The sequence below is a fragment of the Corynebacterium sp. ACRQJ genome, from assembly GCF_022346045.1.
GTDB lineage: Bacteria > Actinomycetota > Actinomycetes > Mycobacteriales > Mycobacteriaceae > Corynebacterium > Corynebacterium evansiae.
In genome coordinates this window covers 57,672-113,742 of record NZ_JAKRMT010000005.1, presented here as the reverse complement: position 1 = coordinate 113,742, position 56,071 = coordinate 57,672, and the positions used below count along the sequence as shown (strand labels likewise).

55 protein-coding genes and 3 tRNA genes (2 of these 58 only partly in view) are annotated in these 56,071 nt (G+C 61.4%); 28 read left to right on the top strand and 30 right to left on the bottom strand.

All coding sequences use genetic code 11. From position 1 onward, the window contains the following. Positions 1-2,204, bottom strand: the start of a protein-coding gene (gltB, locus tag MHX52_RS04645) for a glutamate synthase large subunit (RefSeq protein WP_239316819.1). 2,404 nt of this gene lie to the left of the window's left edge; 2,204 of the gene's 4,608 nt are visible here — the first part of the coding sequence; it begins with the start codon at positions 2,202-2,204; its stop codon lies beyond the left edge, outside the window. 353 nt (positions 2,205-2,557) lie between these two features. Between gltB and MHX52_RS04640 the strand changes: the two genes are divergently transcribed. Continuing rightward, positions 2,558-4,891, top strand: coding sequence for an NADPH-dependent 2,4-dienoyl-CoA reductase (locus MHX52_RS04640; protein ID WP_239316817.1), 2,334 nt, complete (start codon positions 2,558-2,560; stop codon positions 4,889-4,891). On the opposite strand, the gene MHX52_RS04635 is transcribed toward MHX52_RS04640, so the two are convergent. Further along, positions 4,888-5,550: a DNA-3-methyladenine glycosylase I gene (locus MHX52_RS04635; protein ID WP_049050647.1), complete on the bottom strand. Its 663-nt coding sequence runs from the start codon at positions 5,548-5,550 to the stop codon at positions 4,888-4,890. The genes MHX52_RS04640 and MHX52_RS04635 overlap by 4 nt on opposite strands. Before the next feature lie 462 nt (positions 5,551-6,012). On the opposite strand from MHX52_RS04635, the gene MHX52_RS04630 reads away from it, so the two are divergent. Next, positions 6,013-6,318 (top strand): hypothetical protein, encoded by a 306-nt coding sequence (locus tag MHX52_RS04630; protein ID WP_049050648.1) that lies wholly within the window; start codon positions 6,013-6,015, stop codon positions 6,316-6,318. A gap of 43 nt (positions 6,319-6,361) precedes the next feature. On the opposite strand, the gene MHX52_RS04625 is transcribed toward MHX52_RS04630, so the two are convergent. Beyond that, entirely contained in the window at positions 6,362-6,679 is a 318-nt protein-coding gene (locus MHX52_RS04625; RefSeq protein ID WP_080971974.1) for a GlsB/YeaQ/YmgE family stress response membrane protein, read from the bottom strand. Between the two features lie 123 nt (positions 6,680-6,802). Here MHX52_RS04625 and MHX52_RS04620 point away from each other — a divergent pair, with 123 nt between their 5' ends. Continuing rightward, positions 6,803-7,873, top strand: a complete 1,071-nt coding sequence (locus MHX52_RS04620) for a PHB depolymerase family esterase (protein ID WP_053088993.1) — start codon at positions 6,803-6,805, stop codon at positions 7,871-7,873. Positions 7,874-7,898: 25 nt separating this feature from the next. On the opposite strand, the gene MHX52_RS04615 is transcribed toward MHX52_RS04620, so the two are convergent. Together MHX52_RS04615 and MHX52_RS04610 are read right to left on the bottom strand one after the other, a co-directional pair. Continuing rightward, a complete protein-coding gene (locus MHX52_RS04615; protein WP_070488508.1) occupies positions 7,899-8,282 on the bottom strand; it encodes a DUF488 domain-containing protein in 384 nt (127 codons plus the stop codon). A gap of 12 nt (positions 8,283-8,294) precedes the next feature. Continuing rightward, positions 8,295-9,266: a nitronate monooxygenase family protein gene (locus MHX52_RS04610; RefSeq protein ID WP_049050650.1), complete on the bottom strand. Its 972-nt coding sequence runs from the start codon at positions 9,264-9,266 to the stop codon at positions 8,295-8,297. Positions 9,267-9,386: 120 nt separating this feature from the next. Here MHX52_RS04610 and MHX52_RS04605 point away from each other — a divergent pair, with 120 nt between their 5' ends. After that, complete coding sequence (locus MHX52_RS04605) at positions 9,387-9,740, top strand: hypothetical protein (RefSeq protein WP_035003382.1); 354 nt, start codon at positions 9,387-9,389, stop codon at positions 9,738-9,740. A gap of 22 nt (positions 9,741-9,762) precedes the next feature. Here the strand turns inward: MHX52_RS04605 and MHX52_RS04600 are convergent, their stop codons facing one another. Next, positions 9,763-10,320, bottom strand: coding sequence for an NAD(P)H-dependent oxidoreductase (locus MHX52_RS04600; RefSeq protein ID WP_035003379.1), 558 nt, complete (start codon positions 10,318-10,320; stop codon positions 9,763-9,765). 89 nt (positions 10,321-10,409) lie between these two features. Here MHX52_RS04600 and MHX52_RS04595 point away from each other — a divergent pair, with 89 nt between their 5' ends. Both MHX52_RS04595 and MHX52_RS04590 read left to right on the top strand, forming a co-directional pair. Further along, positions 10,410-10,967 carry a gamma carbonic anhydrase family protein gene (locus MHX52_RS04595; protein WP_239316815.1) on the top strand — a complete coding sequence of 186 codons (558 nt, stop codon included), beginning with the start codon at positions 10,410-10,412 and terminating at the stop codon, positions 10,965-10,967. A 98-nt stretch (positions 10,968-11,065) separates the two neighbouring features. Beyond that, positions 11,066-13,429, top strand: a complete 2,364-nt coding sequence (locus MHX52_RS04590; RefSeq protein WP_239316813.1) for an acyltransferase family protein — start codon at positions 11,066-11,068, stop codon at positions 13,427-13,429. A 44-nt stretch (positions 13,430-13,473) separates the two neighbouring features. Here MHX52_RS04590 and MHX52_RS04585 read toward each other — a convergent pair whose 3' ends face one another. Beyond that, positions 13,474-14,160, bottom strand: a complete 687-nt coding sequence (locus MHX52_RS04585; RefSeq protein ID WP_239316841.1) for an NAD-dependent deacylase — start codon at positions 14,158-14,160, stop codon at positions 13,474-13,476. A 271-nt stretch (positions 14,161-14,431) separates the two neighbouring features. Here MHX52_RS04585 and MHX52_RS04580 point away from each other — a divergent pair, with 271 nt between their 5' ends. Further along, positions 14,432-14,749 (top strand): YbjQ family protein, encoded by a 318-nt coding sequence (locus tag MHX52_RS04580; RefSeq protein WP_049050656.1) that lies wholly within the window; start codon positions 14,432-14,434, stop codon positions 14,747-14,749. A 61-nt stretch (positions 14,750-14,810) separates the two neighbouring features. Here the strand turns inward: MHX52_RS04580 and MHX52_RS04575 are convergent, their stop codons facing one another. Next, positions 14,811-15,602, bottom strand: a complete 792-nt coding sequence (locus MHX52_RS04575; RefSeq protein ID WP_035003369.1) for an SDR family oxidoreductase — start codon at positions 15,600-15,602, stop codon at positions 14,811-14,813. Between the two features lie 145 nt (positions 15,603-15,747). Here MHX52_RS04575 and MHX52_RS04570 point away from each other — a divergent pair, with 145 nt between their 5' ends. Both MHX52_RS04570 and MHX52_RS04565 read left to right on the top strand, forming a co-directional pair. Continuing rightward, positions 15,748-16,764: a hypothetical protein gene (locus tag MHX52_RS04570; protein ID WP_239316811.1), complete on the top strand. Its 1,017-nt coding sequence runs from the start codon at positions 15,748-15,750 to the stop codon at positions 16,762-16,764. 205 nt (positions 16,765-16,969) lie between these two features. Then, positions 16,970-18,010 carry a hypothetical protein gene (locus MHX52_RS04565; protein ID WP_239316809.1) on the top strand — a complete coding sequence of 347 codons (1,041 nt, stop codon included), beginning with the start codon at positions 16,970-16,972 and terminating at the stop codon, positions 18,008-18,010. Between the two features lie 31 nt (positions 18,011-18,041). Here MHX52_RS04565 and MHX52_RS04560 read toward each other — a convergent pair whose 3' ends face one another. Continuing rightward, positions 18,042-18,458 carry a hypothetical protein gene (locus MHX52_RS04560; protein ID WP_239316807.1) on the bottom strand — a complete coding sequence of 139 codons (417 nt, stop codon included), beginning with the start codon at positions 18,456-18,458 and terminating at the stop codon, positions 18,042-18,044. A 12-nt stretch (positions 18,459-18,470) separates the two neighbouring features. Continuing rightward, a complete protein-coding gene (locus MHX52_RS04555) occupies positions 18,471-19,634 on the bottom strand; it encodes a cystathionine gamma-synthase (protein WP_239316806.1) in 1,164 nt (387 codons plus the stop codon). A 169-nt stretch (positions 19,635-19,803) separates the two neighbouring features. On the opposite strand from MHX52_RS04555, the gene MHX52_RS04550 reads away from it, so the two are divergent. Then, entirely contained in the window at positions 19,804-20,445 is a 642-nt protein-coding gene (locus MHX52_RS04550; RefSeq protein ID WP_239316804.1) for a DNA-3-methyladenine glycosylase, read from the top strand. A gap of 7 nt (positions 20,446-20,452) precedes the next feature. Here the strand turns inward: MHX52_RS04550 and MHX52_RS04545 are convergent, their stop codons facing one another. Then, on the bottom strand, positions 20,453-21,247 hold the full coding sequence (locus tag MHX52_RS04545; RefSeq protein ID WP_255721344.1) for an HNH endonuclease family protein: 795 nt from the start codon (positions 21,245-21,247) through the stop codon (positions 20,453-20,455). Positions 21,248-21,406: 159 nt separating this feature from the next. Here MHX52_RS04545 and MHX52_RS04540 point away from each other — a divergent pair, with 159 nt between their 5' ends. Then, complete coding sequence (locus tag MHX52_RS04540; protein WP_370642219.1) at positions 21,407-22,174, top strand: PaaI family thioesterase; 768 nt, start codon at positions 21,407-21,409, stop codon at positions 22,172-22,174. Between the two features lies 1 nt (position 22,175). Here MHX52_RS04540 and MHX52_RS04535 read toward each other — a convergent pair whose 3' ends face one another. After that, entirely contained in the window at positions 22,176-22,487 is a 312-nt protein-coding gene (locus tag MHX52_RS04535) for a transglycosylase family protein (RefSeq protein WP_255721359.1), read from the bottom strand. A 398-nt stretch (positions 22,488-22,885) separates the two neighbouring features. Here MHX52_RS04535 and MHX52_RS04530 point away from each other — a divergent pair, with 398 nt between their 5' ends. After that, entirely contained in the window at positions 22,886-23,125 is a 240-nt protein-coding gene (locus tag MHX52_RS04530; protein WP_035003409.1) for a hypothetical protein, read from the top strand. Beyond that, positions 23,112-23,546, top strand: a complete 435-nt coding sequence (locus tag MHX52_RS04525) for a TA system VapC family ribonuclease toxin (RefSeq protein ID WP_035003352.1) — start codon at positions 23,112-23,114, stop codon at positions 23,544-23,546. The genes MHX52_RS04530 and MHX52_RS04525 overlap by 14 nt, the downstream gene beginning before the upstream one ends. Before the next feature lie 53 nt (positions 23,547-23,599). Here the strand turns inward: MHX52_RS04525 and MHX52_RS04520 are convergent, their stop codons facing one another. Continuing rightward, complete coding sequence (locus tag MHX52_RS04520; RefSeq protein WP_034986287.1) at positions 23,600-24,181, bottom strand: hypothetical protein; 582 nt, start codon at positions 24,179-24,181, stop codon at positions 23,600-23,602. A gap of 103 nt (positions 24,182-24,284) precedes the next feature. Beyond that, entirely contained in the window at positions 24,285-24,788 is a 504-nt protein-coding gene (locus MHX52_RS04515) for an FBP domain-containing protein (protein WP_035003350.1), read from the bottom strand. Positions 24,789-24,872: 84 nt separating this feature from the next. Between MHX52_RS04515 and MHX52_RS04510 the strand changes: the two genes are divergently transcribed. Further along, positions 24,873-25,682 carry an NAD(P)/FAD-dependent oxidoreductase gene (locus MHX52_RS04510; RefSeq protein WP_239316798.1) on the top strand — a complete coding sequence of 270 codons (810 nt, stop codon included), beginning with the start codon at positions 24,873-24,875 and terminating at the stop codon, positions 25,680-25,682. After that, a complete protein-coding gene (locus tag MHX52_RS04505; RefSeq protein ID WP_035003346.1) occupies positions 25,675-26,277 on the top strand; it encodes a DJ-1/PfpI family protein in 603 nt (200 codons plus the stop codon). Before MHX52_RS04510 ends, MHX52_RS04505 begins: the two co-directional genes overlap by 8 nt. A gap of 102 nt (positions 26,278-26,379) precedes the next feature. Here MHX52_RS04505 and MHX52_RS04500 read toward each other — a convergent pair. After that, positions 26,380-26,462, bottom strand: a tRNA-Leu gene (locus MHX52_RS04500). A gap of 357 nt (positions 26,463-26,819) precedes the next feature. Here MHX52_RS04500 and MHX52_RS04495 point away from each other — a divergent pair. The 7 genes from MHX52_RS04495 (at position 26,820) to pknB (ending at position 37,089) form a co-directional block, all read left to right on the top strand. Then, complete coding sequence (locus tag MHX52_RS04495) at positions 26,820-28,097, top strand: DUF3662 and FHA domain-containing protein (RefSeq protein ID WP_035003344.1); 1,278 nt, start codon at positions 26,820-26,822, stop codon at positions 28,095-28,097. Positions 28,098-28,262: 165 nt separating this feature from the next. After that, complete coding sequence (locus tag MHX52_RS04490) at positions 28,263-28,760, top strand: FHA domain-containing protein (protein ID WP_034986315.1); 498 nt, start codon at positions 28,263-28,265, stop codon at positions 28,758-28,760. Then, positions 28,757-30,349, top strand: coding sequence for a protein phosphatase 2C domain-containing protein (locus tag MHX52_RS04485; RefSeq protein ID WP_035003342.1), 1,593 nt, complete (start codon positions 28,757-28,759; stop codon positions 30,347-30,349). The genes MHX52_RS04490 and MHX52_RS04485 overlap by 4 nt, the downstream gene beginning before the upstream one ends. A 3-nt stretch (positions 30,350-30,352) precedes the next feature. Continuing rightward, positions 30,353-31,660, top strand: coding sequence for an FtsW/RodA/SpoVE family cell cycle protein (locus MHX52_RS04480; RefSeq protein WP_035003340.1), 1,308 nt, complete (start codon positions 30,353-30,355; stop codon positions 31,658-31,660). Beyond that, positions 31,657-33,105: a penicillin-binding protein 2 gene (locus MHX52_RS04475; protein WP_239316796.1), complete on the top strand. Its 1,449-nt coding sequence runs from the start codon at positions 31,657-31,659 to the stop codon at positions 33,103-33,105. Before MHX52_RS04480 ends, MHX52_RS04475 begins: the two co-directional genes overlap by 4 nt. A 3-nt stretch (positions 33,106-33,108) precedes the next feature. Further along, positions 33,109-34,746 (top strand): serine/threonine-protein kinase, encoded by a 1,638-nt coding sequence (locus MHX52_RS04470; RefSeq protein ID WP_239316794.1) that lies wholly within the window; start codon positions 33,109-33,111, stop codon positions 34,744-34,746. Between the two features lie 207 nt (positions 34,747-34,953). After that, positions 34,954-37,089 carry a Stk1 family PASTA domain-containing Ser/Thr kinase gene (gene pknB / locus MHX52_RS04465; RefSeq protein WP_239316837.1) on the top strand — a complete coding sequence of 712 codons (2,136 nt, stop codon included), beginning with the start codon at positions 34,954-34,956 and terminating at the stop codon, positions 37,087-37,089. A 71-nt stretch (positions 37,090-37,160) separates the two neighbouring features. Here pknB and MHX52_RS04460 read toward each other — a convergent pair whose 3' ends face one another. Then, positions 37,161-37,889 carry an aminodeoxychorismate/anthranilate synthase component II gene (locus MHX52_RS04460; RefSeq protein WP_239316792.1) on the bottom strand — a complete coding sequence of 243 codons (729 nt, stop codon included), beginning with the start codon at positions 37,887-37,889 and terminating at the stop codon, positions 37,161-37,163. A gap of 139 nt (positions 37,890-38,028) precedes the next feature. Between MHX52_RS04460 and crgA the strand changes: the two genes are divergently transcribed. Next, complete coding sequence (gene crgA / locus MHX52_RS04455; RefSeq protein WP_005292638.1) at positions 38,029-38,301, top strand: cell division protein CrgA; 273 nt, start codon at positions 38,029-38,031, stop codon at positions 38,299-38,301. A gap of 40 nt (positions 38,302-38,341) precedes the next feature. On the opposite strand, the gene MHX52_RS04450 is transcribed toward crgA, so the two are convergent. Continuing rightward, positions 38,342-39,067 carry a rhomboid family intramembrane serine protease gene (locus MHX52_RS04450; protein ID WP_239316790.1) on the bottom strand — a complete coding sequence of 242 codons (726 nt, stop codon included), beginning with the start codon at positions 39,065-39,067 and terminating at the stop codon, positions 38,342-38,344. Between the two features lie 7 nt (positions 39,068-39,074). Next, entirely contained in the window at positions 39,075-39,599 is a 525-nt protein-coding gene (locus tag MHX52_RS04445; protein WP_005292634.1) for a peptidylprolyl isomerase, read from the bottom strand. Between the two features lie 156 nt (positions 39,600-39,755). Between MHX52_RS04445 and MHX52_RS04440 the strand changes: the two genes are divergently transcribed. Continuing rightward, positions 39,756-41,297, top strand: a complete 1,542-nt coding sequence (locus tag MHX52_RS04440) for a hypothetical protein (protein WP_239316788.1) — start codon at positions 39,756-39,758, stop codon at positions 41,295-41,297. Between the two features lie 49 nt (positions 41,298-41,346). After that, entirely contained in the window at positions 41,347-42,900 is a 1,554-nt protein-coding gene (locus MHX52_RS04435; RefSeq protein ID WP_239316786.1) for an anthranilate synthase component I family protein, read from the top strand. Positions 42,901-43,001: 101 nt separating this feature from the next. Here the strand turns inward: MHX52_RS04435 and MHX52_RS04430 are convergent, their stop codons facing one another. After that, positions 43,002-44,393, bottom strand: a complete 1,392-nt coding sequence (locus MHX52_RS04430) for an ATP-binding protein (protein WP_239316784.1) — start codon at positions 44,391-44,393, stop codon at positions 43,002-43,004. A 245-nt stretch (positions 44,394-44,638) separates the two neighbouring features. On the opposite strand from MHX52_RS04430, the gene MHX52_RS04425 reads away from it, so the two are divergent. Next, on the top strand, positions 44,639-45,322 hold the full coding sequence (locus MHX52_RS04425; RefSeq protein WP_239316782.1) for a TetR/AcrR family transcriptional regulator: 684 nt from the start codon (positions 44,639-44,641) through the stop codon (positions 45,320-45,322). Between the two features lie 42 nt (positions 45,323-45,364). On the opposite strand, the gene MHX52_RS04420 is transcribed toward MHX52_RS04425, so the two are convergent. Further along, positions 45,365-47,284, bottom strand: a complete 1,920-nt coding sequence (locus MHX52_RS04420) for an alpha/beta-hydrolase family protein (protein WP_239316780.1) — start codon at positions 47,282-47,284, stop codon at positions 45,365-45,367. Positions 47,285-47,300: 16 nt separating this feature from the next. Then, complete coding sequence (locus MHX52_RS04415; RefSeq protein WP_239316778.1) at positions 47,301-47,561, bottom strand: hypothetical protein; 261 nt, start codon at positions 47,559-47,561, stop codon at positions 47,301-47,303. Between the two features lie 232 nt (positions 47,562-47,793). Here MHX52_RS04415 and MHX52_RS04410 point away from each other — a divergent pair, with 232 nt between their 5' ends. Beyond that, entirely contained in the window at positions 47,794-48,378 is a 585-nt protein-coding gene (locus tag MHX52_RS04410) for a hypothetical protein (RefSeq protein ID WP_049050536.1), read from the top strand. Here the strand turns inward: MHX52_RS04410 and MHX52_RS04405 are convergent. The 5 genes from MHX52_RS04405 to MHX52_RS04385 form a co-directional block, all read right to left on the bottom strand. Further along, complete coding sequence (locus MHX52_RS04405) at positions 48,375-49,142, bottom strand: anti-sigma factor (protein ID WP_239316776.1); 768 nt, start codon at positions 49,140-49,142, stop codon at positions 48,375-48,377. The genes MHX52_RS04410 and MHX52_RS04405 overlap by 4 nt on opposite strands. Beyond that, entirely contained in the window at positions 49,139-49,735 is a 597-nt protein-coding gene (locus tag MHX52_RS04400; protein ID WP_239316774.1) for a sigma-70 family RNA polymerase sigma factor, read from the bottom strand. Before MHX52_RS04400 ends, MHX52_RS04405 begins: the two co-directional genes overlap by 4 nt. Positions 49,736-49,769: 34 nt before the next feature. Beyond that, positions 49,770-50,177: a hypothetical protein gene (locus MHX52_RS04395; protein WP_239316772.1), complete on the bottom strand. Its 408-nt coding sequence runs from the start codon at positions 50,175-50,177 to the stop codon at positions 49,770-49,772. 216 nt (positions 50,178-50,393) lie between these two features. Continuing rightward, positions 50,394-50,723: a hypothetical protein gene (locus tag MHX52_RS04390; protein WP_239316771.1), complete on the bottom strand. Its 330-nt coding sequence runs from the start codon at positions 50,721-50,723 to the stop codon at positions 50,394-50,396. A gap of 170 nt (positions 50,724-50,893) precedes the next feature. Then, positions 50,894-52,624, bottom strand: coding sequence for an RNA-binding domain-containing protein (locus MHX52_RS04385; protein WP_239316769.1), 1,731 nt, complete (start codon positions 52,622-52,624; stop codon positions 50,894-50,896). A gap of 351 nt (positions 52,625-52,975) precedes the next feature. Here MHX52_RS04385 and MHX52_RS04380 point away from each other — a divergent pair, with 351 nt between their 5' ends. Beyond that, a complete protein-coding gene (locus MHX52_RS04380; protein WP_239316768.1) occupies positions 52,976-54,877 on the top strand; it encodes a hypothetical protein in 1,902 nt (633 codons plus the stop codon). Between the two features lie 163 nt (positions 54,878-55,040). Here MHX52_RS04380 and MHX52_RS10410 read toward each other — a convergent pair whose 3' ends face one another. The 4 genes from MHX52_RS10410 to MHX52_RS04365 all read right to left on the bottom strand — a co-directional run. Next, complete coding sequence (locus MHX52_RS10410) at positions 55,041-55,175, bottom strand: integrase core domain-containing protein (protein ID WP_161799467.1); 135 nt, start codon at positions 55,173-55,175, stop codon at positions 55,041-55,043. A 290-nt stretch (positions 55,176-55,465) separates the two neighbouring features. Next, a tRNA-Ala gene (locus tag MHX52_RS04375) sits at positions 55,466-55,538 on the bottom strand. A 65-nt stretch (positions 55,539-55,603) separates the two neighbouring features. Next, positions 55,604-55,680: transfer RNA gene (locus MHX52_RS04370), tRNA-Ile, on the bottom strand. A 104-nt stretch (positions 55,681-55,784) separates the two neighbouring features. Next, positions 55,785-56,071, bottom strand: the 3' end of a protein-coding gene (locus MHX52_RS04365) for a DUF3566 domain-containing protein (protein WP_239316767.1). 409 nt of this gene lie beyond the right edge of the window; 287 of the gene's 696 nt are visible here — the last part of the coding sequence; the start codon falls outside the window, past its right edge; it ends in the stop codon at positions 55,785-55,787.

The following is a 56,071-nucleotide window of genomic DNA, read 5'->3' as shown; positions in this document are numbered from 1 at the left end:
GCGGCCTTGATGTAGTTTTCCTCGGCTTCTTCTGCGGTGACGCCCACTCGCCCGTCGTTGGCCATCTCATTAACGGTCTCGAGAGCCATGTACGGGTTGATGGCATCCGCACCGAAGTTGATGAGCATGGCCAGGTGGTGCACCTCGCGGGCTCCGCCGGACTCGATCACCAGCGATGCGCGGGTGCGCGTCTTCTCCTGCACCATGTGGTGGTGCACGGCGCTGGTCAGCAGCAGCGACGGGATCGGGGCGTAGCGCTCGTCGGACTCGCGGTCGGAGAGGATCAGGATGGTCGCGCCATCCTCGATCGCCTCGGTGACCTGGCGGCGAATGCGGTTGATGGCCTCGCGCAGCCCCTTGCCGCCGTGGGCGACGGAGTACAGGCCCGGGATGCGCACAGCCTTGAAGGCGCTCAAGTCCACGCCGGAGCCTGCGGCCTCGGCGTTCTCCGCCGCATTCGCCAGGTTGGCCAGCGTCTGGTTACCCAGAATCGGGCTGTCCAGGTGGATACGGTGGGCGGCGTCCGGACCGGGGTTAAGAACATCCGCCTGCGCACCCAGCTGGGTGAACATGCTGGTGACCATCTTCTCGCGGTAGCTATCCAGCGGCGGGTTGGTCACCTGCGCGAAACGCTGCGCGAAGAAGTCGTACAGCAGGCGCGGGCGGTCGGACAGGGCGGCGATCGGGGTATCCGTACCCATCGAGCCGATGCCCTCGGCACCCTTGTCGGCCATGGGGCGCAGCAGGGTCTCGAGGTCTTCCTCGGTGTAGCCGAAGACCCGCTGGCGCAGGACGATGCGCTCGTGGTTCATGGCGATCGGCTCGGCGGCCGGCAGGTCGGACTCGCGGACCAGGTGCTCCTCTACCCACTGCTCGTAGGGCTGGTCGGCCAGAGCCTGCTTGATTTCCTCGTCCTCCACAACGCAGCCGCGGGAGGTGTCGACCAGGAACATCTTGCCCGGCTCCACGCGGGTGCGCTTGACGATCTCACTGTCCGGGATGTCCAGCACGCCGGCCTCGGAAGCCATGACGACGAGGCCGTCCTTGGTGATCCAGATGCGGCCCGGGCGCAGACCGTTGCGGTCCAGGGTCGCGCCGATGAGGGTGCCGTCGGTGAAGGTGATGGCGGCCGGGCCGTCCCAGGCCTCCATGAAGCTGGAGTGGTACTCGTAGAACGCACGGACCTGCGGGTCGATGTGCGGGTTGCGTTCCCACGCCTGCGGAACCATCATCAGCACGGCGTGCGGCAGGCTGCGGCCGGCCAAGTGCAGCAGCTCCAGGGCCTCGTCGAAGCGGCCGGTATCCGAACCCTCCGGATCACAGATCGGCAGCACGCGGTCCAGATCGCCCAGCACCTCGGAGCGCAGCTGGGACTCGCGGGCGCGCATCCAGTTCTCGTTTCCGCGGACGGTGTTGATCTCACCGTTGTGTGCAACCAAGCGGTAGGGGTGAGCCAACGGCCAGGACGGGAAGGTGTTGGTGGAGAAACGCGAGTGCACGATGGCCAGCGCGGACTCCATGCGCTCATCCTGCAGGTCCAGGTAGAACTCCCGCAGCTGCGGGGTGGTCAGCATGCCCTTGTAAACGACCGTGCGGGAGGACAGGGAGGGGAAGTACACGGTGTCTCCACCGGAGCCCTCGCCTGCACCCTTGGTGCCGAGTTCACGCTCTGCACGCTTGCGGACGAAGAAGGCGCGACGGTCGAGCTCGAGGCCCTCGAGGGGGGAACCGTTGGCGTCAACACCAGAGATAAAGAGCTGGTGGAACAGCGGCTCGGCGTCGCGCGCGATGGCGCCCAGGCTCGAGTCGTCGACGGGCACGTCGCGCCAGCCGATGAGGTTCAGGCCCTCTTCCTTCACGATGGCCTCGACGGCACGTACCGCGTCGAGCGCGGCCATGCGGGAGTTCGGCAGGAAGGCGATGCCGGTGGCGTACTGGCCGGCCGGCGGCAGGGTGATGTCCTGCTTGGCCATCTCCTCCCGGTAGAAGCGGTCGGGGACCTGGATGAGGATGCCGGCGCCGTCGCCGGTGTTCTTTTCCGCTCCAGCTGCACCGCGGTGATCCAGGTTCACCAGGGCCTGGATGCCCTTGTCCACAATGTCGCGTGTCGCGCGGCCGTGCATGTCAGCCACGAAGGCGACACCACACGCATCATGCTCAAACTGGGGGTCGTAAAGACCCTGGCGTGCAGGGTAGTTTTTCATGATTTACGGCCTAACTTTCGTCACAAGTACTGCATTTGCATATGCGAATAAAGTTGCAATCGGACCGCCGGTCTGGTGGTGACGTGAGTCTCCTCCAAGAAACAGCTGTAGTTCCGGTCACACCATTTCGTCTTGGGTTATCTAGAGTGCACCCGTCGGCACGAGCAGACAAAATTAGGTTTGCCTTACTCTTTCTAGCCTCACCTTTATGTGTGATCGAAGTCACGCTGAACTGCGACGATCGTCATACATTACTCACATTTTGATACATACTTTAACGCGCAGCAGCCTGAATGATCTTGGTTTCCTCGAAAGCCCCACAAGTTTTTGCGCAGTTAGAGATAATTGCGCCCATGACGAACCAGCCTTCCAACAACTCCACTGACGCTTCCGTCCGCACTCTGCTGCCGCTGACTACAGCACCGGGTGCCACCGCTCTCACCGCCACCCCGGTGGAGGATCCCGCCACCGCCTACAAGACCCTCCTCTCCCCTGTCCAGGTAGGAAAGACCACCTTCCGCAACCGCGTGATCATGGGTTCCATGCACACCGGCCTGGAGGATTCCATCGAGGACGTGCCGAAGCTCGCCGCCTTCTATGCCGCCCGCGCCGAAGGTGGCGTGGCCGCGATGGTCACTGGCGGTTACCCGCCGGTCCTGGAGGGCAACCTGACTCCCTACGGCACTCCGTTTAACACTCCGGAGATCGCCGAAGCTCACCGTGAGATCACCGACGCAGTGCACGCCGGTGGCGCGAAGATCCTGCTACAGCTGCTGCACGCCGGCCGCTATGGCTACCACCCGATGGCGGAGTCCGCCTCCGCCTCGCAGTCGCCGATCAGCCCCTTCCCCGCCCGCGAGATCGCGACCGAGGACGTTGAAAAGCTTATTGACGCCTACGCCAGCTCCGCCGCTCTCGCCGCTGACGCAGGCTACGACGGCGTGCAGGTGATGGGCTCCGAGGGTTACCTGATTAACCAGTTCCTCGCGGAGCGCACGAACCAGCGCACTGACAAGTGGGGAGGCTCGGTGGAGAACCGCCAGCGCTTCCCCGTGGAGATCATTAAGGCCATCCGCGCAAAGGTGCCGGAGGACTTCGTTATCGACTACCGCATCTCCGTACTGGAGCTGGTCGAGGGCGGCCAGAGCCAGGAGGAGATCCTGCAGCTGGCCAAGAAGATCGAGGAGGCCGGGGCTGACCTGCTGAGCTCCGGTGTGGGCTGGCATGAGGCGCAGATCCCGACCATCGTGACCTCCGTGCCCCGTGGCGCCTTTGCCTGGGCAACCCAGAAGGTGCGCGAGCACGTAAACATCCCTGTGGTGGCCTCCAACCGCATCAACACCCCGGAGGTTGCCGAGGCCATCCTCGACGGCAGCTGGGACGGTGGCGACGGCGAGCCCGCCGGCACCCCGCAGGCCGACCTGGTCTCCATGGCTCGCCCGCTGCTGGCCGACCCGGAGTTCGTCAACCGCGCTGCACGCGGCCTGAACACCGAGATCAACCACTGCATCGCCTGCAACCAGGCCTGCCTGGACCACACCTTCGAGAACAAGCGGGCGACCTGCCTGGTTAACCCTCGCGCCGCCTACGAGACCGAGCTGGAGCTGCTGCCCGCACAGGGCACCAAGAAGGTCGGCGTGATCGGCGGTGGCGTGGCCGGGCTCTTCGCTGCTGAGGCGCTGGCGCTGCGCGGCCACGATGTCACCGTCTTCGAAGCGGCTGACACCCTGGGTGGCCAGTTCAACCTGGCGATGCGCGTGCCGGGCAAGGAAGAGTTTGTGCAGGCCCTGTACGCGGTGGTCAACCGCCTGGAGGGCCTGAAGGTGAACATCTCCACCGGCAAGGCCGTTACCCCGGAGGAGCTTAAGACCGATGGCTTCGAGGAAGTTGTTGTGGCCACGGGCGTGCGCCCGCGCATCCCGGAGTTCCCGGGCGTGAACGAAGGCCTAGAGGGCAAGATCGACGGCGTGACCGTCGCCACCTACGCCGAGCTGATCTCCGGGAAGAAGGCGCCGGGCGAGTACGTCGCCGTCATCGGCGCTGGCGGCATTGGCTACGACGTGGCGGAGTTCCTGCTGGAGGATCGCCAGGGCGCGCCGCAGTCCCTGACCTCCTGGAACAGCCAGTGGGGCGTGGTCGAGGACTCGGATGTGCACGGCAACCTCTCCTCCCCGCAGCCGGAGCGCCCGCAGCGCCGCGTGGTGATGCTGCAGCGTAAGCCGACCCGCATGGGCCGCACGCTGGGCAAGACGACCGGCTGGGTACACCGCGCGGCGGTGGCCATGGGCGGCACGGAGCAGATCGTGAGCGTGACCTACGAGAAGATCGATTCCGACGGCCTGCACATCACCGTCCCGGTGGAGGATCCGCAGGTCACCCTGAAGAAGATCAAGCAGATCAAGTCCGGCACCTTCGAGGGCCGCACGCTGGATCGCGCCGAAAAGCAGGAGCTGCTGGAGCAGATCGAGCGTGAGACCAAGGAGAACCGCGAAGAGCGCGTGATCAACGTGGACACGGTCGTGCTGTGCACGGGCCAGGAGTCCGTGCGCCCGGAGGGTGCCGAGAAGAGCGACGCCGAGCAGGACGGCACCTCTAACGTCCACATCATCGGCGGCGCGGATGTCGCCGCGGAGCTGGACGCCAAGCGCGCGATCCGCCAGGCCGTGGAGCTGGCCGCACGACTCTAAGTCGCAGGCTCCACCACCCGGTCGTCGACCATGCCGATAGCCTGCATCAGCGCGTAGCAGGTGGTGGGGCCGACGAATTGAAATCCCCGGCGTTTTAGCTCCTTCGCCAGCGCCTTGGATTCCGGCGAGGTCGAGGGCACCCCATCCAGCGATGTCGGACGGGAGTGCTCCGCCGGGGTAAACGACCACACGAGTACGGGCAGACCCGGCGCCAGCCGGTTGGCCGCCCCGCCCAGAACGTCGCGGGCGGGCGAATCCTCCGGCAATTCTTGATATTCCTCCGCTCGCCGCAGCTCCAGCGTCGCCTTGGCGTTTTCGTAGAGCGCTTCGTGCTTGCGGGCATTACGAATCAAGCGTTCATCCTGCAGAGCAGCGCGCCTTTGGGGCTCGCTCATTTCGGTGATGCGCTGGGCGTCAAAAAGAAAGAACACAGAGCGAAAATCCCTCCGCTTGCGCAGGATAGTGGCCCACGACAACCCGGATTGGAAGCCTTCGAGGGCGATGCGCTCCAGCAGGCCGTGTTCGGTGATGACGGGGCGACCCCACTCGTTGTCGTAGTAGTCCAGCTCAATCTCGCTGCGGTAGGCCCACGGCGGACGGGCGACTCCCGATTCATCGACGAGCTGCCCGGTGCTGGTGGTGAGAAGTTGGCCTTCCATCGGGTTCCTTTCAACTACGGCCAAGAACATGTGCCAAACATGTGGCCTGGAATTCAGTGTGCAGTGTTTGATGTGCGGAATTTGGTGCGCGCTCGCGAGCGCTGGTAGACATTCAACAGCGTAACCAAAAGGTGGGACGGGTTGGCGTGTAAGACGGCCACCAACCCATCCAATTAGCAGGGTTATCCACAGACAGCTCGGACTGTGAATAACCCTACTTAGGGGTGGAACACTTGAGGCTCACCTGGCATTACACCCCTGGAATTGGGACAGCCCCGAAACGAAAGAAGCGACAATACTAAGCTTAAAGAAACCCAACAGTTTCGACTGTTCGTTCCTCTTACCCTTTAAGCTTTCGTAGGGCTATACACAGCCCTGCAGAAGTTATGCAAAATTTCGCCGCCACTGAACATGCAGCTGAAACAGCACGAACCGCTAAGATCTACGAACCGGAGAAGACCGATGGAAAGCCAGCAACGCGATACGGGCACGTTCCGGGCGGTATCCGTCCAACGTGGCGGCTTCGTCGATGAGACGGGCACACCGGCCGTAGACCCACAGAAAAAAGGCCCCCAACCGACGGTTGAGGCGCCTCTGCAGAAAGAGTCCAAAAGTGGCCCTTTCCGCTCCTATTTCCTTATTGGCACGCTGATTCTTATCATCTGCGCGCTCATTATCCTGCTTCTCGTAATGTGGCTGGGCTTGGGCCTAGAAAACGAAAGCGCACGCTTGGGCGAAGGTGCGCTTTCTATGTTGCTGGTGGGCTAAACCCCGGCTCCAGCTCGTAACGGCAGTTACTTCTTGCGGTTACCTACTTCTTGCGGTTGCCGGTGACCAGGCCGACGATGAACAGCAGGATGCAGGCACCCAGCAGGCAGGTCAGGAAGCTCCAGAACATGCCGCCGCTACCGACTCCCAGCAGGCCGAGAACCCAGCCACCCAGGAAGCCGCCGATGATGCCGACGACGATGTTGAGGAAGAAGCCCATCTGCTCGTCGGTGCCCATGATCTTGGAACCGATCCAGCCGGCCAGGCCACCGATAATGATCCAACCGAACATGCCCAGCGGGGGCACTGCAGAGCCTTCAGCGAGTAGGAAAGTGTTTGCCGCAAGAGTTTCAGTAATCATGGTGCCCAGTCTACCGACCGTGAGCAGGAACTTCTACGGCCCGAACTTCAGCTAGCAACTCCAGCTAGCCAGAATTTCCCAATCCAATTGGCAGCTTCTTCACATATATGTATAGTCACATTCGTGAATCGATCTCTTAGTTCCTTCTTGTCTTCCTTTCAGCGCATTGCCGTAGCGCTGTCGCTGGTGCTGGCCACCGCGTTCGGTACCGCGGGCGTGGCTACCTACAACGCACCGGAGGCAAACGCTGCCCCGCAGGGCTCCGTCCCCCAACTCCCCCAGCTGCCGCCCATGCCGCAGCTGCCCCCGATGCCGGAGCTACCGCCACTGCCCGCTGGCTCTGCTGACCTGCAGCGCATGCTCCAGCCCCCGGCTCCAAGTAAGCCGGCTGGCCCGCAGCGCGTCAACACCGCCAAGCCGGCCCCGCGTGTTGGCAACGGCCACCAGACCAGCGTGTACACCCGTTCCGCTGGCTACAACCGTCGCTACATCCTGGAGATGCCGACGCACTACAACCCGGCGCGTCCCACTCCGGTGATCTTCGGCTTCGACGGCTGGCGCGATACCCCGGAGAACTTCCGCCGCTACTCCCGCCTGTACGAGACCGGTGCTCGCCAGCAGGCCATCAAGATCTTCCCGGAGTCCATCAAGCACGGCTGGGAGGGTGCCCCTTACGCAGTGGTAAAGGGCGGCACTGATCTGAAGTTCATCCTGCAGATCATCGATGAGATCGACCGCACCTACAACATCGACCGTGGCCGCATCTACGCCACCGGTCACTCCAACGGCGGCGGCATGACTGCCGTCGTGGCTTGCCACCTGCCGCACGTCTTCGCTGGTGCCGCTGCCGTCGGCGGTGCTTACTACGATCCGGTGAACATGGGCTGCAAGAACCGCGCAATCCCGTTCCTGATCATGCATGGCCGTGGCGACACGATGATGAAGATCAACGGTGGCTACCGCCACAACGGCGCCCACTACCTGGCTGTTCGCGACCTGGTGGGTAGCTACGCGAAGCGTAACGGCTGCGGCTACCCGCCGCGCGTCACCCGCATCCGGGGTGGCGAGCGCCACGTGTACCCCTGCGCTCGCAAGGAGCTGCAGCTGATTCTGAACCCGCAGAACCACACCTGGAACCGCGTTCCGGATGCTTCCCAGGAGGTCTGGAACTTCCTGTCGCGCCAGCGCCTCTAGCGCGATTGGCTAGATAGCCGGCGCCTTAGCTTTCCAGCTGGGGTGCCAGCCAATCTCGGAGCACAACCGCATGGTTGTGCTCTTTTTCTTTCGCGGCATACAGCAGCAGGAGCTCCGGAGCGCCTTCCTCAGTCGCCCGCTCCTGGTAGTCGCGCAATTCGGTCAGGGCATCGTCCAGTTCCCCTGCGGCTTTCCGTTCCTCCAGCTCCGCCACGTACTTCTCGCGGAACTCGGCAAAGCTCAAACCATTGTGGAACTCTCGGCGCAGGTCGCTGCTGGGCGTTAGTTCTTTCGGCCAGCCGGCCAAATCTAGGCTTTCTTTCTTGACGCCCCTAGGCCACAACCGGTCCACTAAATACAGACCTTGGCGCTGTCGGTCGCGCCAGTCGTACACGCGGTCGATGTCCATGCGGTTTCCTCCTTAGGAGAAACGCCCGAGGCAGTGCAGCGCTTCGTCGTACATACCCTGCACGACCTCACCGGCGGGCACCTCTGCCCGTAGCAGCTCCACGCCCTGCCCCGCGTGCAGCTTCAACTCGTCGGCAAAGTCCCCGCCCTCGGCGCGGGCCGCGATCAGTTCCTCGTCGGTGACCTCCCCCGCTTCGGACAGCGGGCGGTACACGTCCACGAATGCATTGCGCACGGTGCGGGTGGGCCACTGCTCCGTATCCCACTTTTGCTTTTCGGCGCGGTCGTAGATGTCGGTCAGCACGGTCCGGCTGGCCGTGGCCTTGATCGCGGCCTGTCGCAGCTCGGGCGCCCCGGCGGCTTCCGGGGAGGCCAGCAGTGCGGTGCCAACCCATGCTGCGTCGGCGCCTGCCACCAACACGGAGGCCACGCCCCTGCCGGTGGCGATGCCACCCGCGGCAGCGATCGGCACGCCCGGCGCGTTGACCTGCATGTATTCCATCACGATCTGCAGCAGCGGCAGCGTTCCGATGTGTCCGGTGTGCCCGCCGGCGTCCGTTCCCTGCACACACACGGCGTCCACACCCGCGACCAATGCCTGACGCAACTGCGCCATGGTGTTGATGGGAGCCACGACAGAGATCCCGGCCTCGTGAGCGCGGTCTACGTAGGGCTTGGGGTCGCCGAAGCCCAGGCTCACTACCTTCGGCTTGGCCTCTAGCACTGCATCGAACTGGGCCGGGTTGTCTTCCAGCGCCCACACCATCAGGCCGATTCCGTAGGGTCCAGCCTCTGCGGTGATGCGTGCGTTCTCCAGGATCCATTCGGGTTTGGTTCCCGCGCCGGCGCCGAACATTCCCAATCCACCGGCGCGGCTGACTGCGGCTGCCAGGTGGCCGTCGGAGCGCCCCGCCATCGGTGCGCCGATGATGGGCTTATCGATTCCCCATAGTCTGGTTAACCGGGTATCGATGCGTTCAACCATGGAACACATGCCTCCTCATGGTCTCGGATGGGCAGAAAGCTTTGGTCTGGTTGCCACCCTAGTCCTACTTCTAATTCATTTGCGAAACTACTCCCCTTTCACCAGCGTAGAGTTGGAGTCATGTCGAAGAAGAATCAGCTGAACAAGCTCAAGCCCACCGCCTCCCTGAAGCCCGCTAAGGAAGTCAACACCGCATCCGTCGTCATCGCTGGCCTGGTCGGCGGCTGGCTGACTGCCCGCGAGACCGGTATTCGCCCTCTCGGTGGCGTGATTCTGGCCGCTGCAGGTGGCTACGCTGCCCGCTCTTGGAACGCTAAGGCTGGCGCGGGTGTTGCCACGGGCCTGACCGCCGGATACCTTGCCGCGTTTGGCCTTTCCCACCCGCTAGCCAAGAAGATCGGCGCCTGGCCTGCCGTTCTGACCGTCACCACCGCCGCCGCAGGCGCTGCGTGCGTCCTGTCCGACCTGCGCTAACAAGCTCTTTCCTTAGGGCTCTTTAGATTATTGACGCCACAGCCTGGCCCACCACAGCCTGAGCCATAGCCTCTAGCTCCGCCAGGTGTGGTTCGATATCTCCCGTGAATTCGACGGGTTCAGCCACCGTTTCCCATTCCAGCCCCGTGAGGATGGAGCGCATGGCTTTCTCCGCACCCGTCGTATCGTAGCCACCCCGGATCCACCAGCTGGTCGGGGTGGCTTTCTTCTCTTCGAGGACGGGCACGTAGACCGTGTCGAAGTAGTGCTTCAGGGCTCCGGAGATGTATCCGAAGTTGGCGGTGGTGCCCAGGATCACGGCGTCCGCTCCGCGGAGCTCCTCCACATCCGGCTCCAGGGCCTGGCGTTCCAGCACCTGCACGGCGGGCTGGCCTGCACCCTCGCCTGGCTCCCTGCCTGGCTCTCCACCTGTGGCCGGACTCAGCTCGGCGTTCACTTCCTCCGCGGCGGCGCGTGCTGCCGCGAGTACAGTGTCGGCGAGTTTCTGCGCCTTCTCGGTCGGGCTGTGGTGGACGACGAGGATCGTTACTGGTTTTTCACTGGTGACGTTCTCGCTCATGGTGTCAACGCTACCGATCCTGCAGGGTTAGGTGGGGTATTCCAGGCAATGGGAAGCGTGGGCGTCCAAAAATAGTTAGGGTGGGAAACATGAATGCAGCACCGATTATTCTTCCGTATCAGGGCAAGACGCCGAGGATCCACCGCAGCGCGATGATCTCCCCGGGCGTGACGATCATTGGGGATGTGGAAATCGGGGCGGATTCCTCCGTGTTCTACGGGTGCGTGCTGCGCGGTGACGTGGGCGCAATCCGCATCGGCGAGCGGACGAATGTGCAAGACAACTCCGTGATGCACGTGGAGCGCGGCCAGGAATGCGTGCTGGAGGACGATGTGACCATCGGCCACCAGGCGCTGGTTCACTCCTCTCATGTGGGGGCGGGAACACTGATTGGCATGCAATCGGCACTGCTATCGGATTCCACTATTGGAGGCGGCAGCCTCGTCGCCGCAGGCGCGGTGGTGCTGGAAGGGCAGCAGATTCCGGCGGGATTCCTGGCCGCTGGCCTTCCCGCGAAGGTGCGCCGCGAGCTGACGGAGGAAGAGCGTCAGGGCTTCATCGCCCACGCGGCGCGCTATGTAGAAACTGCCCGCAACCAGGCAAGCGTTGCAGAAGCGCTGTCTTTGGAGGACGTGTACTTCGAGTAACCCCTGCCACACCTGGCGTGATCGCCGTCGCAGCTTTGAGCATTCTCGGGTGAGTCGTTTCGATATTTTTCCCCCTGGTCAATAGACTTATCCGAGTTATGGCACAGGGAAATTCTTCGGCGGACGATAGCGCAGCCAAGAAGGCAGAGCAGTCGAACGCCACAAAGGTAAAACAACCAGCTAAGTCCGGCGCACGTTCCAGCACGATGCGCTACGACATCGAAGGCCTGCGCGGTCTGGCCATCGGCCTGGTCGTGATCTTCCACGTCTTCGTCGGCAAAGTCAGCTCTGGCGTGGACGTGTTCTTGCTGCTCGGCGGCATCTTCTTCTTCGGCAGCCAGCTGCGCAACGCGCAGAACCCGAAGGGGCTTACCTTCATTCAGTCGCTGATCCGCATCATCCGGCGACTATTCCCGCTGCTGGCAGTGGTGGTCGCCAGTGTATTGGCGGCTTCGCTACTTCTAATGAATCGCCTGGTGCACGTACAGATGGCAAAGGATGCAGTGGCTTCCCTGGGCTACTACATCAACTGGCAGCTGGCGTACTCCGGCCGCGAATACACCTCAGTGCGCACCACCGTCAGCCCCTTCCAACACCTGTGGTCCATGTCGGCGCAGCTGCAGATTTACGTAGCATCCCTGGTGGTCGTTACTCTGCTTGCCCTAATCTTCCGGAAGTACGCACGCCCGGCCCTGCTGGTTGTGCTGACCGCCGCGACAGTACTTTCCTTCGCCTACGCCACGTACTTCCACTTTGAAGACCAGACCATCAACTACTACTCCACGCTGAGCCGCTTCTGGGAGATCGGTCTGGGTGGCCTGCTGGGCATGCTGTTGCTGCGCCGCGACGCGAACGGCAACCCGGTGCTGCGCCCGCTAGGCCGCTGGACCCGCACCGTGATGGGCATTGTCGGCCTGGGCATGATCATCAGTACCGGCCTCTTCCTGGACGGCGCGGACCAGTTCCCCGGCCCGTGGACGCTGATCCCGCTGGGCGGCGCCCTGCTGGTGGTTCTTTCCGGCCACTCCGGCGAGCCCGTAGGCGTGACTCGCCTGCTGCTGACGCGCCCGTTCCAGTTCCTGGGTCGCATCAGCTACGCCCTGTACGTCTGGCACTGGCCGATTCTGGTGCTGTGCGTCTACTACTTCAACGTTCCCAAGGTCAGCCCCGCCCTGGGTGCAGCCGTGATCGCAGCCAGCGTGGTGCTGGCCTGGCTCTCCAACAAGCTGATTGAGCGCCCCCTGCGCCAGGGCAAGAAGCCCGAGCGTAACTGGGTGCTGCTCAGCCCGAAGTACTGGGCAAAGTCCCTTTCCGCCTGGCCGAAGGCTGTCTATGCCGTGCTGATTCTGGTGCTCGCTGGGTCTGTGGTGGCGTCACCAAAGTATCTACAACACCGCGAGGATGTGAACAGCGAACAGCTGTGGGACCTGGCCGCAGATAGATCGATCTACCCCGGCGCGGCGAGCTTCCTGGTGAACGCCCCCGTGCCGGAGAACATGCCGATCGTGCCGCCGCTGGAGGACTTCCACGCCCTGCTGCCGCAGACGCAGCCCGATGGTTGCCAGATCGGTTTCGATAGCGATGCGTTGATCCTGACGAAGAATTTCAACCGTTCCGACGAGGAATGCGCGTATGGCGACGTCAACTCCGACAAGACCATCTATGTGATCGGCGGCTCGCACTCCGAGCACTACATTCCGGCGCTGGACATCGTGGGCCGCAACCGGCACGTGAAGATGATCCCGCTGCTGAAGATGGGCTGCCCGGTAAACGCCAAGATCACGCGCGTCAATGGCGAGGAGTACCCCTCCTGCCTCAGTTGGTCGGAGAAGGTCGTGGACTACATCAAGGAGAATCCGCCGACAGAGGGCATCTTCATGACCGGTACGCGCCCGACCTCGATCGGCGGCGCTGGCCCGGAGCAGGTGCCGCAGGAGTACAAGGACCTGGTGCAGAGCTTCACGGACCAGGGCATCCACAGCTGGCTGATGCGCGATAACCCGTGGCAGACCACCGACAAGGGTGCACCCCGCGACATGCGCGCCTGCGTTGCCGAGATGATGGAAGGCAAGCAGGGCGAGGTTGCGGAGAATGAGGACTTCCCCGGCCTGGCCAACCCCGGCCGCCCGAACTTCGACGAGGTGCTGGCCATCAACGCCGAGTGTGGCCAGAGCATTTGGGATTCCCTGCTGCCTGTGGATCCCTCCATCGAGGCGTACAAGGGCATGGACGTGACCCTCATGGATCTGACGGCCGCGATCTGCCGCGAGGATTGGTGCCCTTCCATCATCGGCAACATGGCGGTCTACCGCGATGCGCACCACTTCAACAACATCTTCGCGGAGACGTTGGCTCCGGAGATCGAGGCGCAGATGTTCGACCCGAACCACAAGATCCCGCCGATGAACGCCGGCCTGATGCCGAAGCACAACCAGCAGGCGCCGCCGAATCCGCAGGACTAGCGGGCACTGTAGTAGGTCTCTAGCGGGGCTGGCTCAGCGCCGCTCTAGGCGCGCCCCTCCGCCGCCTCCACCAGCAGCGGCGCCCCGTTCGCCGCGGTGGTGCGCAGCGACCATGTGCACATATCCGTTAGGTCCGTGCGCGCGGGCGAGATCTCCACGATGGGCGTGCCGCGTTGGGCTGCGATCGCGGGCAGGCCTGCGGCGGGCCACACCACGCCCGAAGTGCCAATGATCACCACCAGATCCGCCGCCCGCATTGCCTCCTCGGCGGCCTCCCACTCCCGGTGCGGCAACGGCTCACCGAACCACACCACGCCCGGCCGCACCGGGTTCCCGCACAGTGAGCACGTCGGCGGCGTGGCACGTTTCACCTGTTTCTCGGGCAGCTCCGGCATGCGCGCGGGCTTGCCGCAAATGCTGCAGCGGTAGCTAAACAGGCTGCCATGCAGGTGCGCCACGTTCTTGCTGCCACCACGCTCGTGCAGGTCGTCGATGTTTTGGGTTGTTACATGTACGGTGACGCCCCCTCGTTCCGCCCACTCACCTATCGCCCGGTGCCCCGCATTTGCCTCTGCGCGGCGGCATAGCACCGCCCGCCACAAGTACCAGGCCAGCATGGGCTCGGGATCCTTCGCCCAGGAGTCCAAGGTGGCCATCGCCTGGGGATCAACATGCGACCAGATGCCTGTCTGCGCGTCGCGAAAGGTATCCAAACCGGAATCGGCGGACATGCCCGCCCCGGTGAATACCTCCACGTACTTGGCGCCGCGCACTGCGGCGACAAGATCCTCCGGCAGGTCCCCCAACTTCAGCGGCCGGAGATCGTCGGAGGTGGACTGCGGGCTGGCGATCACGGTGACCATGCCCCCACCCTAGCTGGAAGGCCAACTGAAGTTTTCACGCGCGCGCAACCCACGCAGTCCTCTATAGTCAGTTGCATAAGCGCGCCCGCGGCAGACGTGGGCGTCATTAAGAAAGACTCGCAGAAAGGCCAACAACGCCATGATCGTCACTACCACCAACACCGTCGAGGGCCACACCATTGGGCAGTACCTGCGCATCGTCTCGGGCGAGACGGTGGCCGGTATCAACATGTTCAAGGACATCGGCGCGGGCTTCCGCAACATCACCGGTGGCCGCTCCTCCGCATATGAGGGCGAGATCCTGCAGGCTCGCGAGACCGCGCTGAAGGAGATGGTGGATCGCGCGCTGGAGATGGGCGCCCACGGCATCGTCGGCGTGGACGTGGACTACGAGTCCCTGGGTCAGGGCGGCATGGTGATGGTCAGCGCGACCGGCACCGCCGTCACCTTCCAGTAGGAGCTGGTCGCCGGGGTTAACCCGGCGCGACAGACCCGCCGGGCCATCCCGAGCGCCAGGTTTAAACCTGGTCAAGCGGGCGGATCATGATGGACTCTACGTCCATGTGGCGGGGGCGATCCGCGATCCAGCGGATAGCCTCGCCGATGTCCTCTGCCTGCAGGTTTAGCTTGTCCGCGTAAACCTCCTCGGCCCGCTCGGCATCGCCCTTGAAGCGGTTCAGGCTGAAGTCAGTGGCCACCCGGCCCGGGTCGACCTGGCAGACGCGCACGCCCGCCTCGGCGAACTCCATGCGCATCACGTCAGTCAGCGCGGTCTGCCCGAACTTCGCCGCGTTATAACCCGCACCCCCGCGGTAAGCGCCGCGACCGGCAACGGAAACCACGTTGATAACCTGCGGTGCGTCCGCCACCTGCAGCTGATCGAACAGCGCGCGCGTGACCTCCAGGGTGCCCATCACGTTCGCCTCGAACATCCAGCGCCAATCCTCCGGATCGGCTTCCAGCACAGGGTCGAGCCCCCGCGCGCCACCTGCGTTGTTGACCAGCAGGTCTAGCTTGGAGCCCGTCAGCTCGGCGAGCGCTGCGGTGAAGTTATCTATTGACGCCCTATCCGTCACATCCAGCACAAGGGGCGTAGCCTTGCCGCCCTCCTGGGCGATCGTTTGCGCTACCTGCTCTAGCTTTTCTGCACGGCGCGCGGCCAGAACCACATACCAGCCATCCGCGGCCAGCAGCTTAGCGGTGGCTTCGCCGATGCCCGCACTCGCGCCGGTGACGACGGCGACGCGAGAGTTAGTTGGTGGAATGGACGTGGCCTGTGCATTCGTGGACTCTGCATTAGTAGAACTCATGAATTCCAATGTAGCGACCAAGCGCAGGCAGCGGGGTCTATTTAGTTTTGGTTTGAGGCAATCCCTGCAGAACACTGCAATAGAGAAAGCTATGCATTAACCTTTTTCTTTAGCAAAGGTTATGGCGTTACCTTAAGGAATTCTTATGACTAATAATTACGGAGGCGGTTACCCCGGATCCGATAACGGTTCTCAGAACAACCCGGGACAGAATCCGAATCAGCCTCAGAATCCCTTTGGCCAGCAGGGCTACGGCAACCAGCAGTTCCCGGGCGGCCAGAACCAAGGCCAGCCGGGCTACGGTCAGCAGGGTCAGTCTGGTTACGGTCAACAGAACCAGCCAGGCTACGGCGCGCAAGGCTTTGGCCAGCAGCGCCAGCAGGGTTATGGCCAGCAAGGTTTCGGTCAGCAGGGTTATGGCCAGCCGGGGCAGAACCCGTTCAACTCGCAGCCCTATGGCGCGTACGGCCAGCCAGGTAACGCCGGAGGCAACGGTGGCGGCGGCAACGGTGGCAAAATCATCGGCATTATCGTCGCCGCAGTTGTCGTAATCGGCCTGATCGTTGGCGGCTACTTCCTCCTGGGTAAGGATGACGAAGAGAGCACGGATGCCTCCAGCTCCTCGTCGAGCTCCGAAGAGTCTGGCTCGTCGGAAGAGACCAGCGAGGACTCCTCCGAATCCAGCTCGGAATCCTCCACCTCCGAGACCTCGTCCTCCTCCAAGGAGCCCGCGAAGGCCGGCGACATCGGCGGCCCAGATGATTCGATGGACAAGACCTACGCCGACGCGATGCCCAAGAAGATGCAGGAACTGGTTTACGACTGCAAGAACGGCACCTACGAGCTCGCCCGCGATAACAACCGCAAGGTCAAGGGCATGCAGTGCACCGGCGTATGGGACTCCGCCTGGGAGTTCAAGAAGGTGGACTTCGTTAATGATGCGAAGTTCGTACCCACCGAGATCGACTACGTGAAGGAACAGGGCGCTGAGATTTGGTCCGATGACCCGGACAACTTCGCGGGCTACCTCATGGATGACTCCAAGCCGTTCGTATTCATCATGAACAAGTCGAAGGGCATCGCCATGGAAACCAAGATGTACTTCGCAGACGAGTCCACCCTGCAAGAGGTCCTCACCCAGCTGGGCTACGAGAAGCCTTAGCCTCATCACAAGGGGATTTATCCCCCCGTTATTCACCCCTAGCTCAGAAGAAGAATAACGAAACGGAACATCCCGCGGGGGTCGTACCATTTGACCTACCGAGCGCCGCGGGAAGGCGCCCCTCACACAGAGAGGGCGCCATTGTTTCCCAGGCCCCTAAAACCCAGAAAATGACGTTTCCAGAGAGTAAAGGACCTGTCCCCTCATGACGAACAACAATCCATTCGATAACCAGCCCAACCAGGGCGGCAACAACGGGGAGAACAACCCCTTCAACAACGGCTCCAACCCAGGTGACGAGACCACTCAGTGGAGCGCAAACCAGACCCAGCCCCAGGGCGGTCAGCAATACGGCGCACAGCAGCCACAGCCCGGGGGTTATGGCCAGCCCGGCCCGCAAGGCGGTTACGGCCAGCCTGGTGCGAATGGTCAGCCCGGACAGAATCCTTTTAACCAGGGCGGCTACGGCCAACCCGGACAACCCGGACAGCCTGGCCAGAACCCCTTCGCTGGCGGTGCTGCCAGCGCCTATGGTCAAGACCTCAACTCCGGCGGTGGTGGCGGGGGCACCGGCAAGGTTATCGGCATCATCGTCGCCCTCGCTGTCGTCATTGCCCTGGCGGTAGGCGGCTACTTCCTGCTGGCCAAGGATGATGACGGATCCGATTCCGACGAAACCTCGACCTCCCAGACCGAGGGCAACTCCGAAGAGAGCACCGAGGAGACCAGCGAGGAAAGCTCCGAGGAGTCCACTACTTCCGAGACTTCGAGCGCGCCCAGCTCCACCGCCGCACAGAGGGGTGACGTCGGCGGGCCGGATGATTCCCTCCCCGCCACTTACAAGGACGCAATGCCGGAGAAGGTCAACGACCTGGTGAACAAGTGCAAGGACGGAACCTTCACTCTGCGCTACTACGACTCCTCCAAGGAGAAGCGCGACATGACCGGCGCAAATTGTAAGGGCGTTCGGGGTTCGGGTTGGGCCTACTGGGACGTGGACTTCATCAACGACAAGGAGTACGTCGAGGTCAAGGAGAAGGAATTCAAGGACGGCGGCGCGACGATCGTGAACGACAAGCCGAACGAATACGCTGGCTACGTTAAGGACAGGGGCAACACGATCGTGTTCATCTTCAACAAGGACAAGGACATCGTTCTAGAGTCCAAGCTCATCGCCCCGAAGCGCGGCGAGGTTAAGCAGGTATTCGACGAGCTTGGCTACTCCGGTGTTGGCGAGGACGCCTAACCCGCGCCAGGCTAGCTAGCGCCTAGCCCCCTTACAGCGGTTGGATCCAGCCCTGCTGAACGGCGTGCTGGTAGCCACCAACCAGTGCCGCGCCCAGGGCAACCGCACCTACGACACCGCCGACCCAGGCCAAGATGCCTGCGATCGGCGGTGCATCTTTACCTAGGGAACCTGCGGGATCCGTGCTGCCCAGCGGGAAGGTCTTCAGCAGCCATTCGGCACCCGGGTTCGCGGATTCAATGCTGCCCGCCAGGGAGCCTTCGTTGTTGGCCTTCGGGTTGTTCGGGTTGGAATCTGGGTCGGTGGGCTGGGTGATCGGGGCGGTGCTGGAGCCCTTGCCCTCGGACGGGGCGATGGCCTGCGCCGGGGCGGCTGCGACGGCGCTGATGGTCAGGGCGCTTGCGGTGACCAGTGCGGTCAGGGACTTGGAAGAAGAAAAGGACTTCATAAGTCCAGTAGTTTAAAGCTGCTCCAGCGCCTGCGCGACATCTGCGAGCAGATCCTCCAGGTCCTCAATACCGATGGAGATGCGCACCAGGTCGCGCGGAACCTCCAGCTGGGAGCCCGCAACCGACTGGTGGGTCATCGTCGCCGGGTGCTCCAGCAGCGATTCCACACCGCCCAGCGACTCCGCCAGGCAGATCAGCTTGGTGGACTGACAGAACTTCAGCGCCGCTTCCTCGGAGTGGAAGCGTACGGAGATCATGCCGCCGAATCCCTTGCCGGTGGACTGGCGCTTGGCCACCTCGTGGCCGGGGTGCTGCGGCAGGCCGGGGTACAGGACGGTGGCGACTTCCTCCCGCTCATCCAGGTATTCCGCGATGGCCTGTGCATTCGAGCAGTGGCGGTCCATGCGCACACCCAGGGTCTTCAAGCCACGGGCATTCAGGTAGGCATCGAAAGGCGAGGCAATCGGGCCCGCACCGCCGAGCAGGAAGTCCAGATCCTCGTCCAGCTGTGCATCGTTGCTGACGATCGCACCGCCGACCACATCGGAGTGCCCGCCGATGTACTTCGTGGTGGAGTGCAGCACCACGTCCGCGCCGTGGTCCAGGGGGCGCTGCAGGTAGGGGCTGCAGAAGGTGTTATCCACGATCAGCTGCGGGCGCGTGGGGGCGTCACTACCAAACTCATCGGCGAGCACCTCGGCGATGGCAGCGATGTCGGTCACGGCGAGCAGCGGGTTCGTCGGGGTCTCCAGCCACACCAGCTTCGTCTTCGGGGTCAGCGCCGCACGGACGGCCTCGGAGTCGGTGGTGTCCACCACGGTGAAGTCCACGTTCCAGTCCTTGAAAACGGTGGCGATCAGGCGATACGTTCCGCCGTAAGCGTCGTGCCCCATGATCAGGTGGTCGCCGGGGCGCAACAGCACGCGCAGCAGGTGGTCGGTGGCGGCCATGCCAGAAGCGTAGACGCGGCCGTACTCACCACCCTCAAGGGCGGCGATCGTGCGGGCCAGCGAATCGACGGTGGGGTTCGCCACGCGGCCGTACTCGTAGCCTCCGCGCAAATCGTTCGGCGCATTCTGGGCGAACGTGGTGGAGGCGTAGATCGGCACGTTGATGGAGCCCATGAACTCGTCGGGCTCGTAGCCTGCGTGGATGGCATCTGTGTTGTGGGCCATGGAAACTCCTCTTCGAACTAGTGCTTGGTAGCGCGTTTTAGTGCTTATCTGCGCCGGGAATTCACGGCCCGGCGCGCATCGTTTCAACGATTATAGACCAAGCAGTCTAGTTTTCGGCAACAATGGACCAACCTTGGCGGGTTTAGGGCAATAGCACCACAATGGCTACATGGATCGAAGCGCACAGAGAATCGATTTCGCCCAACCCGCCGATGTCGTCGCCCCGCTTTTGTTGGGCGCGGTCTTGCGCCACGGCGGAGTGGCTATCGAATTGACCGAGGTCGAGGCCTATCTGGGGATTGCAGACGAAGCCTCCCATGCTTTCAACGGCCCGACCCCTCGTTGCGAGGTTATGTTTGGCCCTCCCCAGCACCTCTACGTGTATGCCAGTTACGGCATCCACCGTGCCGGCAACCTGGTGTGCAGCCCCGATGGCGAGGCCGGAGGAGTACTGCTGCGCGCAGGGAAAATCATCGAGGGGCTCGAGATTGCCCGTACCCGGCGCGGATCAAAGCCCGCGGATGAAGCGCTTGCGCGTGGGCCGGGAAACCTGGGCGCAGCACTTGGTTTGAACCTGGACCTTAATGGCTCGGCGGTTGATCAAGTGCTTTCTGGCGCAGGCCATACCTCACCCACTTCGGCCTCGTTTACCCTGACCCCACGCACGGCTATCCCAGAGATCACCCGTGGCAAACGCATAGGGATCACCAAGAACGCGGATGCCTTACTCCGCTTCTGGGTGCCCGGCGACCGCAGCGTTTCCAGCCCTCGCGGCCGGCAGCTGGGAAGCCCACTGCGCACACCCTCGTAGTCGGCTGCTAGCAGCGACCAAGCTCGCGCTGGATCGCCTCCTTTTCCGCCTGTGTAACCCACAGTTGATACTCCGCCTTCACTCGCACCTGAATGGAGACATAGGTGCAGCGGAAACCCTTATTCGCCGGTAGCCACGTCGCGGCATCGCCCGCACCTTTCTGCATATTCGCCGGCCCATCAACAGCCAGCAGGTTCATCGGATCGTTGGCGAACTGCTCGCGCCGCTCCGGGGAAAGCTGCTGCGCGCCCTTCTGCCAGGCATCAGCCAAGGCCACTACGTGGTCGATCTGCACCGCCTGGCTGGTCTTCTGCCCACGGACGAAGTGGATGTGCTGGCCGGTATAGGGATCCTGCAGGTCACCACTGAGCACCTTGCAACCCTTCGGCGCCTCCACGTTAGTGAGGTCGCGCGCGAGGATGTCATTTCGCTGGTCGCAACCGTTACGGTCGATGTCCTTCCACCGCTGGCCGAACTCATCGCGACTGTAGCCCGTCTTCGGCGCGCGCCCCTTGACCGCCAACGTCTCCAGCAGATCCAGCATGTTCTGCTGGTGCAGCGACCGTTCCGGCGCCGCGGGTTGCTCTGGCTCTGGTTCGGGTTGCTCTGGGGGCTCGGACTGTTCTGGCTGCTCCGGCACCGTTTCTGTGGTCGGTTCTACCGGTGCTTCCGAGCTTTGTGACGCCGAACTTCCGCCCTCTAGGAACTCCGTACCCTCGGCGCACCCACCAAGTAGCAAACTCACGCCCATTAGCAGCGCCGCTGCACGGGCGGATACACGCCCACTTACCCTCTTGCTCATAACCCAACACGCTAGCAATCGCCCTGGACAGCCCAGGAGGCCATCCACTTTAAGTTTCGAACAGACGTGCGGGGCGGCGCGGACGTAGGGGCGTCAATAAAAAGAGAATACTTTTATACCTGCTTACCGCTGACGGTCTCGCGGTAGCATAAACGCATCATGAAACCTCTAAAGAAGATTTACCGTGCACAAATGAAGGCAGTACCGGCCTTCGCAGACAAGATGATCGAGAAGCCGAACCGCATGCGGCGCATGATGAACCTCTGGCCGCCGCTGCTGTGCTCCGGCATTAAGATGACCCGCGTTTCCGAAGACTGGGCACACGCGCGCATCGTGCTGAACCTGCGTTGGTGGAACGCCAACATGCACGGCGCCGCCTTCGGCGGAACGCTGTTTTCCATGACGGATGTGCTGTTCGGCACCCTGATCGCCCGCCGTCTTGGCACTGAATACGAAGCCTGGACCCGTACCGGCACCTTCCAATTCCTCAAGCCCGGTCGCAGTGGGGCATACATGGACGTGGATCTCACGCCCGAGCTGATCAATTGGATCACCGAAACCGTCGAAGAGGACGGCTACTGCAACGTGCCGTACACCTCCATCATTTACAACAAAGACGGCTCCATCGTGGGCATCGGCCAGCAGGATCTGCACGTCCGCCCGCGCGGTGGAGGCAAGCGCGCCGACCGGCCGAAGCAGGCCCTGCAGCCGCGCGGCCTAGTGCTGGAATCGCTGGCAAACGCCGTGGTCTGGCACTGCTTCAAGGATCAGCCGGAGATCCTGACCGTGCTGATGTCCGAACAGCGCCGCATCCCCGATCCCGAGGATCAGATGCACCACGTGGTGAAGGTAGCGCTAGAAAAATCCACCAAGTCCCGGGAGGACCTGGTGGCTCTCGATATTCCGGAAAAGTACCTGGACGCTTAAGTTAGCCCAGCACCTTGCCGCAGTTCGGCCAAGCGCCTGCACCCTGCTTGGCCAGGACCTTCTCGGCGATCTCGATCTGCTGCGCCTTCGTGGCCTGGTTAGCAGTCGGGGCGTACTTCGTGCCGCCGAAGCCAGACCAGGTCTGGGCGCTGAACTGCAGCCCGCCGTAGTAGCCGTTGCCCGTGTTGATGCTCCAGTTGCCACCGGACTCACACTGTGCAACCTGATCCCAGGCGCTTACCGGTGCGGCCTGTGCGGCCGGGGCTGCCGCAACTGCGGCGGCTGCCGGGGCAGCCACCAGGCCTGCGGCCATACCGATGCGGGCGAAAGCGGTCTTTACGGACTTATTCATGTAGACGAAAACTCCTTCTGCGAAGCCGGCCGGGTGGCTGGCTTCATATCGATTGTTTGATGTCTACGCGGCCGCGCTTTGCGACTGCACGCTGGCAGTTACGCGAAGTATCGCGCCCCGGATGTTTGCCGGGCGGCTGCCACTAAGCACGCAAACTTACGCACTCTCCCCCGGGGTGCGTCAACCAAAAAAGCGCTAAATCCCGAAAAAATCTCGGATTGATAACGAAAATTAAGGGGATTCTTAGAACCCTTGCTGGCCGGATTCCACCACTTAGAACCTGAGAAAGCGCCTCTCACCAGGCGAATGCATCACTGCACCTCTTGATTGATGCTTTGATGCGGAATACTATTGTGTACATGCGCACCACAATTAATCTTCCTTCGAAAGTCCTAGAGGCGGCTAAACAGCAAGCGAAGCTCAACGACCTCACCTTGAGTTCTTACGTAGAAGAGGTAATTCGAACGGCTCTAAAGCAAGCTGAAAACTCTCCACAACAAACAGACAGCACTTTTCTCCCAGTGTTTGACTGCGGCCCCATGCTCGTAGACATCGACGATAAAGATGCACTCTGGGAGACGCTCGATGATCGTTCCTGATGTCAATGTTCTGATTAACGCATTCAGCTCCTCCGCACCCCGCCACAAGGAAGCTAAGGAATGGCTACAGAAGGCGCTTTCTCAGCGTGAATCGGTCGGAATTCTCGACGTGATAGCGACCGGGTTTATCCGAATCATGACGAATCCTCGGATTTTTGCAGTGCCTCTCACCCCGGAGCAGGCTACAGGAGCCATCAACGCAGTCCTCGCTTCCCCCAACACAGTGCTTTTACACCCCGCAGGCGCTTCTTGGGACATCTTCGACGAGATGGTGCGACTGCATAAACTCTGCGGTAACGATATTCCCGACGCATGGATTGCCGCCGCGGTCATTGCAGACGAGGCAACCTTAATAAGCGATGATCAAGGTTTCGCCCGCTTCTCCAACCTGCGGTGGAACAGCATTGGCGAAGGAAAGTAGCAACTCTCGATTCGGATTGCAGTCGACGAGGACAATCCACTGGAGCGAAGCATTTATCGGCGCGGGCCGTAGACCGCAGCCGATTCGATGCGGGTAGGCACCACGTACGCGATTGCAGCGGTGCAAACAATGCCCGTGAGCGTGACCAACGTCCCCCAGTCGCCACTTAGCAGTCCGCCCGCGAGCACCCATGCGATCGCGGCGACTGATGCCAGCGCGATCACGGCCATACCGAAAAGGTGCTCGTTGCCCGTGCCGGAGACCGGGATGTACAGGAGCCCGGCGAGTACGCCGATGACGCCCGCAATCACTCCAGTCAGTACGGCAGGCCCCACGCCTGCGGACGCTTCACCCGGAATGAAGCTCACCAGGAGGTCCACGATGAACACCGCAGCGAAAGTGACAGCTGCGGCTAGGACAGCGAGGACGATGAGGTTCATCGCGACCTTCTTGCCGTCGTAGCGGCCGGCCAGCAGGCCTTCGCGCGGATCTTGCGGGGGCTGGTTGTAGCCAGAGTTATACCCCTGCGGGTACTGCTGCTGGTTGTTGTAGCCAGAGTTGTAGCCGCCATAACCGCCATTGCCCTGCGTGTTGAACATGCGAGTCTGGTCGTCGTTTCCTTGCGGGTAAGTCACCCAACGCTCCTTTCACTGGCGTTTCAGGTGGCCTATGTTACCGGAGTGACTATTGAGTAGTCACCCCCTTAGCCTGCTTCGTCAGCCTGCTCCGCCGCAGCGTCTACTTCTTCAGCCGATTTTCCACACTGGCGATAAGGCTACGAACGTTGGTGAGTACGCGCTCTTCCTTTTCCTCGACCGTCAGCGTCTCCGTCATCTGCGTGGTTCCGTCCGGAGTTTTCGTTCCGCGCACATAATCCACACACGCCAGGTCACTGCACATGTACGTACCGATGCTGCCGTAGTTATCCTGCGCGGACTTCGTGGTGACGATCGAAATCAGAGAGGCGCCACTCGAAGGGTGCAGCGTGCGGCAAATCTGGCACATGCGCGCCCCGCCGCCGGTCGGGGCCTTACGGATCTCCATAGTGAGACCCTGCAAACCCTGCGCGGTCTCCGCGACGAGGTATGCCCGCTGGGGCGCCTTGGGGTCCGCCCAGCTGACAAACACCTGGCTCCCCCAGTCGGCGCCCAGAACGTGTGCCGGAATGTGAATGCGCGCAGCGGCACCCTTAGAGCAGTTGATAAAGCTCTTCCGAATCGCCTTTTCAGAGTAGGCCTGCACGATACTCCACCTTTCCGTCGCGCGAACTGCACCAAACATGCAGGTACGGTGGCCAAGTGTAACAATCCTCGAAGGGAGCAGATCATGGGGCGCGACGGGGCTAACCCAACGGAGCTACTCGACCAAGGGCGCGACGAATTCATAGCTTTCGGCGGTGAAGTAACCCAAAATGAGGTCACCTCTCTCGAGCAAACAGGCAACGCATGGACGGCCACTACGGCCGACGGACAGCAGTTTCCGGCCCGACAGATACTCATGGCGACGGGCATCACCGACGAACTGCCAGACGTACCGGGCTTAGCCGAGCTTTGGGGATCGCGAGTTTTCCACTGCCCTTATTGCCACGGCTACGAGGTCCGGGGGCGCGACCTTGCTGTCATCGGCGGAAGGAATCCCAGGTTTACGACGCACATGGTGCACTTGATGCGGAAGTGGACCGATCGCGTCACGTTCTTCACCAATGGGCTCTCCCTTGACGAAGCCGACCGTGCACTGTTCGAAAAGCGCGGTGTTGCTCTTATGGACGCCCACGTCACCGAGGTGCAACCCGACCCTGAGTCAGGAACGGGAGTTCTGGTGAGCATCGCCGATCCCAACAAAAGTGGCGACTCTGCCTTTACTACCCGCGCCTTTGAGGCGTGCTTCACCGGCCCGGAATTCCACCCCAATGGTCAACTGCTGCTAGCAGCTGGTTGTGAATCCGAAAACGGCTGGGTAGTTAGACAGCCCGATGGCAAGACCTCCAAAGCCGGACTGTGGACGGCCGGCAATGTCACCAGCTCTCCCGACCAGGTTTCTCAGGCGATGGGCACAGGCGTGGCCACTGCCATCGCGATCGATCAGTTCTTACTGCACGAAGAACTGCAGCAGGTTCGAGGGCAGACCCATGAATAACGGACGACCACAGCGCGTAGCGTTTATCCTGTTCGACGGGTTTGAACTGCTGGATGTCTTTGGTCCTGCCGAGATTTTCTCCAAAGTTCCTGGCCTACAGGTGGAGTTCGCCTCCGTGGATGGGCAAGCCGTTGCCAGCTCCCAAGGTGTGAAAATTCTCCCCGACACAACCTTCGATTCCCTCGTGTGCGACACCTTTATCATCCCCGGCGGCCAGGGAACGCGAGCACTCGTCAAAGATGCGGATTTCCTGGCCCGCATCTACAAAATGGCGAGCTGCACCTCGCTTGTCTGTTCCATATGCACGGGTTCAGCGGTTTTGGCCGCAGCTGGTTTGCTGGAGGGATACGCCGCCACCAGCAATAAACTTGCGTTTGATTGGGCCAATTCTTTCGGCAAGGACATCGACTGGAAAGGCTCTGCCCGGTGGGTGCAGGACAGAGACCGTTGGACGTCTTCCGGTGTGGCAGCGGGTATAGATATGGCCGTCGCTTTCGTCACCCACTTCTTCGGCGCTCCACTTGCGGAGAAGATCGCCCATGACCTAGAGATTCAATTTAATAGCGACCCGGAGCACGACCCATTCGCGGTCTGAAATCTAGCACGCATTACTACTGCCTTGTAACCGCCCCCGGCAATGCAAAACACCCCGCACGGCCAGGATCCGAAGATCCAACCCTGCGGAGTGTTCGTTCTGTGGGCGAAGGGGGACTTGAACCCCCACGTCCCGAAGGACACTGGCACCTGAAGCCAGCGCGTCTGCCATTCCGCCACTCGCCCGAGTGACTATGTAGGACACATGGTATTCACCACAGTGTTTACACTGTCTTGCCTGCTGAAACCACACATTCCTAACTGGAATCTGTGCTCGCTGGCAACGAAATGAAACTCTAGCACGATGCACGCGCGCTTCCAAAAAACGCATCTGACCTGCGTGAAAATGCACGTTACCCGTTACTACCCCTATAATGGCCAACTACACACTCGCAGCATCGGGGTATGGCTGCACAGCACAACCTGCCACCCGGTGCCCGCGACTTTCGTCATACAGCGCCCCGCCAGGCACAACTAGCGCCAGGCACTTAAGGCATGCGACTGCAGTGGAAAACACAGGACGACACAGGAGGACTACGGACAATGAGTCTGTTTGGACGTTTCAAGAAGCTCGACAGCTCGCTTCAGCGCGGGCTGGATAACGGCTTCGCACGTGTCTTCGGCGGCGAGGTTGTTCCAACCGAGATCGACGAGGTTCTTAAGCAGTACGCCGAAGAGTCCGTCATGACGGATGCCCAGGGCCAGCGTTTGGCTCCCAGCTACTTCCAGGTACTCGTCAGCACCCGCGACTACGCAAGCCTCACCGAGTCCCGCCCGCGCCTGGCCGAGGAAATGGGCGATCGCCTGAGCCGCTTCATTCGTAACCAGGGCTGGCGCACAAACGAGCCGGTCAAGGTGAACATTTCGGCCCACAGCGGCCTGCACTCGGGGCAGATGCGTGCCGATGCGCGCTTCGACGTTCCCCGCACCGAGGATCGCTCCAGCGCAAACGTCGCCATCGGCGAGGATGCCCCGGCCCAAGCTGGTCGTCCGGAATGGCCGTCGTCGCAGCCCGGCGAGCGTTCGTTGGTCTCTCATGATTATGACGCCCCTAGCTCCAACGACGACCCGTCCAGCGATGCTCAACACCCCAACTCCGGGCGGTCTCTAGGGGATCTGGTTTCGTCGGAAGATGCGCAGCACCACCACAACGGGTCGGCCGACTCTGCTGGTGCTGCCGCTGGCGCTGCAGGTGCGGCCGCTGCTGGCGCTGCAGGTGCCCGCGCAGCAGGTGTGCACCGCGCCTCCCCGGATTTCGCGCGCAACCAGTGGTCGGATCAGGCGGAGCAAGCGGAAGATACTGAGGCCCCAGAGTCCCCGGTATCCCAGGAACCCCAGGAATCTTGGGAGCCCCGCGACCACCAATCCCAGGACGAAGAGAAGGAAAGCGCGGTGCACAACCAGCAGAACTGGCAGGGCCAGCAGGAAGGCAATGATTTCGAACGTCCGGTGAGCTACCCGGGCACCGAAGTCATTGTGCAGTCTACTCCCTCCCCCGTACGCGGAGGCGTGGGCGCGGACAGCGGCGAGAGCGAACTGCGGGTCACCCTCACGCTGCACGATGGCTCCGACCGCACCTACGAACTACGCAAGGGCAGCAACATCATCGGGCGCGGCAACGGAGTGGATCTGCGCATCCCCGATACCGGTGTTTCCCGCCAGCACGCAGACATCACCTGGGATGGCTACGATGCGGTGCTGACGGACCTGCAGTCCACCAACGGCACTTCCGTTAACGGCACCCCGATCGAAAACTGGCTGCTGGCCAGCGGCGACGTAATCTCTCTCGGCCACTCTGAGATCGGCGTGGAGTTCCACTAACCCTATTTTTCCCTTCCGCCCTACTCCTTCAGGGTCATCTAAACTAGGCTATTCACATACACATGTGCCCCGCGGGGCTATGTGCGCCTGTGTTTATTGAGTGGTTCATGGAGTACTCACCGAGTACTCACCGAACCTTCCGACCTTATTGAGGAGTTGAATACCGTGCAGACCACGCTGCTTTTGCTGGTCAAGATTGGCCTGCTGCTTTTGCTGTGGTTCTTCATCTGGATGACTGTTCGCTCCCTCAAAAAGGATGCGGATCGCACCTCTGGCTTGACTCCCGCCGGGATGGCTCCCATCGCAGCGGGATACGGCGGTCCCATGAACGAGCCCTCTTCTTCCGGCCATGCTTTCCGCAGGCACAAGGCGCCTAATTCCCTGGAGCTCACCAGTGGCCCGCTGACTGGCACCACGCTGAACCTCAAGGGGTACCAGGACGTCTCCATCGGGCGCTCGCAGTCGTGCACGCTGGTGCTGGAGGATGACTTTGCCTCCGGCACCCACGCGCGTCTGATCCGCCGCGGCTCGGATTGGTACGTCGAAGACCTCGACTCCCGCAATGGCACCTGGATCGGTAACGAGCGCCTGGATCAGCCCGTTAAGCTTTCCGCCGGTATGGAAATCCGCATCGGCCAAACCCACGTGAGGATGGACGCATGACCGAGGGCAAGAACGGAAACATCGGGCGCACGCTGAACTACGCGGCGTGCTCTGACCGTGGCCTGGTCCGCGGCAACAACGAAGACTCCGCCTACGCCGGCCCGCGTCTGCTGGCTCTGGCCGACGGCATGGGTGGCCACGCTGCCGGCGAGGTTGCCTCCCAGTTCCTCATTAATGCCCTCAGCCCCCTGGATTCCCCACTGATCGACGAGCCCAACAACCGCGATCAGTTGGAAAACTTGCTGGCCACGGCTACGGACGAGGGCAACCAGGACATCGCCGCGCACGTCGACGAGCACCCAAACTTGGATGGCATGGGCTGCACCCTGACCTCCATGCTCTTCCGCAAGGACGAGGTCGCCATCTGCCACATCGGCGATTCCCGCGGCTACGTCCTGCGCGACGGCGAGCTGCGCCAGGTCACCAAGGACGACACGTTCGTCCAGTCCCTCGTCGACGAGGGCAAGCTCGATCCCGAGGACGTCAGCAGCCACCCGCAGCGTTCCCTCATCCTTAAGGCCCTCACCGGCCGTCCCGTCGAACCCACCCTGTGGCGTGAAAAAACGCAGGTCGGCGACCGCTTCATGCTCTGCTCCGACGGGCTTTCGGATCCGGTCAGCATCGACACGATCCGCGAGGTTCTCTCCCACGGCACCCCGGAGAAAGCTGCCCGCAAGCTCGTTGAGATGGCACTGCGTGGCGGTGGCCCGGACAACGTCACCGTTGTTGTTGCCGATGTTGTTGGTTTTGACGCCGACTCCAATGCCCCGACGGATCCGGAGCTCACCCTGCCACCCCGCCCGGTGATGGCGGGAGCTATTGCAGGTGAGGCAGTGGATATGCCACGCCCGAATTCTTCGGCAGCCCGCGCAGCAGCTATTCAGGGGCTGTCGACGACGACGGCGGCGTCACCAAAAAAGGACGAGGAAGACGACGAGCCCGAACCTGCGACGGCCAATGGTGGCCACGATCGCACAGGTAACGGCAACAACGTTCACGGCGATGGCCACAGCGTAGGCGATGCAGAACCCAGCGCGGCCAAGAAGCCGAAGAAATCCCGGCGCGGGCTGTGGGTGACGCTGGCGATCATCCTGGCCGTTGTTCTGGCCGGTGGCGCGGTGACCTATGTGATGTACCAGCGAGTGAAGGACACGTACTACGTCACCGCGGATAACTCGCAGATCAAGGTGATGAACGGCACTGATTCTTCCGTAATGGGATTCAAGCTGAACTCTGTGCACCAGGACGTCTGTCTGGACGACGAAGGCAAGGCGACCTTCGTGGATCCGGGTGCGGGCGGCGATTGCCACCTGTTTATGACCTCCGATCTGACTCCGGCGGCGCAGGGCGCACTGTCGGATCTGCCGGAGGATTCCTACGACAAGGTCACCGGCCAGGTCAACCGTCTGGCGGAGCAGACTCTGCCGGTTTGTGTGACGCGAGTGCCGGCAGACGGAGACAAAGACAAGGCCAAGGACGGCAAAGACGACAAGGATAAGGAAAAGAGCAGCACGGAAAAGAGCGAAAAGAAGAGCGACGCGCCCGAAGACCTCACGACCCCCGGAGTCTCCTGCCGCGAGGTGAAGTAAACCATGAAGCTTTTTAGCCGACGCACCGAGGCTGGCTTGCTGCTGCTGGCCGCCATCATTTTGCTGCTGGCCATCGTGGCGCTGGAGATCTCGCAGGGCAAGGAAATCAGCTCCGAGGTGTTCTACCTGGTCGGCGGCTTCTTTCTGACTTTTCTAGTGGCGCACCTGGTGGTGTGCTGGACGGCCCCGGAGGCCGACCAGATCATGCTGCCCATCGCGGCGCTGCTCAACGGCCTGGGGCTGGTGATGATCTACCGGCTGGACCTCGGGTCGGGCCTCACACTGGCGAAGTCACAGATCATGTGGACCGCCCTGGGTGTGATCCTGTTCTGCCTGGTGATTGGCTTTTTGCGGGATCACCGCTCGCTGCAGAACTACTCGTATCTGCTGGGCTTGGCGGGCCTTATCCTGACGGCCCTGCCGATCGTCTGGCCTACCTCCCTGAACGCGGACGCAAAGGTGTGGATCAGCATCGGCCCGTTCTCGATCCAGCCCGGCGAGTTTGCAAAGATCATGCTGCTGCTGTTCTTCGCCGCGCTGCTGGTAAATAAGCGCCGCCTGTTCAACGTGGCCGGCAAGTCCTTCTTGGGTTTGCAGTTCCCCCGTCTGCGCGACCTCGGCCCGCTGTTTCTGGTGTGGGGCATCGCGCTGATGATCATGGCCGCGCAGAACGACTTCGGCCCGGCCCTGCTGCTGTTCGGCACCGTGCTGGGCATGCTGTACATCGCCACCGGCCGCGCCTCCTGGCTGGTGCTGGGTCTCGGCCTGGCTTTCATCGGCGCATTCGGCGTGTACCAGATCTCGGACAAGATCCAGGATCGCGTGTCCAACTTCGTGGATCCTTTGTCGAACTACGACGGCAACGGCTTCCAGCTCTCCCAGGCCCTGTTTGGCATGTCCTTCGGTGGCGTGACTGGCCGCGGCCTGGGCGAGGGTTACCCAAACAACATCCCCGTCGCGCACTCCGACTTCATCCTGGCCGCTATCGGCGAGGAGCTGGGGCTGATCGGCTTGGCAGGCGTGCTGCTGGCCTACGCGATCTTCGTGTCGCGCGGCTTCAACACTGCCATGCGAGCCCGCGATTCCTACGGCAAGCTCGTTGCCGCGGGTCTGGCGCTGACGATCGCCATCCAGGTTTTCGTGGTCACCGGCGGTATTTCCCGCCTGCTGCCCATGACCGGCCTCACCACGCCATTCCTGTCGCACGGTGGTTCGTCACTGTTGGCGAACTACATCCTGTTGGCGATCATTCTTCGTATTTCTCATGACGCCCGCACGCCCCTGGCCATTAAGGAAAGGGAGGAAGCATGAACCGCTCCATCCGCGCGGTAGCCATCTTTAGCTTCATCTTGGTGGTCGCCCTCATTGCAAACCTGACCTACATCCAAGGCTTCCAGCAGAAGTCGCTGGCGCAGAATCCGCTGAATTCGCGTCAATTCCTAGAGGCCAAGTCGAAGGAACGCGGCAGGATCATCGCCGGCGACCAGGTGCTGGCCAGGTCCGTGAAGGATTCCGACGACTTCTACGACCGTGAGTACCCGTACATGTCCGCGCAGTACGGCTCCGTGATCGGCTACCTGTCTGACCAGTACGGTGCCTCGGGTATCGAGTCTTCCCAGAACTCCATCCTCACCGGCGAGGACGATTCCCTGTTCGCCACCCGCACGTGGGACATGCTGACGGGCAAGGAGGCCGGCGGGGCGAACGTGGAGCTCACGCTCAACCCGCAAGTGCAGGAAGTCGCCTACGACCAGCTGGCCAACAAGGGCTACTCCGGTTCCGTGGTGGCTCTGCGCCCGTCCACGGGCGAAGTGCTGGCGATGGCCAGCACGCCCTCGGCTGACCCGGCGCAGATCGTCGGCCCGCCGGCCGAGCAGGCCAAGACGAACTTTGAGAACTACGCCAACGACGATTCCGCCCCGTTGTTGAACCGCTCCACGCAGCAGATCCAGCCGCCGGGCTCGACGTTCAAGGTCATCACTACCGCGGCCGCCCTGGAGGAGGGCGACACTCCGGAGACCTCCGTGACCGCCGCGCCGCAGATCACCCTGCCGGATACGGCCACGACCCTGGAGAACTACGGCGGCGCGGCCTGTGGTGGCGGTGGCACCACCACCCTGCGCGAGGCCTTCAAACGCTCCTGTAACACCGCCTTCGTGGACATCTCCACTCGCCACGGCGCGGATAAGTTCAAGAAGATTTCCGAGAACTTCGGCATCGGGGAACAGGACGACTACCTGGGCCTGCCGGTGGAGCCCTCCCGCCTGGGTGACATCCCGGACGGTGCGGCTCTGGGCCAGTCCTCCATCGGCCAGCGCGACGTGGCGCTGACCCCGCTGCAGAATGCGGTGATCGCCGCGACCATCGCCAACGGTGGTGTGCGCATGAAGCCTTACCTAGTTAGCAAGATCACCGGCCGCGATCTTTCCACCCTGCGGACCACCAAGCCGCAGAAGGCTCAGCGCGCGGTGCCGGAGGAGACGGCCGATACCTTGAAGGATCTGATGGTGGAGGCCGAGAAGTGGGCCGGCGGCGATGCCTCCATCGCTTCGAAGACGGGTACCGCCGAGCACGGCGAGGATTCCCGCAACTCCAACCCGCACGCCTGGTACATCGCGTTTTCCACCTCCGCCGATGTGGCGGTAGCCGTTCTGGTGGAAAATGGTGGCGACCGCGGGCGGGCGGCTACCGGTGGTTCGGTGGCCGGTCCCATCGGCCGGGCCGTCATCCACGCAGCTGAGAAGGAGCAGCAGTAGGCCATGAGCGATTCCCGTCAACCCGACCGCACAGAAATTGAGCGTACGCAGCGGCTTCTGGGCGAGCGCTTCGAGCTGCAGTGGATCATCGGTCGCGGCGGCATGTCCACCGTATGGCTGGCCCACGATGTCGAAAAGCTGCGCGACGTGGCCGTCAAAATCCTCAAGCCGGAGTACACGGAAAACGAGGAGTTCCGCGCGCGCTTCCGCAACGAGGCCTCCGCAGCCCAGGACCTCGACAGCCCCAACGTCGTCAGGACCTATGAATCCGGCGAGGTCGAGGACCCGGACAACGGCACGGTGTTCTGCTACATCATCATGGAGTACATCCGTGGCGAGTCTCTGGCCGATGTGCTCTCGCGCGAATCCTCGCTGCCGCAGAATCTGGCGCTGGATGTATTGACGCAAACCGCCGCGGGGCTGAAGGCTATCCACGAAGCCGGACTGGTGCACCGCGATATTAAGCCGGGAAATCTGCTGATCACCTCCGACGGGTTCGTGAAGATCACGGACTTCGGCATTGCCAAGGCCGCCGCCGCGGTGCCGTTGACCCGCACGGGCATGGTGGTTGGTACCGCCCAGTACGTCTCTCCCGAGCAGGCTCAGGGCGACCAGGTCGGCCCGGCCAGCGACGTGTACTCCTTGGGCGTGGTCGGCTTCGAGATGCTGGCGGGCTACCGTCCCTTCTCCGGCGAATCCACCGTGTCCGTGGCGATCAAGCACATCTCCGAAACCCCACCGGAGTTGCCGGAAGAGGTCGACCCCAACCTGCGGGAATTGATCAAGGTCTGCCTGCGCAAGAATCCGCGGACGCGCTACGCCGACGGCGCGGAACTTGTCGCCGCCACTGTCATGGTGGCCGAGGGCAAGCAACCCCCGTCGCCGCACAATGTGCCGAACGTCAGCACCGAACCGCACCCGCTGACCGAGCAGCTGGGCAACGTTGCCAGCGGGCCGGGAACTCGAGTGCCTTCAGCGTCGGGGCCCGGTCAAGGTTCCGGTTACCCTGGCCCCTCCGGCCCGGCTGCCGGTGCAGGTGCTCCGGCCACGGGCGCGGGCTACCCCGCGACTGCACGCGGGGCGGGTGGAGCGCAGGGGGCGTCACCAAGAAAGAACCGCTTGATTATCGCGGTGCTGGCCCTGGTGAGCATCCTCGCGCTTGCGCTGGCCACCTTCCTGCTGACCAGCGGTGGCGACGAAGAAGCGCCGGACCCGTCGACAATGACCGTGACCAACGAGGTCACGACCAGCCCGACGGAGGAGGAAGAAGCGCCGGCCGACCCGGACGGCAACGCCCCCGCGCCGGTAAACCCGGTGCCGACGGACACGACGAATGGCCCGGAACCCGCACCGGGAACCGAGACCACGTCGGAACCGCCGGAGACCTCCGACGAACGCGAGCCTTCGTTCCCCACCTTGCCGACCATCCCGAACGGTGGCGGGCGCGGCAACGGCAATGACGACGGCAACGGCAACGGTGGAAATGGTGGTCAGGGCGGCAATGGCGGCAACCACAACACTGCTCGCCCGAACCAACCCGGCCGCCCGCAGACGAACGATAACGCAACCTCGGCGGACAACGATGTACCTGCCGAATTACGCAATAGGGAGGCCGATCCGGAAAGCCAGCCAGTGCTTTAAGCGTTTAAGCACGATTCTTTTTAGCAATGTAAAAGGGATAGAACTATGTCCATACAACAAGTTGGACTAGGATTTGTTAATCAAAGTGACTAGAAAATCATTCTGGGGTTAGCTACAGAAGCAGACAAAGGAGCAGAAGGCGTGGACCGAAACGGCACAACCTTGGGCGGCCGCTACCGCCTCGGTGCCAAGATCGGCACTGGTGGCATGTCCGACGTGTACGCTGCTACCGATGAACTGCTGGGCCGCGATGTGGCGGTAAAGATGATGCGCCCCGATCTGGCGCGCGACACCACCTTCCTGGAGCGCTTCCGCCGCGAGGCTCAAAATGCCGCGAAGCTGAACCACCCCGCCATCGTCGCCGTTTACGACACGGGCCAGACCCCGGACGAGGACGGTGCGGTGCCGTACATCGTCATGGAGCGCGTGCACGGCGAAACCCTGCGCGACATCATCCAGGACTCCGGGAAGATGAGCCTGAACGATGCCGCGGCGGTCATGTCCCAGGTCTGCTCGGCGCTGTACTTCTCGCACGAGGCGGGCATCATTCACCGCGACATCAAGCCCGCGAACGTGATGATCACCAACACCGGCGCGGTGAAGGTCATGGACTTCGGCATCGCACGCGCACTGAGCGATAGCTCCTCTGCCATGACGCAAACCGCCGCCGTCATCGGCACCGCCCAGTACCTCTCCCCCGAGCAGGCACGCGGCCAGTCCGCCGACGCACGTTCGGATATTTACGCCGCCGGTTGCGTGTTCTACGAGCTGGCCACGGGCAAGGCTCCCTTCCACGGCGAGTCCCCGCTGTCCGTTGCCTTCCAGCACGTGCAGGAGAACCCGGAGGCGCCGTCCCAGGTTCCGGGCATGCACCTGTCGAAGCGCGAGGCTTTGAGCCTGGACTCCATCACTCTGACCGCTATGGCGAAGTCGCCATCGGATCGTTATGACGACGCGCAAGAGATGGCGACGGATCTGAAGCGCCTTTCCGAAGACCAACTGCCGCTGGTCGCCCAGGCCTATACCAATGACGCCGACTCGGCCGATGCTGGTTCCCACACCGCGGGGCGCGCTGCTGCCGGTGCCGCTGGCGCCGCGGGGCTGGCCGCCGGTGCGGCCGCGGCTGGCGCGCACGCGAATGATGATGACGCGCAGACCTCCGTGATCCCCGCCAGCCACAACACAGCCAACGGTGCCGCTGCTGGAGCCGGAGCAGCTGGGGCCGGAGCAGCCGCCGCTGGAGCCGCTGGCAACGGTGGCGGCGACGGCTACTACAACAGCGATTACAGCGGCGATTATGATGGCGGCGACGATTATTACGACGACTATGACGCCGACTACGACGATGATTATGACGGCGAGTACGACGACGAGTACTACGAGGATGAGCCCAAGCGTCGCTGGTGGGCGCCCATCGCTTGGGTGGCGGGTATCGCCGCAGTAATCGCCGGTGGTTACTTTGCCTACCAGGCATTTACCGGCGACGATGAGCCAGAGAAGCCTATCGAAGCCGAGCAGGTGAAGATCCCGCTCGTGGCCAACAAGGACCGCGCCGAGGCGGAGAAGATCCTCAAGGACGCGGGCTTCGAGGTAACGGTCGAGGAAACCACGCACGACAAGATCGCGCGCGGCAAGGCTATCGGCACCGACCCAGCAGCCAATGCATCCGTGGCTCGCGGCACCGAGATCAAGCTGCTGGTCTCCAGCGGCCGAGAGATCACCGACGTGCCGGACCTGACGGGCAAGACCACCGAGGAAGCAGTCCAGCTTCTGAAGGATGCCAAGCTGGTTCTGAACAAGGAAGTCAAGGAAGAAGCCAGCGATGATGTGCCGAAGGGCAAGATCATCACGCAGACTCCGCCGCAGGGTTCGCAGGTCTCTGCGGGCACGAAGGTGACCATCACCGTCTCCACGGGTCCGGAGGACGTCCGCGTGCCGGTCGTCACCGGCCAACAGCTCGAGGACGCCCGGGAGAACCTGGAATCCGCCGGCTTCAAGGTGGTTGTGAACCACGTCGATTCTGTGGAGCGGAAGGATCAGGTGCTCTCCGCCAGCAGCGAGGGTGAGAAGCTGCCCAAGGGCAGCGAGATCACCCTGGAGGTATCCCTGGGCAACCAGTTCGAGATGCCTTCCCTGCAGGGCAAGAAGTTCGGTGACGTGTTCCGCGAGCTGCAGGCCGCCGGCTGGCGCGGCACCCCGGAACAGCTACACCGGGAGAACAAGAACACCACGGATCTGGGCCGCGTGGACGAGGTCGCGCAGCAGTCCATCCACAGTGGCGAGGTCATCAAGAAGGACGAGGACATCACCGTCACGGTGTACGTCTTCAACCTGCTGCCCTAGCGGCAGCGACGCGCCAAAGCAGGCCCCAGAGCTGGCGCCGCCCTAGCGTTGGCGCCCCAGAGCCAGCGCGCCTAAAGCATCGAGGCTTCGGCGCTGATCGCGCCGGTAACCTCCAGCTGCTCCTGCACCAGGCGGTTCACCAGTTCGGCGGGCACAACCTCGCCCTTGCCACTCAACCGCCCGGCTTCGTTCAGCCAGTTCGCCAGCATTAGGTGGCCGTACTGCGTCATCACGGACTCGGGGTGGAACTGCACTGAGTGGATCGGCAGCGTCTGGTGGCGCATCGCCATAATCATGCCGGAATCGGAGGTTGCCGTGACCTTTAGCTCCTCCGGCACGGTGCCTGGATCAACGGTGAGCGAGTGGTAGCGCGTCACGCGGAACGGGCTCGGCACTCCGGTCAGCACGCCGGTGCCGTCATGGGCCACGGGTGAGGTCTTGCCGTGGAAAAGCTCGTCTGCCCGCACGACCTCCGCGCCGAAGTGCATGCCGATCGCCTGGTGCCCCAGGCACACCCCGAATAGCGGAATCTGCTGTTCAACAGCGATTTTCAGCACATCCAGCATGCGGCCTGCCGCGCTCGGCTCGCCAGGTCCGGGGGATAGCAGGATCGCGTCGAAGCCCTGCAGCATGTCTGCCAGCGCACCCGTGTCGACCCCATCTGGGTTGCCAGCACCGGTGAGCTCGGGGGCGTCATTGCGCAGTACCACACAGTCGTCCCCGCTGAAGCCCAGCTGCCCGATGTATTGCACGAGGTTGTAGACGAAGCTGTCGTAGTTATCGATCACGAGAATGCGCATAGCAAAGAGTTTAGCGTGGCAGCGTGCATGGCTTTGTCGCGGTGTGCTGCTACTATCGTCTGGTACGTATTTTGCCCATGGGCGCTCGGTACCTCGTAGGCCGTCCGCTCCGCAGTCAATCGCTTCGAGGTTTTGAACAATGCCAAAGTCCAAGGTTAATTCCGCTGAGGAGAACTACTCCAGCTCCTCTTCCGCGGACCGTCGCACACCCGTGAAGCTGAACTCCAGCGGTACTCCGCGTTGGTACATCGTGCTGATGCTCGCGCTGATGCTTCTGGGCCTGGCCTGGCTGGTTGTTAACTACATCGCCGGCCCGGAGATCCCGTTCATGCGCGATCTGAACGCATGGAACTACCTGATCGGCTTCGCCCTGCTGATCGTGGGTCTGCTGATGACCATGGGTTGGAAGTAGCACCCAAGTTACTTCCCGGCACTGCCCTAGTTGGGCGCCCCTAGTAGTGCCACCCCAGGCCGGTCCATATGGTGAAGGCCAAGATTGCCGTCGCGGCTAGTGCTGCGACGGTCTTTTTTCTTATTGACGCCCCCACGCCCCCGTTGCCTTGCTCCCCAACGGTGCTGGTGATGAGTGCTATGACGGCGCCTCCGGCGAGCCCACCGATGTGTCCCCATAGCGAAACGTTGGAGTACATGAGGGAGTACCCGAGGTTCACCAGCAGGAGGATGATGGGCCCGCGGAGGTCGCGCTGCCGTATCCGCGACAGGGAAATGAGCATGGCGAACAGCCCGTAGCCGACGGTGGAGGCACCGCCGACGGGGACGTTGGGCTGGAAGTACATGCAGGCCAGCGCACCGCCAGCGGCGCTGGCAACGATGAGGCTGAGCATAACTACCGGCCCGTAAAAGCGTTCGACATCGCGGCCGATCAGGAAGATCAGCAGCATGTTGAAGCCCAGGTGGGCGGGGTCCAAATGAACGAATGCGGCGGTGAGGATGCGCCACCATTCACCGAACAGGGTGACGTTGGCGGCGTTGAAGAGCATCTCCCGCCCCAGGTTGTTCGAGCTGAGGCCGAACATGGATCGGCCATCGAGGGGGCTGGCGATGCTGCCGGATTGAAAAACCGTCACCACGTAGACAAGGCAGCAGGCTGCGATGAATACGTTGGTGACGGAATACCGCCGGCTATTCCGGCGGGCTTGCGTGTCCAGCCACGGCAAGGAGTTTTTACTCCTGGATCTCGACAGACTCGATGACGACGTCGTCGTTCGGGCGGTCCATGCGGTCGGTTGCGACGCGGGAGATCTTTGCGACGACCTTCTGGGACTCCTTGTCGGTGACCTCACCGAAGATGGTGTGGCGGTTGTTCAGGTGCGGGGTGGCCGTCACCGTGATGAAGAACTGGGAGCCGTTGGTGCCGGGACCAGCGTTGGCCATGGCCAGCAGGAAGGGGCGGTCGAACTGCAGCTCCGGGTGGAACTCGTCGCCGAACTGGTAGCCCGGGCCGCCACGACCGGTGCCGGTCGGGTCGCCGCCCTGGATCATGAAGCCATCGATGATGCGGTGGAAAATCGCACCGTCGTAGAACGGGCCTTCGTTGGTGCCGGAGGCGTTGGGCTGGGAGTACTCCTTGGTGCCCTGCGCCAGGCCAACGAAGTTGGCTACGGTCTCCGGCGCGTGGTTGCCGAACAGATCGATGGCGATGTCGCCTTGGTTGGTGTGCAGAATTGCGGTTGCAGTCTTGTTAGTCACGGTGATCCATTGTACTAAAAAGCTGCGACGGCTTCCGGCGCCTTGGTGACTCAAAAGCGGTATTGGCCATCCCGGTGGGGATTTTTCTTTAGGATGGGTGTTAGCACGAACACATATTGAAATACCCAAATAGATCTCCAAGGAGCATCTCGCACGATGAACCCCACCACGTTGAAGCTGGCGCTGCGTGGCGCCAAGCAGGGTCGCACTATGTTGAATAACCGCAAGGAGTTTAAGCGCCGCCAGGAGTTCGACGCGCTGCAGCAGCTGCGTGACAACCTGGCCACGGAGGGCGAACGAGAGGGCATCATCGCAGGTTCTCCCGCTCACGTGAAGGCCGTTGCAGAGCTCATGCTCAAGGAAGAAGGTGCTGCGGCGGCCCTTGAGCAGGCACGTGCAGCTGCGGCTGCCCGTAAGCACCACCGAGTGCACCACTCCGACGAGCTCACCGCTGCGGATGTTGCGGACATGAGCTCCACCGGCTCCCGGAACACCGCCGACTCCGCTGACAAGGGGGAGAAGGCCCGCGATAAGGCCGCGGACAAGGCGGACAAGGCTCGTGCGAAGGCCGAGAAGAAGGCCGAGGCTGCAAAGAAGAAGGCAGCGAAGGCACAGGCCAAGGCAGCTAAGAAGGTTGAGGGCGAGGCTGCTGGGAAGGTAGCGTCGCTAAAGAAGAAGGGCGAAGAATTGAACACCGATGATCTGACCGAGAAGCTCGGCGCGGATGCCGAGAAGCTGCGCAAGAAGATCGACAAGCGTACGCAGAAGCTGCGCAGCCGTTTCGACGAGGCGCAGGAGAGAGCTCAGAAGAAGGCCGGCAAGAAGGCCAAGAAGCGTGAGCAGAAAATCGCTCAGCTCACCGCGGCGCTGAAGGAAAACTCTCACGAGCTGCAGGAACGCGGCCAGGCTGCGACCAGCAAGCTGTACGAAGAGGCCGAGTCCCGTGGCGGCGACCTGGCGAAGAGCGCCGAGAAGAACCGCAAGCAGCTAGCCAAGAAGCTGGAGGCCACCAAGAAGAAGGCAGCCAAGCGCGCTCAGAAGCAGACCAAGGGTGCTCAAAAGGATGCCCGCAAGCGCGCTGCGAAGCTGGACAAGAAGGTAGCCCGCGCCACCAACAAGGCGCAGAGCAAGGCGCTGGCGAAGGCTGAGAAGAAGGGTCTGAAGAAGCAGGAGAAGAAGGGCGGCCTGTTCGGCAAGTTCCTGCTGCTGGCCATCCTGGTCGCTGCGGGCGCTGCTGCGTTTAAGTTCCTGCGTGGTGGCGAGAACGCTCCGAAGAACTCCCCGAAGGTGCAGGACTTCGCGGACAAGGCCACCGGCGCTGCCGAGAAGGCTAAGGCGAAGGCCGCCGAGACCGCGGACAAGGCTGAGGCGAAGACCACTGAGGTGAAGGAAACTGCCGAGGCCAAGGTTGAGGAGGCTAAGGAGGCCGAGGCTAAGAACGGCGAGAAGACCGAAGAGGCCAAGACCGAGGAGAAGCAGACTCCGGCCGCCCCCGCCGCACCTGCCCCGAACGCTCCGGGTGCGCCGGGCGCTCCCGCACCGGGCGTAGCTGTTCCGGGTGCTCCGGCTGCTCCTCAGGCCGGTAGCGACCAGGGCGCTGCCGATGCCGCGGACGCAACCGACGCCGCCGAGGCCGACTTCCCACTAGCCGAAGGCCCGGGCGAGGATCCGGACGAGGGCGGCAAGCACCGCCTGTAACCCACACCCCCAGATCGCGCGCTGAATCCGGCGCGCGATAATGGCGTACATGACCCCGCGCCGCCTCACATTCCGCACCATCCCGCTGCCGCAGACAGGTACTCGGGACATCACCGGAAGTGTCGCGCCGCGGGTCTTTTTGTCTTTATTTAATGACGCCCCCACCGCCGCCTGGCTGGACTCTTCCGGCAACGGCGGCGCCCTCAGTGTGCTGGCAAATAGCGCGGGTCCCCTAGCCCGAACGTGGATGCCACAGGTGGAAAGCTCGAATACGTTCTTCGCGCAGCTCGGAGGCACTTTCGACGAGCCGGTTGAGATTCCGCGAGACTGGCCGTGCGACTTCGCCCTCGGCTGGGTGGGCGCATTGGGATACGGAGTGGAGGACATTGCCCGCTCCCGGGAAGACCATCCGGATGCGGCATTGCTGTTCGCCGACCGGGCGGTCGTGATCGACCACGCACACGCGGTGGCCTATGCAATGGCAATGCTGCCGAGTGCCAAAGATGCCGGGGATGCCGGGAGCACCCACGATGAGCAGCTGGAATGGCTGGACACCACCGTCGCCGAGGTGCGACGGATCGCTGGCGAGGTCTCCGAGACAAGCGGTGCGGGACTGGAAGCCATTCCGGAAACCTTTCCGAGCAGCATTCCGGGCGGTGCACCGCCCCGTGACACGGTGCCCGCCGAGTCCGTGACCATTGAGCGCGCGGCGGCCTTCCGCTTCGACCAGCCGAAGCGGCAGTACCTGGCGAGCATCCAGCGCTGCCTGGATTACATTGCCGCAGGCGATAGCTACGAGGTCTGCCTGACAAATACTGCCCGCGGGCCGGCACTGCGAGATCTGGCCGACCTGCAACCCGGCGCGAACTCGCCCTACGCACCGTCACCGGAATTACTGGCCTACCTGCGGCTCCGCGAAGTCAGCCCGGTTCCCTATGGCGCATTCCTGCGCTTCGACCGCCCTGGTCAGGCGCCACTGCACATCCTCAGCGCCTCCCCCGAGAGGTTCCTCAAGGTCTCGCCGGAGGGAGAGGTCTCCGCCAAGCCGATCAAGGGCACCCGCCCCCGTGGGGAGGACGGAGCGGCGGATGCGAGGGGGCGTCAGGAATTAATGAGCAACCCCAAGGACCGGGCAGAGAACCTGATGATCGTTGACCTGCTGCGCAACGACCTCGGCAGAGTGTGCGTACCGGGCAGTGTGGAGGTGCCGAAAATTTTTTCGGTGGAGAGTTTCTCGCACGTCCATCAGCTGGTCAGCACCATTACCGGCCAGCTTCGTCCGGGGCTCGGCGCCGTCGACGCGATCGAGGCCAGCTACCCCGGCGGCTCCATGACAGGCGCGCCGAAAATCCGGACGATGGAGATTATCGAGGAGCTGGAGCCGCATCCGCGCGGGTTCTATTCCGGGGCGATCGGCTGGGTCTCCCCCAATTCCGCCACAGAGCTGAACATCACGATCCGCACGCTCGTCGACGATGGCGCGGAGTGTTCTTTCGGGGTCGGCGGCGCGATCGTCGCGGACTCGGATCCACTGGCGGAGTACCAGGAAACGCTAGTAAAAGCGGCGGCGCTACTCGATACACTCGGGGGCCAAATCGCCTAACATTCTACTCGAAACATTTTCGAGTACGTTGTTTATCGCAGGTCAGAGGCTCGAAACTTGTTTCTAGTAGGTTTCGAGTACCTTTCGAGTAGCTTTCCTAGCTACCTAAGCGGCCCCTTTACAGACCACACAGCACGCGGATCGCGCGGTCCATTTCCACGCCAATGAACCAGCCCAGCATCACGCATGGCCTGCAATGCACGGCGCACTGGCGGGGCCGACAAGCCCAGCGCCTCGGCAACATCACCCGTGGACATTGGCCGACCACTCATTTCTAGAGCAGCAAGCACATCCTCGGAATGACGAGGGAGACCACCCAGCACTTGGGCGTCTAAACGCTGTGTTGCGTTCAATGTAAGAACTACGCTGCCACTAGTTTGCGTATATACCGGATCAGCAAACCCAACCCGCCGCATACTTGCAAACATACGTCGGATTCCCTCACCCAGTTCCTGGCCAATGCGGAGCTCAGCGGTTACTCGCGCAATCAGAGGGTTGCGCGCAAAGCGGGCAATGGACTCCGGTTTAGTCGGATCTACAAGGCCGGGGAAGCGCCCCGGGCTAGAGACCTCAATCCGGCTCGGGAAAATTTCGAAACGAATGTGATCCCCGACCATGCTGTACGAGCGATGCACCACCGCGTTGACCAACCCCTCAAGCCAAACGTCGTGAGGGATAAGGTTCTCATCCTCGAAAAGACCCGCGCCGGTGAGCCGTCGAGTATTTGGCAGCATTCCGCTAATTGCTTCCTGAGCTGCTTGAATCTGTTGCGGTATCGGACCATCAAAACGCTGGTCATCCATCAACTGCTGCATCTGGCCAGGCAATCGCTCGTCCTCGCCAAAACGTAAAACCCGGATGTGTGCGTTCGGGAAGAACTCTTGAGGATTGTGCCCGAAAAGCAATATCGCAGCAGCACGTGGCCTGCCTTTCCGGTCAATCAGGTTGCGCGCCTTCAGAGCATCTTCGGCACTCGAAGAACCAATGGTCTCGGCATAAGTCTCAACCAGATCCATGTTGAGGTCGTTCGGGGTAGCGTTCGCGGGAACCGTGGCATCGTATTGCTGCTCACCCTTGGTGTAACGAAGCTCCAGAATGTCATCAGCCCTCAAGTGCTTCGTTTCATCACCCACTCGCAAGAAGCAGTCCCCTGACTTCAGGTAATGGACCCGCTCACTGGGCAAGACGTGGAAAAGATACACCTGCGTACGATCATCCACGTCGCACAACTCGATCTGGACGCGAACCGTCGGATCCGTGTGATCCAACGACGTCTGCCGCAGAGCATTGTCTTGGGTAGCGGTCGGCTTTCCTTCGAATTGCCGGTCCGAAATGCCAACCGCAATTACGCCGCCCTCAGAATTGGCCATGCCGACAATTGTCTTAGCCAAGTCCTTCGGCTTAATGCGGAAAGATTTGCGCTCGAACCACTGGTCTTCGGGGAACTGCAGAAGCTGGTTCGGCTCCTCGTGGAAATTTCGCTGCACACTCACAATCTAACATTCTACTCGAAACATTTTCGAGTACGTTGTTTATCGCAGGTCAGAGGCTCGAAATTTGTTTCTAGTAGGTTTCGAGTACGTTTCGAGTAGCTTTCAAGTAGCTCCTTTCGCAACCTTGGAAGCCGATAGGTTAGCCTGAAAGAAAGCTATGCATACCCGCAATAACAGCGATGCTGGGGCGGGTGTGGCTGGAACGGTGGGCGTCACCAAGAGAAGAAAGAGGAGTGAATCCGCGCGTGCGAACAGGCGAGCAACACATCGATACCGCCGCGTGGATGCAGGCCATCTTCAACCGCAGCGAGCAGGCGGGCACCCGCCGCGAACGGACCAAGCAGGCGCTGCTACGGGCCGGCATCGAGCTGATCGCCGAGGAGCAGACGGATCTATCCATTCTGGCGATCACCCAGAAGGCCGGGGTCTCGAACGGCAGCTTCTACAACTTCTTTAAAGACCGCACGCAGTTCTTCGACGCGGTCGCCGAGTACGCGGTAAACAACCTGGCCAGCATCTTTGACCTGGCGGCGGACCAGGATCTGGACTCGATCGACGCGGCGGCGACGAACATCCGCATCCTGGCGTATGCGCATCGCCTGGTGCCGACGCTCTCGAAGTCGATTGTGCGCCGCTCCCCAGACTTCTACACCATGCCCAACGAGCTGGTGCGCAAGCTGCGCGAACGGATCAGCGCGGGTGTGAACGACGGTTCCTTCCACGTGGCCAGCACCGAAACGGCAGCGGCGATTATCTTCGGCGCCAACGCGATGCTCGGGCAGCGCCTGCACGAGGATCCGACGTTGAACAGCAGGACCGCCGGGGACGACCTGGCGCTGGATCTGCTGCGCATGCTGGGGGTTAGCGAGGAGCGCGCCCTGCAGGCCATCGCACGGCCGATCGACGAATACCTGACGCCACCGCAGTAGGCGCGGAGCTAGTCCTCCCGTGCCACGCACGGGGGTGCGGGGCTAGTCCTCCCGTGCCACGCCGAAGCCGAAGCGGTCGAGGAAGCGGTCTTCCTCCCGGCGCGTGTCCCGCGAATGCTCCGTGATCCAATCCGTAATGCGCTGCTGCAGCTCCGGATTCAGGGGCGCGCGCACCAGGTCGGGGCCTAGGATCCGCTCCCAGGTGGGGACCATGATTCCGCGGTAGTTATGGCCGTGACCTGCGGGAGTCTGCTTGGAGGTCAGCATGTCCATGGCCACCTGCCAGCCGGTGGTAAACGGAATCCAGCGGAGTTTATGCACTACATCGTTGTGCTGGGTGGCCGGTGCGGGCACGCCCCGGGCGCCGGGTTCGCGCAGCCAGTCTGGTTCCTTCCAGAACAGATCAGTATCCCACCACACGATCGCATCGGAGGCGTGCTGCACCACGGCCATCCGCGGGTGCTGCCATGGCTGGCCGTACTCTTGGCCGCGCCAGTCACGGTCCAAGTGGTCGGCGTGGCTGATGAAGCGCACGTGCCGGCCTTGGTCGTACAGCGGTAGGCGCTCTGGCGAGCCTTCGCTGCGGTAGGTGGTCATGTCGCGGATCATCTTGGTGAAGCGTGGCGCGCCGGACAGCACCGCCCCGTCCACCTTCGCCAGCATGTCCTCCAGCCCATCGAAGGCCGCTGCCGTGCCATACGCCCCCAGGGATTCGCCGGTCACAAACACCTTTGGCGCATTGGGCATGCCGTCTAGCAGCTCAAACACGGCGTCAATAAGTAACTTGGCAGCACGCACCGGGGTATCGCGGTCAAGCACATAGGCGACGGGCGACTGCACGTAGGAGTACTGCATCGCCACGTTCACGCAGTTGCCGCCCGTAAGGAATTCGACAGTATCCAGCTGCCAATCCGGCACCCAGCCCGTGCCCGTCGAGGTATGGATGACGATGGCCGAGCGGTGCAGGGCGCCCGTTCGCAGCAGCTCCCGTTTCACCAGTTCAACGATGCTTTCCAGCGTGCGCCCGGGGGCCAGGCCGCCGTAGATGCGGATCGGCTCGTGCACGTCGGTCAGGCCCGTGACCTCCGTGATGTCGCGCGCCCTAGGCCCACCGCCGACCAGCACGCGGCCTTGAGCGCCCAGGGAGATCCACCTTTCGTGCGACCACACCGAACCGGAACGCTCGGGCTCCCAGGGTTGCTGATAGCCCCAGTACACGCGGCGGTTGACGAGCTCGGCCTTCTCGTTGAACTTCTCGAGGAACTGCCGTAGCAGGATCTTGTCGGAGATGAGGTAGGCGATGACGCCCACCGCTCCAGCGGCCACAGGCACAGCAACGGGGGCGGGGACGAACCGGCGCAGCGAATGCCGGGTGAGGTCGAAGCTGGACTGTAGTAGCTCGCCGAGCAGGAGAAATGCGCCGTAGCCGAGGGTGCTGACGGCCACTCCAACGAAGGCGGAGGGGGCGCCGAGGCGCTGGCTGTTCACCAGCGCGGCGGATTCGCCCTGGCGCTTGTAGAAGCGGTAGGCGGCGACGGCGGTGGCCAGGGTGACGGCGGCGTGCATGGCGCGGTAGGCCTCGCGGTAGCCGGGCTTGTTCACGAGTTCCCGCAGGTCCAAGCCGGCGGCGCGGAAGGCGGGCAGTACTGCGCTGGCGATGATGGTGCCGTTGAAGTGCCCGACCGTCTGGGACGTGGAGGCGTTACCGGCCACGGCCCACCAGGGGTGCGGCAGCAGGGAGGGCGAGAGGGCATTCCACATGCCGATTTCCGCGCCGATGATGGCGAATCCGCGGCGGGGATCCAGGGCATAGCGCCTGTTCAGGCGCACGCCTGGGAAGAGGTTGGCGTAGAGGTCAATCGCGCCGGCGGCAGCGCGGAAGGAGTAGGACAGCGTGGTGAGGGAGGCCCACTTCGCCCGGCGTTTTAGGCCCGGGAGGATTCTTCGCCGCAGATTACGCATGGGATGGTGGTCGGTTCTAGTGCTGGGCTCCACGCAGGGTGGTGTGCGTGACGTAGTACTCTTCGTAGTCCCGCAGGGTGCGAGCTTTCTCGTTAAGGCGGGCCATCACGGCCTCGCGGGCGCTGTCGCGGTCGCTGTAGAAGCCCAGCGGGTCACCAACACGGACTTCCTCCCCACGTTCCACCAGCATGTACGCCTTACCCTCCGGGCCGACGATGGTCTGCGGCGTGCCGGTGAAGGGGTCGGTGTAGCGATACGTGGTGGTCGTGCCGGTCATTAGTCGTGGGGCTCCCTGGGTTGGGTTTGCGGTTTGATTAGGGTCGCTGATTCCACATTACTTGCAGCGACGGGGGCTGATCTACACAAATGGGGGTTTAGCACCTCGGCAGAGGCCGAACTCAGAGCAAACCCTCTCGGGGGCACCCTTTTGCATACCTCAGCAAACAATTATGTTTCTTATTCACCGTTAAGTATATGATTTCCCTGACCATTATCTTTTAGGAGTAAAAATGCGCCGCTACGCACTTGCGATCGTCACTGCAGCTTCTCTTGGCCTCGTGGCCTGCAGCTCGAGTGATGAGCCGAAATCCACCACTGCTGGAACCATCACTGCAGCTGAATCCGCGCCTGAGAATGAGGAGTCGACCGAAGACGAAGGTGCCGCTGGCGAACTGAACAAGCCGCTTAGGATCTCTACTCTCAGCGACAATGACGTGTTCATGACCATCAAGGAAATCTCCCTGGGTAAGGAATGCCGCTTTGGGGTAGACAATCCGGAGTACTCTTTCGACCAAATGAACGACGATCAGCAATACCTACAGATCCTTGCTGAGATCGACGTCCAGAAGCTGGACAATCCCGCCAGTGGTGGCTCGGTCTACCTTGACAACCCTAAAGCAGTGGACGGTGATGGCTTCGCTAAGGAAGCCGAGCTCGGGTTCGACTGTGAACAAAGCGAAGGATACGAAGACTGGGGAGAGGGCACCGAAGTGGGCGACAAGTCTCGTCGTTACGGAGCCTTCATCGTGCCGAAGGGCGTGACCGAAGTCCGCATCCAGGGCAAGAAGTTCGCTGTGGAGCCCGAAGGGAACTAGAGCTTCCCCTCGGCCAGCACGGTCCCGCCCGGCGCGGCGCTGCCGTCCATCGGCTCCTCGGTGACGCGCACCATCATCGTGTCCGCGGGCAGCGGCATCCACACGTTGTCGTGCGGGTCCTGGCCAATCACGCCGGCTGATCGGGCGGCGCCGCTTTTGTTGATAGACCACACCTGCGCGCCCATTCCGTCCTTCAGTACGGGCGCGCCGTTGACCATCGCCCCACCGGAATCCATCTCCGTCGAGACCACCACGTCCAGCGTCGACCCTTCGGCCTTCAGCGACACGCTGCGCACATCCCCCATCGCCATGATGGAGTGCATGTGGTCTTCCGCCTCGGCACCCTGCATGGGCTCCTCGTCATTCGTGCCCTGACCAGCTCCTTCGGAGTCTGAGAACACCTCCGGGGCGTCTCCCCCACCGTCTTCGCCGGACTCGCTGGTGTTGTTCTCCGCAAGGTCGGCGTTCTCGCCACTGCCCCATAGCCCGCTGGTGGTGCCCACAATCCCCACGCCGGCCAGCAGTACAACTGCGGCAGCCGCGGCAAAGGCAGTGCGCGCGAATCCACGACGAGCTCCGCGCGCCTTCGACATAGGCACTACGTTATCCTCACCGGCCTCTGCACCCGGCGCGACCTGCGGATACTCGCCCGAAGCGATCGCATCCATAATGTTCGACTTCAACTGCGGCGGAGGTGCCACCGGTCCGGCCAACTCCGCCAGGTCGGCTTCTAGCTCGCCGAAGTCCGGCTTCTCGTCTTTCATCGGGCACCCCCTTCCGCCAGTGCGTCACGTTGTTCCTTGAGGATCTTCTCTAGCTTACGAAGCCCATCACGCACGCGCGTCTTCGCAGTTCCCAGCGGTACGCCGGTGGCTTCCGCCAGTTCCGCGTGAGTCATGTCGCCGAAGTAGGCCAGCAGAATCGCGGTCTTGTGCGGCTCGCCCATGATCTCCAGCGCGGTCCGCACGGCGTGGCGTTGCACGTTCCTTAGCGCCTCGTCTTCCACGCTTTCTTTGTTTATTGACGCCACCAGGAAGGCCTCCCGGTCATCCCGTTTCATAGTGGCGATGGCGCTTCGGACGCGATCAATGGCGCGGAGTCTCGCCCGGCGAAGAATCCAAGCTTTGGCCGAACCTTTGGCTGGGTCGAAGTCTGCAGCGTGCTGCCACACTTCGATGAAAACTTCCTGGGTGACTTCCTCTGCCTGCGCCTGATCGTGGAGTATCTGCAGGCTGAGGCCCAGGACATTCGGGGCGATGTGGTCGTAGAGGCGTGCGAAAGCCGCCGCATCACCCTGTTGGGTGAGCAGCATCAAGCTCTCGAGGGTTTCTCTATCGACGATGGCCACCGTTTTCATCGTAGCGCCCCGGGGCCTACGACCTGCTCGTCATCTACTGGTTCTGCTTTCCCTGCAGATCCGGCATCATGCTTTCGTCGGTCTCCATCATGTTCTCGACCTTGTCTTCCATTTTGCCGTCCATCTTGTTGTCCATCTTCTCGGACATGGCGGGCTTGTCCGGCATCATGCTCTCGTCGGTCTCCATCATGTTCTCCGTCTTGCCGGACATTTGGTCACCGCCCTTCATGTCTTCGGTCATCTCTTCTTCAGTCATTTTGCTCTCGCTGGTCATTTCAGAGGAAGAGGTTTCGCTCATCTTGGAATCTCCGGCGTCATCGTCCTCGTTGCACGCGACCAGGCCCAAGCCCATCACGCCGGTCAGGGCCACAGCAACGGCGGCACGGCCCACAGAGAATCCGGCTGCACGGTTAGCTGCAGAGTTGGTCTTGCGAATCATCATTTGTACTGCTCCTTCGGGTTAGCGATCGTTTTCCACACGACCCCATCGCAGGGCCGCTTCATTGGTACATACGGCGCCCTCCCCCACACCGGATTGGAAGTTTTCGAGAATTCTTAAATTCCCGAACACTTGCCACGAGATGCCCCACCAGTTCGCAGAAGTGCAGTAAGGCAAACAAACGTTTGATTACCGAGCAGATGAACCACTTTAGATGTCTTACCCCGTCGCTACAGTAAGTACTACATCCACCGAAGATGCCAAGGCATTTGCCCACCGTAAACAACTCAACAACATATCGGAAGGGACACAGACCATGACCCCGACAATCGCACCGAAGATCAGAAGGCTGCTGCCGTCCGCGCCTCCATGACGATGGCCGGATACACCATGACAACCCGAGACGAAGAGGATGTCCGACGCATCCTCCGAGGAGAAATCACCGGCGACGAAGCTGTACTGGAAGTACTGGAACGACACGGTTTGGGCGACAGCGAACGCGCCGAAGTCCTCCGCACACGCATCGCTGAGAGTAAGAAGGAAAGTCAAACAGGCAAGAGTGATGACCTAACGGACAATGCGTAGAACTTCCCTGCCTAGCCGTCTCCTCAAGGATTCCCACTTTGCATCAAACTGAGAATCAAAGTGTCAAACTTTGAATGAAAGTGCGACTTTCAACGAATCGTTTCATAGTTTCATTCACACTTAGACTTCAACCGCTACTCGCGGCTGTAAACCGTCGCTTTTCGTCCCTGACCCCCGACCATGGACACGTATCCCTGTGCGAGGAGTGGATCAAGTGCGTAGCGGACCTGCGCAGGAGACAAACTCGTCCTATCCTGCAACTCCTTCATTGTCGCCGACCCGTTCAAGCCAATGGCTTCATAAACTTTAGGAACGTTCTTTCCCAAGGATCGTAGAATCTGCTCGTCCGTGCTCTTACGACGCGCCTTATCGCCAGAACCGGTCTCCTCTCCGACGGCGTAATAGACGCCGTCTTCGTAATCAAGGAACCCATTATCCGAGAGCTGATCAAGCATCCGTCGACATGCTCTCTCGCCCAACGGGGCGTACATCTGCACGATGCGCTGCCGCGTCGCCCCGCCCTGACTACGTAGATTCACCAGTAGATCTTCCTCAATCGGAACGAGACGCCGCTTTCCTTGTCGTTGCAGATCCTCGAGCCATTTATCCTCGATCTCACTGAAACGTGAACCGCGGGGAAATAACACTTTAAACGTGACACCGGTATCGATGAACTGCGGCTTTGGCAAACGAGCCTCCCTCGTAGCAGTGAGAATCTCTTGAATTCCACCACCTTCACCCTCGATGACGCGCTCGCCATCCGGCGTCCTTAGATAGCGTGCAATCTCATAAAGCCGCTTGTTTACAGGGGCTTTGGTCAGCTCCGGGCTTTCCAGCTGGGATGCGGATAATCCACGCAAACCACCCGGGCTGACCACTACAAGCATCTTCTCCGTAATTCGAACCTCTACTTTTTTGCCCACCTCCACGGATGGCCCCAGATCCCGGTGAACCAGGGCATTCGCCAGCACCTCTCGGATAGCCGAAGGCGGAAACTCCGGTTCATCGACAAGATGGCCAATTTCCGTATACCTGCTCACCGTGTCCGAGTTTTGCCTGATCCAGTTCATAATCTCCACAAGCATCTCCGGCAGTGGACCTTCGATCTCCTTAAGATTTCTATGGCGCCCCATTCCATCACCTCGAGCTAACCTCACCGCAACAGTTGCGCCAAGAGCAGGTTCAACTGACTGAGGCAGATAACCGAGCGCATACAAACCTCCCAAACGAAGATTGCCCTGGTTATCGGTTACGTTAGAAATTTGGAGCAACTGTGAGTCATCGTCAATCCTGGATAGGCGAGTTCTAGACTGACGCACCGATTCGATAAAGCTCCTTAGCGCCTCGCCATCGAGCACACCAGTATCGGTTCCATGAACAATCTGAAAATCGAAGTTCGTTTGTTGGCTAGCCGTTAGCGCAGAGAGCTCTAGCATCTTTAGATCGTTAGAGTTCATCTGATAATCGCCATCAGCTTGACGCAGGTATGCCTTGTTCTTGAACCTTGCCGGTTTCTCTGTCGGTGTCAACGGTGTGACTTCCACCACTAAAACGTGTTTTCCGTCAACAATGTGGTGAAAGAACTCAAGCTGCGGGGCCGGCTTTACTGAAGACCGGCTGACCGATGCGATCGCCTTCTGCATTTCCGCTGGGTTTTCAATACCGGTGACTTCAAAACCTTTTCGCTCGCTAACGCCAAGAATGATCGCGCCAGCTTGCGGCATATTGGCGAATGCGCATAGCGTCTCACCGATGTTCTCCGGAACACCTCCTGCCGCGGTTTTACATTCAACAAGAGTCGTGTCGTCCCCGAAGGCACGGAGCTCCCTGATCATTTCCGCAAGACGTTCGGCATTCCAGCTCATGATGATCAGTCTAGATCACTTTTCACACTTTCACTACCTGCTCATTCACAGTTTGAACCTCAAAGTGCGAATCAAAGTGTCAAACAATTAGCAGTTTCACACTTTGATTTATGAGTTTGGACTTTAACCCTTAACCCGAAAGCGCTCTGGACACCACAGATACAAGAAGGGTTAATAGACAAAAGGGGATGCGGACAGAGGGTTACAGCACGTGCATATTGCCATAAATCTGCTCATCCCGTGAGCCGGCGGAATCTAGTCGATGTAGATGCTATTGACGAACGAGACTGGCCTGGAAAGCAAGAGAATATTAAAACACTCCACTGCAAACCAAAAGGTTAAACTGGCGAAATGACCATGTCACTTGACTATGTGCGCTGGATTGGAATTGCAGCGTGGACCAGTGGTTTAGCCATCCCACGAAACTGCCAGGCGTTGGCTGTTCTTCCGGGGGATTCTCCCAGAAGAATCTTAATCCAGAGCGCCGGGGGACGCGCCACAACATTCGAGGACATTGAGCGTGAGTACACACATATCCAGTGGTTGCTAGCTGGAGCTCCTAGTGATGAATCTGTGCTGGATTATGTGAACCACCAGCAGCTCTGTTTAACGCATTATGACCTCATCGACCATGACTTCGCCATCCTGGATGTCAGCGATAGCGCGTGCGGGAGCAAAAACTACTCCTTCAGGCAGTCGTCTGCAGCTGATCGCCGCCCCGACTACAGTCCCAAGGAAGCATTAGCTGCAGCTCAGCGCCTCAGCAACTCCGCGATAGGATCGGCTCTTTCAGAACATATTCCTGCCTGGAATATGGCCGAGTCATTAGGGCTGCTAGCTCTTGCTGTTCGTGAATACTTCACGGGCGCGGTAGTACGGAAACTTACTCGGAAATATGTAGAGGATCTTCGTTCGGATTCTCTAAACACCCAGGAAGTTCTCGGTTATGGCCGCCTCGCCTATAGTGTGGCGTTTAAAGTTAATGATGACTCTGCAACCACCGCTCCGGTGATCACCCTGCACGTTCAGGAAGATGATCCTCTTTTCACAGAATCTGTGTTGAGGCACATCGTTGACCGGGCACAGGCCTTCGCTAGCGCATGTGGAAGTAGCGTTCATTGCGAGTCGGTATTCCAGAACATCATTTTCCACCAGACGTTCCCTAGCACCGTCCATGAACCGGATGCTGAAGAAACACCAATCATCCTGTACCGAATCCCGCTCAGCGCTGAGCTTCTCCCTGTCCAATCCTTAACGCAGGTGTTGGGTGACAGCGCCGCCCGCACAGCCGATAACGCCCTGAGGGAGCCTCCCCAACGGAGTTTGTTAAGTATTCGTCGACTCCCAGATAGCGGCATCATACGGGTACGCAGCTTCATCCCAGGAACAAGCATCGTCGATCGTGCAATTCACCGCGGCGGCTATCTCGCATCCTCGGAACTTGTTTCTAAATTACAACAGGAAAAGGCGATGGCTGATCCTGATTGTCTCGCCGCAGCTGTAACACCGACGCTGATCTGGGAATCTCTCAGCACTTGGGGTCTCGCATCCGGCAGCACCGCAAGTTCAGTGTGCTCCGTGCTTAGCGTGCGTGCCAATAGCACCTCCGCTGTGGAAGGTTCCATTCATCAACCACTGTTAACAGTTGAGGTCGATGAGCAGGCGCCACTCGGCACTGTGGCACATGACGTGTGTGATGTTCTCGATGACCTGGGCATCGATCCCTTTACGGACTTCCCGATTGAGTTACTGTGGTTCGATCCACCGAAAGAGACCGGCGTCAGCACCTCCTCTCCCAACGCTGCACCGCCACAGGCCACGTCGCTGGAACTCCCCATCTTATGGCCCCGTGCGTTAGGGGCACGATCAATAGCTGTCACAAATCAGGCACTCGCGCTCGCCGTCGTTCGCCGTGCTCTACGCCACTGTTGCACCAAAGGCCTGTCATGGATCGGGGTAGCTCATGCTAGAAAAACCTCTGCCAGTGGGAGGCATCTGATTAGGGTGGCGGTCGCGTTCGAGTCTGAATACGCAGACAAAGTAGCCGTCAATCAGGAATTGACCCTCGCAGTGAATGCGGTTTTTGCCGAAAACTCTATCGGTCCACATGTCACGTGCGAGGCTATCGATGCTAACCAAATGACTGACGTTTCAACATGGGTCACGGCGGCTGGGTACCATCCCGTTACTGGTTTCCTGCCTGCATATATTCAGCTTGAACACCTCGACACCGGCTATGCACCAAATTCTTGATCGCTATCACCCGAGGTTTAATACCCATGCTGGGGTGGTCTGAGAATTAGGTTCAGTAGGCTTAAGCGACTGCCTGCTGCTTTTTCTTCCAATTCTCCGCATACCTGCCCGGTTTGAGATAGCCCAACACCGAGTGCGGATGTTCAGATTTGTACCGGCGCGATCACCAGTCAACCATGACCCTGGCGTGGGTGAGATCCTCAAAAAGATTATCCTCACGTAGCTCGTCGCGCATCCGGTTATGCAATGACTCGACAAACCCGTTACGCCATGGTTGACCTGGCGAGACAAAAGCCATGAGCGCCTCATGCTCACTTGGCCCAGTCCCGCAAGCCACGTACCATGCCCGACGGTAACCCACCGTCATTAGAGTATTGGCTTATACGGGCATTCGATGGGCCGAGATGACGCTGGACACCTACGCGGATCTCCTTGACTCAGATCTAGACCGAGTGGGGACTGAAATCGACTCCCTCATACGCAAGAACGCGGCGCAGAAGAATCCTCGTGTGAAACCAGTGTGAAACAAAACAGTCAGGGCCTTGCTAGGAGTGTTCCCGGCAAAGCCCTGACCTGCGTTTTTAGTTGTGGAGCATAGGAGAATCGAACTCCTGACCTTCTGCTTGCAAAGCAGATGCTCTACCAATTGAGCTAATGCCCCTTGACTATCGAACCAAGCTTCCGAAACTATATCAGACGCTTTTATCTCTAGCGAAGAGTGTTCGATGGTGGGCCTAGGAGGACTTGAACCTCCGACCTCTTCGTTATCAGCGAAGCGCTCTAACCGCCTGAGCTATAGGCCCTCGAACGAGTAGAAACATTACCCACCAACCCGGCCAATCACCAAATCGCCTGTTCAGTAGCGGTTTTTATGGCTGGAAAGTGGGCGTCAAAAAGAACAAAAGAGTTAGCGATCCAGCTGGATGCGCAGACCGCCCAGAATGCTCGACGAGGCGTTGTAGATCAGCGCGGCAACGGGCGCCAGAAGGGTGAAGAGCACGACCTCGAAAAGACCAATGGCCACAACACCACCGAAGTACATTCCGGCGGACATGCCGGAGGAATCCGTCAGGTCACCAATCAACGAATCCAGACGGTCCCACGTGCCCGCAGCGCCAAGAACGATGTAGATCAGCGCCATAGCCACAAACCACACCGCAAACAGCGCCAAGTTGAAGATAAGGGCCATCTTCA

Bases quoted from the DNA above. Each gene is read 5' to 3' on its own strand.
- MHX52_RS04640 (WP_239316817.1), top strand. From the start codon at position 2,558: ATGACGAACCAGCCTTCCAACAACTCCACTGACGCTTCCGTCCGCACT.
- MHX52_RS04635 (WP_049050647.1), bottom strand. From the start codon at position 5,550: ATGGAAGGCCAACTTCTCACCACCAGCACCGGGCAGCTCGTCGATGAA.
- MHX52_RS04630 (WP_049050648.1), top strand. From the start codon at position 6,013: ATGGAAAGCCAGCAACGCGATACGGGCACGTTCCGGGCGGTATCCGTC.
- MHX52_RS04625 (WP_080971974.1), bottom strand. From the start codon at position 6,679: ATGATTACTGAAACTCTTGCGGCAAACACTTTCCTACTCGCTGAAGGC.
- MHX52_RS04615 (WP_070488508.1), bottom strand. From the start codon at position 8,282: ATGGACATCGACCGCGTGTACGACTGGCGCGACCGACAGCGCCAAGGT.
- MHX52_RS04610 (WP_049050650.1), bottom strand. From the start codon at position 9,266: ATGGTTGAACGCATCGATACCCGGTTAACCAGACTATGGGGAATCGAT.
- MHX52_RS04605 (WP_035003382.1), top strand. From the start codon at position 9,387: ATGTCGAAGAAGAATCAGCTGAACAAGCTCAAGCCCACCGCCTCCCTG.
- MHX52_RS04600 (WP_035003379.1), bottom strand. From the start codon at position 10,320: ATGAGCGAGAACGTCACCAGTGAAAAACCAGTAACGATCCTCGTCGTC.
- MHX52_RS04595 (WP_239316815.1), top strand. From the start codon at position 10,410: ATGAATGCAGCACCGATTATTCTTCCGTATCAGGGCAAGACGCCGAGG.
- MHX52_RS04590 (WP_239316813.1), top strand. From the start codon at position 11,066: ATGGCACAGGGAAATTCTTCGGCGGACGATAGCGCAGCCAAGAAGGCA.
- MHX52_RS04585 (WP_239316841.1), bottom strand. From the start codon at position 14,160: ATGTCCGCCGATTCCGGTTTGGATACCTTTCGCGACGCGCAGACAGGC.
- MHX52_RS04580 (WP_049050656.1), top strand. From the start codon at position 14,432: ATGATCGTCACTACCACCAACACCGTCGAGGGCCACACCATTGGGCAG.
- MHX52_RS04575 (WP_035003369.1), bottom strand. From the start codon at position 15,602: ATGAGTTCTACTAATGCAGAGTCCACGAATGCACAGGCCACGTCCATT.
- MHX52_RS04570 (WP_239316811.1), top strand. From the start codon at position 15,748: ATGACTAATAATTACGGAGGCGGTTACCCCGGATCCGATAACGGTTCT.
- MHX52_RS04565 (WP_239316809.1), top strand. From the start codon at position 16,970: ATGACGAACAACAATCCATTCGATAACCAGCCCAACCAGGGCGGCAAC.
- MHX52_RS04560 (WP_239316807.1), bottom strand. From the start codon at position 18,458: ATGAAGTCCTTTTCTTCTTCCAAGTCCCTGACCGCACTGGTCACCGCA.
- MHX52_RS04555 (WP_239316806.1), bottom strand. From the start codon at position 19,634: ATGGCCCACAACACAGATGCCATCCACGCAGGCTACGAGCCCGACGAG.
- MHX52_RS04550 (WP_239316804.1), top strand. From the start codon at position 19,804: ATGGATCGAAGCGCACAGAGAATCGATTTCGCCCAACCCGCCGATGTC.
- MHX52_RS04545 (WP_255721344.1), bottom strand. From the start codon at position 21,247: ATGAGCAAGAGGGTAAGTGGGCGTGTATCCGCCCGTGCAGCGGCGCTG.
- MHX52_RS04540 (WP_370642219.1), top strand. From the start codon at position 21,407: ATGAAACCTCTAAAGAAGATTTACCGTGCACAAATGAAGGCAGTACCG.
- MHX52_RS04535 (WP_255721359.1), bottom strand. From the start codon at position 22,487: ATGGCCGCAGGCCTGGTGGCTGCCCCGGCAGCCGCCGCAGTTGCGGCA.
- MHX52_RS04530 (WP_035003409.1), top strand. From the start codon at position 22,886: ATGCGCACCACAATTAATCTTCCTTCGAAAGTCCTAGAGGCGGCTAAA.
- MHX52_RS04525 (WP_035003352.1), top strand. From the start codon at position 23,112: ATGATCGTTCCTGATGTCAATGTTCTGATTAACGCATTCAGCTCCTCC.
- MHX52_RS04510 (WP_239316798.1), top strand. From the start codon at position 24,873: ATGGGGCGCGACGGGGCTAACCCAACGGAGCTACTCGACCAAGGGCGC.
- MHX52_RS04505 (WP_035003346.1), top strand. From the start codon at position 25,675: ATGAATAACGGACGACCACAGCGCGTAGCGTTTATCCTGTTCGACGGG.
- MHX52_RS04495 (WP_035003344.1), top strand. From the start codon at position 26,820: ATGAGTCTGTTTGGACGTTTCAAGAAGCTCGACAGCTCGCTTCAGCGC.
- MHX52_RS04485 (WP_035003342.1), top strand. From the start codon at position 28,757: ATGACCGAGGGCAAGAACGGAAACATCGGGCGCACGCTGAACTACGCG.
- MHX52_RS04480 (WP_035003340.1), top strand. From the start codon at position 30,353: ATGAAGCTTTTTAGCCGACGCACCGAGGCTGGCTTGCTGCTGCTGGCC.
- MHX52_RS04475 (WP_239316796.1), top strand. From the start codon at position 31,657: ATGAACCGCTCCATCCGCGCGGTAGCCATCTTTAGCTTCATCTTGGTG.
- MHX52_RS04470 (WP_239316794.1), top strand. From the start codon at position 33,109: ATGAGCGATTCCCGTCAACCCGACCGCACAGAAATTGAGCGTACGCAG.
- pknB (WP_239316837.1), top strand. From the start codon at position 34,954: ATGTCCGACGTGTACGCTGCTACCGATGAACTGCTGGGCCGCGATGTG.
- MHX52_RS04460 (WP_239316792.1), bottom strand. From the start codon at position 37,889: ATGCGCATTCTCGTGATCGATAACTACGACAGCTTCGTCTACAACCTC.
- crgA (WP_005292638.1), top strand. From the start codon at position 38,029: ATGCCAAAGTCCAAGGTTAATTCCGCTGAGGAGAACTACTCCAGCTCC.
- MHX52_RS04440 (WP_239316788.1), top strand. From the start codon at position 39,756: ATGAACCCCACCACGTTGAAGCTGGCGCTGCGTGGCGCCAAGCAGGGT.
- MHX52_RS04435 (WP_239316786.1), top strand. From the start codon at position 41,347: ATGACCCCGCGCCGCCTCACATTCCGCACCATCCCGCTGCCGCAGACA.
- MHX52_RS04420 (WP_239316780.1), bottom strand. From the start codon at position 47,284: ATGCGTAATCTGCGGCGAAGAATCCTCCCGGGCCTAAAACGCCGGGCG.
- MHX52_RS04415 (WP_239316778.1), bottom strand. From the start codon at position 47,561: ATGACCGGCACGACCACCACGTATCGCTACACCGACCCCTTCACCGGC.
- MHX52_RS04410 (WP_049050536.1), top strand. From the start codon at position 47,794: ATGCGCCGCTACGCACTTGCGATCGTCACTGCAGCTTCTCTTGGCCTC.
- MHX52_RS04405 (WP_239316776.1), bottom strand. From the start codon at position 49,142: ATGAAAGACGAGAAGCCGGACTTCGGCGAGCTAGAAGCCGACCTGGCG.
- MHX52_RS04400 (WP_239316774.1), bottom strand. From the start codon at position 49,735: ATGAAAACGGTGGCCATCGTCGATAGAGAAACCCTCGAGAGCTTGATG.
- MHX52_RS04395 (WP_239316772.1), bottom strand. From the start codon at position 50,177: ATGATGATTCGCAAGACCAACTCTGCAGCTAACCGTGCAGCCGGATTC.
- MHX52_RS04385 (WP_239316769.1), bottom strand. From the start codon at position 52,624: ATGAGCTGGAATGCCGAACGTCTTGCGGAAATGATCAGGGAGCTCCGT.
- MHX52_RS04380 (WP_239316768.1), top strand. From the start codon at position 52,976: ATGACCATGTCACTTGACTATGTGCGCTGGATTGGAATTGCAGCGTGG.
- MHX52_RS10410 (WP_161799467.1), bottom strand. From the start codon at position 55,175: ATGGCTTTTGTCTCGCCAGGTCAACCATGGCGTAACGGGTTTGTCGAG.